Consider the following 57,671-nt stretch of genomic DNA (forward strand, 5'->3'; position numbering starts at 1 on the left):
CTGTTGTCCCCTTTCAGTTTCCCTCCAAGGTTAGCCAAGTGATACTAGGTCTTTTAGGGTTGACCTAACAGCTTGCAATCACCGTTTTTCCTTGCCCCCTTATGGGCGCACAAAATCCCCGTAACACGCATTTACCTTAGTTCGAAAGTTATTCGGATCGGAGCAACCACCTGGATTTAAATGATTCTTACTTCTTGAGAACTCAATAGCTGTTTCTTCTGAATAGCCACCCTTTGCTAAGGCGTAACTAATAAACCCTTCGCCAAAGTTGTAAGACTGCAAAGCGAGTGCAATATCACCATTGGCCTTTCCTAGTACATCTTTAAATTCCCGTACACCTGCTTCTATAGAAATATTGGGATCTTTAATACACCCTACACGAGCATTTCCCTTTACACCAATACAAGATGAGCTCATGTCTCCATATTGCCCCTCTGAAGCCTGCATCGGGTCATTTCCTGCTCCACCTGATTCCTGCATCATTTGGGCAGCCAAAATACCAACATATTGAGCAACACCATGTTTTTCTGCCATTTCTTTAATCTTTGGAAGATATCCTGTAACTTTTGCATTAAGATTGACAGGCTCCCCGCCAGGACTCACATTACCTACACACATACCACCAACAAAATTACTAGAAGGAGCAAGATGTCCATACATACCTTCTAACATCCCGGCTTCTAATATCTCACGCGCACGCTCTTTTTGACTTTTACTAAACTTTGCGAGTTCCATAGCTTTCTCTAGTCCATGGGAAGATGTTGTCACTTTTTTGCTTCCACTTGCATTAATCTCATCTATTTTTTTCTTAAAATCTGTATCTCCTAATATCTTTTTTACATCTGGTCCGGAGTAATTTTCAGATTTTGTTTTTTGCATCTCCTTTTTCTTTTTTTCGCAAGGACCATTCGGTCCTGCCTCGCATACCTCTTTTTCCGTATATTCTTCATATTGGATATCCAAGAAATATGATATAGCATCGTGCGGATCTTTACCAGTCAAATCATTATCGTATCGCGCCATATCAAATGCGACAACCTCTTTCCAATCCACATTCAATGCCATTGAAACTTCCATATATTTTTTTACTTGTTCCTCTGTCTTACCTTCATCATCGGTAAAAGGTACAAAAGAGACTAAAATCACACACACAGCAATAATTACTCCCATAATTAAAGCGGCAGGTACTCCAACCGCTGCCACAACAGCACCCACAATTTTTAATATACCTGCTTTTAGCATTTTGGCAGCAGCTTTCGCTGCCGCCCTTCCTGCTTTTCCTGCCAATTTTGCCATCTTCCCGCGCGCTTGCATCCCTTTTTTCTTAATAAAGTGGGAAGCTACATCTTTTAAAGGATTACTTTTTTTCTGTTCATTTGGATCGTTAGGATTTTGACTCATAGACTTATCACACCATATTTTCCATTTTGAGAATTTCTTCCTCTTCGCTGTGCTAAGCGAGGGTTTGGCGCAAATGGAATCAGATTTTGTGGGTCATGTTCTGATAAATTTAAATGCGTCTCTGTACGAACAACTTCGTCCTGTGTATGTGTTACTAGGATTTCTTCTCTTGGCTTAATACTACTGTCCTTCACTTCACAGACTCTTTCAATCCTTTGGTTTGCTTGTAAGCGCGTATCTCCTTTTCCGAACGGCGAAATACGTGACACTGTACCGTCTGTTGTTATCGCAACCATGTAACTACGATCTCTTTCTACAACCATTTGTACATTCTTATAGCCACCTTGGTCTAAATCAGACATATAGAAGTGACCATTGTCTACTTTGTGATTGACCGTAAGTGGTGGTTCATTAAATACCGGTTTCTGTTGTAACGGTCTTTGATTTTGGTTTCCTACTAATTGATTTGGATTTACATTGATTGAGCGATTGATATTGATTTTTCCACCACTTGAATCTTGTATATAAGCCGGAGATGCTTTCGCACCATTACGATACTGCGTTAATTGTCCATCTGAAATATTTAAGTCCTGATATACGACTTGTCCAGATCGTATACTGCTATCTCCACTACCATAACGAGATACAACTTGCGTCATACCACTAGCGTCTTTTGCTTCAATCCAAGATTTATTATTTGTCGTCACAAGACGTACGGCACCTTTTACAATCGATTGCGCGCCTGTATGATCTGTTGTTGTCGGTACCATCTGTTGAATTTCCTGAATCTCTTTTGCTTCTGTACGGACTGCACTGTTATACGGATTATGTTTACTTACCATACGTGCATTTGCTTGATAAGCGCCCGCACCACCAATCACACCTGCAGCGTAACTTAAGCCTTTTGTCACATTATAGTGACGCTCTGCTGCATTCCCACCTAATGATGTATTAACAGCAGCAGTAGTCCCACTTATCACTCTTTGTACTGCATTCCCTCCGGATTGTTGTACAGCACTCGCGGCACTTAAGTATGCATTTGATACTGTATCAATGCGATCCGCAAGCATAAGGTGTTTCGCACCTTCCATTACACTCATGCCGAGTTTTGTACTTTGCTGTGTCATACGTCCCACTGCGGAAGTTGGGATAGACATTTTACCAGCACTTTGTGCAATGTTCGCTACACTTGTTGATGCATCTGCATAAGAGCGTTCAATTTCCGCAACGGAAAAACCTCCTGCACGTGCTATACTCGCTTGCGTTTGTGTCGCTGCATATACAGCTTTATTGATTGCGCCACCTGTCTCAACACCATGTGAACGAACACCTTGAATCGCACTAGTAATTCCAGAACCTACTTGTTGGCTTACCTTTCCAAGACTTGCATGGCTTTGTAAACCTTTTGTTAATTGCGAAGTAAAGGCATCTTTATTAATATAGGATTGATTATGTAGACTCTTACCACTCGTATCTTTTGCCTGTACGGGCATCGCTCCCGCTTGTACTGCCGCTTGTTGTGCAACTGCTTTAAATTCATTTCCTTTTTCATTTAGGTGCGACTGCCAAGCTTGCTCTTTTTGTGGTTGAGACATAGTTGGAGACAACTTTTTCATAAAGCTTGCCTGTTGTTCTGCTGCATAGCCCTGTTTAAAGGATTCTGTAGAGGCTTGTACTAGGTTCCCAACATTACTTACTTGTTTTGCTTGCTGACTTCCATTTCCACTTGTCAAACCGTGTGTTTTCACACCATTAACTGCCTTCTGAATACCTGCCGAACTGGATATACCCATAGCATTTAAACCAGGATCTTTTTGTAACTGTTGTGATAAATGAGAAGCGAAAGCTTCTTTATTCGCATAGTTTGTACCGTCTTTTTGCTGTACAATACCAGCTGATTCCGCCGCTTGTTGTGCATAATTTTTGAAGCCTTGTACTTTTTGATCTAAATGCTTATTCCATGCTGCTTCTTTTTCTTGTTGCGGCATATCTGCAGGGAATTGTTTCATAAATCCAGCCTTATGGTCTGCACTATACGCTTTCTTAAATGCAGCAGTAGAAGCACCGACAAGAGCACCGACTTGTCCCATATTTTGATGGCCACTTTCCAACGTTTCTCCTTTTACATCCTCGACTGCTTTTCCGACTTTTCCTAATGCAAGTCGGGAAGCAAACGCATCTTTATTCACATAGGACTTATCAAACAGATTATTTCCTTGTTTGTCCTTCGCATCAACTGGCATGGCTCCTGCTTTTGTTGCAGCTTGTTCTGCGTGGTTTCTAAATCCTTGTACTTTTGTGTTCAGATGGTCGTTCCAATGGTTCTCTTTCTCTTCTGCTGACATATTTTCTGGTAACTGACTCATAAACGTATCTTTATGGTCTGCCTCATACCCCTTTTGGAATGCATTCGTTGCAGCCTTTACTAAATCTCTAGCATTTCCATATGGTGTAGCGGCTTTCTTCATATTTTGTAAATCCTGTTTCCGCTGATTTGAGAAACGAGACATTTGATCACTATTTGTTTTCGCTACTTTTTTAGCAATCTCCGCATCGGACGCACCAGGGAATGCTTGTTTCAAGCGACTTGCCACTGCAGAATCCGGATTATCTGCTTTCCAATTTTCAAAGTCTTTTGTAGCTAAATCCTGTGCGATATCTTCATCGGTTAGTTCCGGATAAGATTTGCCATTTAGATTTGAATACGTGTCCGCACCCTTCTTTACACTGGAACCAATATGTTTTCCTAAGGCTACAGCCCCTTCGCCAACTGCAGCAGCAGATCTTCCAGTAACTGCACCAGTAAATCCGCCCGCTTTACTGCCAGCGAATGTCCCTATTGCTATTCCTTCTGGTCCAAGACCAGCTCCTGCTGTCATACCTGCAAGTCCACCAGCCGCTTTACCAATTGAACTTCCAATTTGACCAGCTTTTAACATACGAGCTGCACGAGATGTTGTACCAACATCTGTCCCTAAATTCGCTCCTAATGCATCTTTCGGGTTATCAGCATCTTCTTTTGTCTTTTCTTTATCCCCTTTATCATCAGGTTTTGCTTTTGAATTACGATAGTCATCACGAACACCTTTAACCAGTCCAGCCACACTTGCTAAAGCACCCATACCCATCATCGTACCTGCTCTATGAATACCACCTGATGCATTGGTACTAAGGCCAATAAAACTTTTCACAATCTCACCTATTGGGATAAACATAGCAAGTAAAATTAATTTGATTAACGGACTATTTGCTGCTCCAATTAAAGAAATAATGAGCCATAAGGTAATCGCATGAATTGCTTGTATGAACACCGCTCCTATAAATTCACGTATCCAATATAATGTCTGTTGTTTCTTTTGTGGAAATAGCCACATACCTACCATTAACGGACCAATTAACATTAAAACGTATAGTGACACCGCTCGCATTAAGTAGTAAAAGTTTGCCCAGACGATGAGACCAGCTTCTATAAACAAACCAAATATAATAAACATATAGTCATTTTCATGACCTTTCAAACCCAGCTCAGTAATGGTAAGTCCAGCCCCACCAAATCCAGGTTGTAGAAATTTAGTACCCTTATCTGGATCAAAATTCCCCCCACTTGCTACATTAACAGCGTCTCTAAACTCTATTATTATCCAAGAATTGATTTCAAATATGAGTGTATAGAAGTAATCGAGGTGCCAAAGAAAAATTGAAATGATCATCAAATCCTTCGCATACTCTATTAATGCTGTTCTATTATTAGGATTAATAGCTGTTGCCGAATATTTTGCCGCCGTAATAACTACACTGACAAGGACACAAAAAGCAACAAGCTTGAACATGACAGGCATGCCTGTGTCTAATACTTTGGTTAAAGAATTACCTGAAAATAAGAAATCTAAGTTTGTCCCCTTTCCTTCTGTTCCCTCTCCTCCAAACACTAAAACTGGCAGCGGATCCAAAGTTGCATACACCGGACTAAGAAAAGCCTTTACTATAGCAATAATTAAGCCTCCGACCCACTCTACTATTTTCTCAAGCATAATTTCACCTTCCTTTTTAAGAGTACGCTATTATCCTGCGTACCCTTGTACTTTCTTCATATTGTTTAAAAGCTCTTGTAGTACCGCTTCATTCGATTCAATGAACATCATTTCTTTGTCAGATGGATCAGTTTGAATCCAAACCGAACTATCTCCTACTCGGAAAATCCCTTCTCCTTTTCCAGGGTTGTTGAGAATAATATCAAGCTCCCCAGCAGTTAAGTTAAAGTTCTCCTGGATCTTTTTCTTATCTATCTTATTTTGTTCTAAGAAGAAATAGGAGAAAGTAGATTGCAAGATACCACGAGCTTTTACATTTTCTAAAATACGAACGAAGTCCTGACTCGCCCAACACATACCAGCATTTCTTTTACGTGAACGACGTGCTACTTTTTCCAAGAAGTTAACCGTTTGTTCATAGTCGATAAACTGCCACATCTCATCCACATATAATACTTTTCGCTTGATAGCGTGTTCTGGACTCTTAATCCAATGCTCCCAAATATAGTTCAAGATAACGTGGAAAGCGATTGGTTTTAAGAATCCTTCTTCTAAATGACTAATATTAAAATTAACAACACGAGATTCATTTAACTGTGTTTCTACACCACGGCCAAAATGACTTTGTCCATCAAATAATGGTTTTGAACCATCGCGTAAGAATGGACGAATCGCAGCAATTAACTCTTCTGCTTTCACATCGTCTCCATGATGTTCTACTATGACATCGTAGATTTCTTTTAACTCTGGTTCTGGCTTTCTCACTTGAGACTGAATTAATTGTCCATCCACCTTCTTCACTTCATCCATATATAAAGATGAAGGGTGTGAGGTAATACCATGTTTATCAAACACTTCACGAATTGCATCTTCTAGCATTGTACGCTGGAATACATTTAATCCTGGTTGATCAAAGTCTTGTCCGCGAATAATAATGTCAAAGAATCCAAGTATTTCATTGATTTTCTCTAAAATCGGTACAAACCTTACATACTTCACGCCATCACGCTCTACAAGTTCTTTCTTATCATATTGTTCAAGTGCTTCTAGCTCTTCATCTTTATCCGTAATCTGAAGTTCTGTTACAGCAATTGCACAAGGGTTGATAATGATATTACTTTCAGGTGAAATATTTAAATTAATGCCACCTAGACGTTTTGTAATTTTTACGAATTCTCCTTCTGGATCGATAATCATTGCATGCGTATCTGCAAGTGACGTTTCACGGGCTAACTTCATTTTTAAAAGTAAACTTTTTCCGGAACCTGAGATCCCTGTTACACCAATGTTATAGTTTGGAGGACGATAATCTGCATTCCCGAATGAATTTAAAAATTCTACTTGCCCAGTAATTTTGTTCTTTCCTATTGGTATCCCACCATTAAACCTTCCAGAACCTGACACAAAAGGTGCAAATGTACATAACGCACGTCTATCGATATTTCGATAGGTATCTTGTAACGTATTTAGTGCTCCTAGCGGCATAACAGCTTTCAAACCACTCTTCACACGATTCCAAGTACTTGCTATCTTAAAGTGAGATGCTTGCATTTCATCTTCAATATACTCACATAAAACGTCCAATTCTTTCTTTGATTCTGCGTAAGCAACACCCATTGTACTCACCATATAGGAGTCGTTTTCATTGAACTGGATTTCATCCATTAAATTGTTTGTATCTTGAATTTTTGCATCTAAGTCTTTTTCTTGGTCAATGTTTCCTCGTGTACGTTGGAAAGAAAGATTGGAACGTAACATCGTCAGCTGCATATCTAATGATCGCATTGCTTTAGCTTTTGGTTCTTTATGAATATCGATCATGACATCCACTTCCCCAGCCGAAGTTAACATGTTGAGCCAATTGGTTTGCATCATACGCGGGTACCCATCACGTGGAATATAAAACGGACGAAAGAACGTATTACTTCCTAAAGATTGTTTAATGACCCCATAATCTTCTGCATCAATTTTCATTCCTTCTGGAGCAATAACATCAAACACTGTTGTTTGATTGTCTAATTGCGTCGGTATTTCCTCTTCTTCCAACTCTTCCTCCTCTAGCTCCAATTCGTCCCTCTCTTCTGCTTCTATTTTTTTCTTTTCCTTTTTCTTTTTTCCGAACAACTTCATGTTTACGCCACCCCGTTATTTGATTTTTCTGCCTTTTCTTCCGCTAGCACTTTCTTCATTAACTCTAGTTTTCTTTCATTCGTTTCCCCTGTTGAATAGAGGGAGAAATTCTCGTTTTCAATTAAATCCTGGAAACGAGCTTTTATAGCTTTACGACGGTTAAATGCTACATATAAAAGTTCTATTAATTTATCTTTCGTTAACATTTCTACATTAATTTTTGCTTTCGATAGTAGATTTCGAGATGCATTATAACGACGATATAGTTCGTTAAATGCCTTATCTACAATCTTTTCTTCTAACTCGTCCTCTGTATCAGCCGTAATCGTACTAATATCAACCTTGTATGGATAAATTAAATAACGTTTTTGTTCATATCGAGGTTGCGAACGTTGCCAGTACTCTAAATTATCAATAACTTCTTGACCATATAGAACCGTCTCTGGTGTAAGGTCCTTCGCACCTTTCATCGTTTCTGTCATTTTTCGTACAGGATCTGTTAAATCTACAAACTTACTTTGAATATATACTTTCGTATTAAACTCTAATGTGGTTAACCATGATTCAATTTTGATATCAATCGCTTCTTGTTCCATATTGGAAAGTAAATAATAGTTAACTGGATGTGCTTCCGCAATCAGGACAAATGTGTCATCATGATACCGAATCATATGATTATCAATTTCCTTAATGTCTTCTACAAAAATACGAAAGAAGTCAACATTATCCTCATCAATTTCCGATTCAGCAGACATATTTTTTTTATTTTTCTTTCCAGCTTTTTCAGTAGTGTGTTTCTCTACTCCACCTTGCTTTTTCCCTTTTTTCTTAGAACCAAACAGCGGTTTTCCATTCATTTTCCGATAAAAGAAAAATCCTACAATGGCTATCGCCGCAAAATATATCATTTCTAACATTTACAGATTCTCCTTTGCCCATGTAGTTGGCTCGTACCCTTTTCTCCACTTACCTTTTTCGGAGCGGCTACGCATTTTAATAATTAAATACTTATCTAGATACATGTGTTGTTTTTCTTTATATATAAACGCAAACGCTATTACACTTACTACCGTTGGTAATGCTAAAATTAAGCAAATAAAAAATGCTACTACTGCATCAATAGGTGCAAATAGTCGCCATAAAAATGGTACATATAAATAAAGGGATGCTCCGCCACCCAATAGATAAATCAATTGGCGCTTGCTCAGCACACCTAGTAGTGTTTTTTGTTCCGAAGTCATATCAACAGGAACGGTTACTTTTCTCATTCTTTTTCCTCCCTTGTATAAGAGAAGCTCTCCCCAAATCGAGGAGAGCTTGTACAAACTCTTATGTTAGATTGTCGTAACCCAAGCAGCGATATCGTACGCTTTGATCATTACAAAGCCTCCAATTGCTGCGCAAGCTAAACCAATCATAGCTTGTGTACGGTTTTCAGGATTCTTCCCTTGTGCACCAGATAGTTTAATAGCTGCAAATACAACGCAAGCTGCCACCCAAATTCCCCCAAAACCAATTAAGGTTTTCACCAAAGTGTTCATGCTTTTTTGAACGGTTTCAGCATTGGCACCACTACCACTACCACCAAGACCCTTCGTAAAGCTACTTTTTGCCAATAGGAAATCTCCTACTGATGTTGTCATAAGTTTTGCAGACAACCAATTCAACATAATTCCTGCACCTCCAGGTGTGTTTTTGCTCGCAAAACGCAAAAAGACCTCAATACACGCACACGTCCCCTAAGGACATGGCGCATATTGAGGTCTTCTCTTATATGCGAACTGATTAATTTTATATTTTTATTGTAAAATCTTATTACCTTTATATTATAGCAATACGATTTTAAAAAAACAAGTCCTTGTTTACACCTTTATTTCTACCCTCTTTGTTAGGATCGTACCATACTATAAGAATTTTAAAAATATTACCGTCCTTAAGACCTAGAGCATTCATTTCTTCTTTCAGTGAGCAACATAATTCTATTTTATCCATTTTGGAATTTTATCTCTAAGGGTATGCGCTTCTTTTTTCTTATTCATTTTAATCTCTCCAACAACTTATTATGCTCCTTAATAAGAGTATACTACCTATTAAGGAGTGTCTAAGCCTTGTGTTTATCAAACTATTCATTAGAAACAAAAAACAGGTAATTGTGCTTTTTTCACAAGTACCTGTTTTTCACTACTTCTATCTACTCTTTGTTTCTTAAAATTTCATTAACCTTTTCGACACTTAATTCAGTGGCTTCCGCTATCTTCTCTATAGGTACACCTACTTTAATTAAATTATGAATCATTTCTATTCTAGCTTCTTTTGCAGCTTTTTCTTCTGCCGTCTCTATTTCTGATATTCTATCTTTTATTGCCTTCTCTCTCGCCTCATATAAGCGTAAAAAGTCCTTATCACTACTTAAACGCTCCCAATCCTCTATTGCCTTTTTCAAAACTGGATCTTTTTCCATCGCGATTCCCTCCAGGATTGTAGTTAAATTCTCATCTTCATATGCAGGAAATAATAATAGCCAACGTGCTAATATATCCTCCCATGGATCCATTCGATCTTCTTGCCATTCTCGAATAACCTTTGGAATCTCAAGAAAGTGCAATTGCATATTCTCTGAAATTATGTGCACCGATTTTTTGTTCATGACTACACCGACATTATGAAAGTCCTCTTCTCCTGGAAACAGAATGAAATCCACTATATTAATACAAATAGTTGGTCTTAATTCTGTATACTTCATCCCCTGAGTCATTTGAGAATAATACATGCCAGCCCAGTAGAACAAAGATCGCTCGATCATGTCTTTTTTGTCGCGAACCTGTATCTCTATATTTAATTTTATACCACTATTAAGGGTAGCTCGCAAATCTAAAATAGACAATTTATCATCCTTTTGTTCCCTTGGAAGATGTGGATCATCTAAATGCAAAGAAATAATTTCCTCATCTAAAGAGGATTGTAATACCGCATTAAGAAAACCAATGAGTATATCCTCGTTTCCTTCTACTCCAAACAAGCGCTTGAAAGCAAAATCAACTCGTAAATTTACTAGACCTTTTTTCATAGATGTATTCATATTCTCTTCTACCTTTCTTTTAGTGAATTTTTATCCTTTGTGGTAATTGGATATAAGAAAAAGATAGAATTAAAAATTCTATCTTTTTCAATCTACCTATTTATGAAAATACCAACCTACTTTTTAAATTTCACAATATCTGAAATACAGGTTTAAATCCCGCTTGCATTGCATCATCCAGCCCCTTACCTTGTGCTGGGTTCCATGCAGCTACGATTACGTTATAGCCCTCTGTCTTTAACTTTGTCGCAAAGTCTATAAGAGCTTTTCTTACTTTTTGATTCTCTACTAAATCGGCATCAAACGCTAAATAGACATTTTCTACACCCATATCCTTTAATACAGGCATAGTAATTCGCCAAGCATTTACACCAGGAATCGCAAGAACGGTTGTTCCTATTTCAGAAAGCTCCTCTTTATTAAATCTCTCTGAAAGCAAATCAGCAACCAGATCTGCTTTCATAGCTCCCTCTGTAATCATTACTGATTTAGTTTGATGAAGTGTACCAGAATTCCAATGTTTTAAATGAGAACTTGGTACCGCCACATGCACAGGAAGTGGATTTTCACTACCGCCTGCCCCAGTTCCATGATTTTTGTTTGCTGATGAGAGCCAGAGATATTTTTGCCCTTTATGTATCTTTACAACAATTTGTCCCTCTTGAAATGGAATCTCTACCTTTTTGCTCACTTCTAGTTCGCCTTCAAAGATACAATTACCATTTTTAGTTATCTTCACAACATTAGGCTGTTCGATTAATTCTGTTTGAACTCCAGTAGGTGCAGATTTCACATGAACGGAGTTTTTCACTTCATCCACACGAACTTGCCATCCAACAATTTGATTGTACTGATTCCGAAAAGGAATCAACATACCAGGAGAGCCTGACATCAAACGAAGAGAAAGTTGACCTTTCTTCATCTCATAGAAACCCGGGATCCCCTGCCAGCAATTTTTATTCCCCATCTGTTTAAATAGCTGCTCCCAAACAGTCGTATACGTATTATCCTCCTCTAACACAATTTGTTGTTTTAAGAAAGAACGATAATGACGTACTTGTATTTGTTCCTCGCTCATTTTTCTATCTCTTAATAAATGTGCATGATGATGCTCTTTTAATGATATGAACTCCATTAATTTACGATTAAACACATTTAATTCCTCATTACTTTTCTTATCATGAATCTGAATTTCATCCACCTCAGACAATTGATATTTATCTTTTCCTTTTATGTAGTGAATGTAGCTTGGATTACCCGTGTTTTTTCCATAAATCCATTTACTTTCTACACGTGTACATGCTACCTTATCTTGCGAAACGTGCAGCATACAATTACCTGTATCATAACAAACTGGACAAGGTATACGATAAAACTCCCACCAGCTACCTCTCGGATAAGCACTTGTTAAACGAAACTGTCCTTTTTGAATGTTATAATTCATTTTTCCCCACTCCTTATATACTGTTTATTATATATGGGACTATTACTTCCGTTAAACTTTTTATAATCACATTAGGATATTACGTATAATCACCTAATGGATATACAAAAGGATACGCATTACAAACTAAATAATCATTTCTATGTTCTTGATCTTGCAAATCCGATTCTACGTATGCTTCAAATGCTCTAGCAAACATCTTGTGATTTGTAGACTAATACTTTTTGCTTCTCTTCTTATCTAACTAAATTGTTGTATCACAAAGTACACAGACACTTTCGCTCGATAAGACATTCCATCAAATTTTCCACCTATTTTTCATAAAAATAAGCCAACATTTGTGTAAATCTCTTGAATTCTTTGTCAATCTTACGTTCCATACGTGTCTTTATTGCTCCTGATAAAATAAAAGATAGAAATTCATAGTAATTCTTCACTACGGATTTCTGTCATTCCCTCTGACTACATATTTCCATATGGTTCTGTAAATTATTCATTACGATACGCTGACACCTGTTAAAGAGAATACACCCTCTTTTATCGGATTAAGTGCTTGTAATGCACGTAAACTTTGAATAGGACCATCTGGATGTGCAGAATAAAATAATGATACTTCATAACAGATAATCATAATTAAGTCCCCTAAATAAAAATTTTTTCCCAATGTGATAATGGGTTCTCCAATCAAACAGATTTGGAAACAACACAAAAAGGACTTCTTAAAGTCGATTAAAAATGTATATAGCAAAATAAGCTATATATACACTAATCGGCTCAAAGAAGCCCTTTCAGAATTAAAACAAGACTCAGCTTGCTTCTACAGCTCAACCACAACTCATAAAGTGTGAGAATAAACAGAATCAAATAAACAATAAATACAATTACATATTAATGAATTCACATAAAAATTTCAACAACTTTATATTTCCTTAAGATTTTTCGCTCCATTCTACTTTCCAGTGAATATTTTTGTAGAACCATAAGTTTCTCCCGTGTTAAATTGCAATTCTAAATCTTGCTCTCTTATACTAGCTCGTACATATCACACTAATTTCATCAGTCATCCCCTAATATTATTTAAAATTTATCATTGTTTTATATACTCTATTTCAGACTAACTCTTAGATAAATATAAGGTATGATTTCAATAATTTTTCACAGCATTTTCCCACATCATCTAAAAGCATCAACTTTTAGACAGTTGAAATTTATTTTCGTTCTTTGTGTTCGTTTGTTTTGTAAAATGTTAAATAAAATCGAAACTGCATCCTTCTAGTTAATAATTAGTAATTAAAAAAATAATAAAAAAGAGTGCTATTAAAATATGCACTCTTTCAAAAGACTTTACCAATCTCGATGGTCACCATGATCATGCTCACGATCGCGGTCATGATTACGTCTACGACGACACTCATCACAATCACAGTCACGTCTACAATGACAGTCGTTAAAATCGTTTCTTCTTCGTCTACGGCCGCAACCGCAAAATACTAAATCATCCCAAAATCTATTACAATCTCGAGAATGTCCAAAATTATTATCCCATCCCATAGATATGATTCCCTCCTCTAAAATAGAATTCATCATATTCTATGACTAAAAGGTAGAAATAGTTTGTTTATTAGCCCATGTTTTAAACTAATAATATTTCAATTTGCAAGTCTATCTCACGCCTTATCTTTCCTTAACAGCAAACAAGACGCCACCCAGATCACGGCAGCGCCTACGATAATTGCTATACACTTAATCAAAATCATTATATCCTCACATTATTTATTTCTTTGTTTCCATACCCCATTCTCTTTACGATAAGTATTCTTCCCATTCATGAATCCAGCTGTATTACCAGGGATGCTATATTTCTTATTCTTAGTCTTTTTCTTCATCCTCTTTTCTTCTTGAACAGGCTGCAAATCTACCTTCCATTGTTTCAACAAATCCTTTTTACGTCGCATCGAATTTGTACCCCTCAGATTAAAATGAAAATCCATTAATCATATTATATATATTTATGTTTTATTTTCAATATAAAGAGAGCACCCTCGCTATTGGCGCTCTCAATGTGAATTGGGGTTTATTCTGAGCATTGAATAGGACACGAAGAACTCGTCCTATTACATTATATGCTTGTCCTTATCAGAATGTGCAAAAAAAGCACCCTCGCCCAGGCGCCAAAAGATACATATACTTTGAGGTAACTAACACGTTAGAAAAGACCCTTCCATATCATTGTATGATTATCGATTATCTTTATACCTAGATGACTCATTAAATACATTTAATGTGTAATTTCTATATAACTATGAAAAAAGCAACCGTTATGGACGTTTTCCTCATCTTACCTACTCAACTACATAAAATAGCTATTTTGTTCACATTTTTGATACATTTATGAAACATTCATGTGTTATCTTCAGTAAGTTCTTTTCTTTTCATAAACCGTGTGGGTTATACCAACACAAGAAGCTCTAGATCCCTAAATCTAGAGCTTCTTCGTTTTAATAACTATTTTGTTCAACTGTGTATAGACAACTATATATTTAGGTTTTAAAATATTATTGTGATTCCCACGTGGTTTCACATACGACTTTTTTCTTCGATTATGGGGTTCTTACGTAATTTAAGGACCATTTTTTATTCAAATAAGGACTTTTTTAAAATTTATATGTACATATTTTTCAGCATATAATTAAATTATCAATATATTAGAGACAATAATGATTTTGTAATATATTTGTTTCGGAATGAGTGCTGTTTTTAGCATACTAAAGAAATTTCGAAAGCCTCAGATAAACCGGTTCTTGGTTTTAGTTGATTCTTTAATTTTGCTTGGAGCTTTATTCCTAGTAGGTAGCATCTGCATCCCTCTTTTAACCCTTGAGTAAAAAGTAACGTTCTTACTGCCTTTCTTTCTCACTAATTCCAAATGCACTGCGTACACTTTTCCCTTCTTTGCTGTTTCATATGAATTCATACCATTTTTGACCTGTTTGAAGAAGGCCGACTGGCTTATTCCATTCCGTTCAGCTGGTGTTATCATCCTAGAATTAATGTCAGCTTTTATCTTTACATATTAAATAATATTCGGATAGGAGTCCTAATAAATATTATTAATATTAAGCGGGTTCACGTCAGAGGAAGGTACCTTAGGTTGTCTTTTTTTTATTTTCATTCGACATAATATGACAATATACGAATTAATAATTTGCTATTATTATCTAGAAATCTTACATTTATCTACAAATTATTATTGTATTTTTAATTTTTTAAATGTAAAATATTTCAATGTAAATACATACCATTTAGGGAGATGGAGAAAATTATGAAAAAATTATTAGCTTCAGCAACAGCGGTAACACTATTAACAGTGGGGTACAGTTCTTCTGCATTTGCAGCTAAGAGTCCTAATGATACAAAAAACTGTGGACATTTTAAAAGTCAACAAGATGCTCAAGCATTCTGGGATCAAAATGGATATGGTGTTGGGAATGATCCACATCGTTTAGATAATGATAAAGACGGCATTCCATGTGAAGATTATAAATATCCAAAGAGCACAAATACTACAACAGAAAATAAAGAAACTACTAATCCTCAAGAACAACCTAAACAAGAAAACAATAAACAAGAGAATTCAAAACAAAATAACCAAACAACAAATAATAAACAAGAACAAACTAAGCCTCAAACAACTGTAAAAGAAACAAAGAAAAATACTAATACAACTGTGAAAAAAGAAACGAAAAAACAAGGTGAGAAATTACCTAATACAGCATCAAACGGTGTTACAATGATGTTAGCAAGCTTAGGATTAGCATTAGCTGGATCTGTATTAATGTTCCGTCGTAAAAAGACAAACGCATAAAATAGTTCCTTAAAACGGCAGGAGAAATCCTGTCGTTTTCAAATGGAGTGATAAGAGTGAATAAAAAACAATGGATAGGCTTATGTTTAACTATTATTGGACTTACTATCTTTTCCTATTATTTTCTAGAATGGTATAGTGCTAGACAATCAGCAGAATCGTTAACAACTAACGAGGCTAAACAATATGAGACCTCCACACCTTCTAAAGAAAATGAAGCGCAAAATAGCAATCAAACAGAGACAGAGACGGAAACTTCATTACAACCTGAAGAATCTGTACAAATTCCCGCTTCAAAGGTAAACCATCAGTTAGGAGATAAAGTAGCGTATTTAATTATCCCTAAAATACAAAAGAAATACTCTGTATATTGGGGAGCTGATGATAAAGTACTAAAAAAGGGTGTAGGTATGTTTGTTAGTGACTTAACTACTACACCATCTAGAAATGGCCATACAGTTTTAAGTGGACATAGAGATACTGTTTTTACCGAGCTTGGTCAACTAAAGGAAAATGACCAACTTATTGTGGAATATGAAAATAAAACATATACATATACAATTAACAAGCATTGGATAACAGATTCAGAAGATCGAACAGTTATTGTAGAAAAAAGTGAGCCAACATTAACATTAACAACGTGTTATCCTTTTGACTATATAGGAGACGCTCCAGATCGGTACATAATTGAATCATCTCTACTTTCCATTCGGTGAGGATGAGAGTCCAAAAATTAAAGTGGTTTAAGTAGGAAGAAGGCACCTTTGGGTGTCTTTTTTTATGAGTAAGAAGTACTGCCAAGATGCGAGGAAAAATAGGTCATAAGACGGAATTTCAGCCTGAAAATTCTAAACTATCTTTTTTATTTCCTTTCGACATAATATGACAATATCTTTATATATAGTTTGTTATTATTAGCTTGGCAATCTTATATTTTACATAATTGGAGGAACAAACGTGGGAAAAATATTTAAATTTGGATGCCTAGGCATTATAGCTTTATTTGTAATCGGAATAATTGCTATGGTCGCTGGTGGTGGAGACTCAACAGAAAAAACTTCAACAGACACTAAAGCAGTATCAAAAGAAGGTGTATCTTCTGATGTAAAAATCGCTGTAGGATCTATGGAAACAGTAGATTCTGTGGGTAATGAATATACAAAAGAACAAGCACAAGGTGTCTTTAAAATTTTAGAAGTTACACTTACTAATAATCAAAAAGACGCTATTACTGTTGATGCTAATAGTTTTAAATTAGTAGATAACAAAGGTCGTGAATTCACATATTCAACACAAGGTCAAACATCTTTTGACTTAACTAATGGTGGGAAAACTGACTTCTTCTTAAAACAATTGAATCCCGGTCTAACACAGACAGGTAAAATTGTATTTGATATACCAAAAGATGCTGAAGGTCTTTTCTTAAAAGCTAGTGGCGGTATGACAGGTAAAGAAATTAAGTTAAAAGTAGAATAGGAAAAAGGCACTCGAAGGAGTGCCTTTTTTCTTAACAACTGGCATTACTTAATGCCGTAAAATAACACTTAAATAGGGGCCCAATACATATTATTAAAATTAAAGTGGATCAAGTCGGAGGAAAGCACCTTTTGGTGTCTTTTTTTCTACATTAAAAAGCCCACCTATTTCTTCCGTAGGCGAGCTAAATGTAATTTTGCACAATTAATTTATAGCAAAATCATTTGTAGCGAAAGTAATTAAATTTAACTTTGTAAGCCTAATACCTTAATAATCTCAATTGTTTTATTATCTTTTATTTTAAAATAAAGCCTTTTCCCTATACGTTCACTAATTACAATATTTCCAAAGGCTAATTTACGCAAATGTTGTACAATCAAATCCTCTGTAATTCTTGTTTGCTTACTTAAATCAGAAACTGACAACGATCCATATGTAATCAATTTACAAACAATTGATAAACGAGTAGAATTCCCTAATAATCCTAAAACTTTTATATTTTCTGTATAGAAACTAAAATCCATATGAAAAGCATGTAACAGATCTTCCAACCTCCTAAAATAAGATGAATAACAACCAAAATATCTTAACATAAAAACAGTAAAAAACAACCTAAAATATCCCAATTATTCATTGAGAAAAATGATACTTGAATGGGAGACCAATACATATTCTTAGAATTAAAGTAATTCAAGTTGGAGGAAGGCACATTTAGTTGTCTTTTCTTTTGTACATTATCTCTATTACGTGCTCATTGATTTTCTATGTACGTTTGATACAATTACTGTAGTAGTATTACAGTAATTGCTTGCGTATATAATAAAAGAAGAGATGCGCTAACATTTCTTCTAATAACTGCTACCATCAGGGTGGTGGTTATATCATTTATTTTTTACGAAACCCACCCTTTTGCTTTGGACGGCGACGAGGAGTGGTTTTTTTGTTATCTTTTTCTAAAATTTTTTTCCTAAAAACATACGCAGAAACTTCACGTACAATGGCTTTCACAAATTCTTTTAGAAGCTTAAACAAAAACCCCATAGGTATATCACCCCTTTCCTTCCAAATGGAAAGAAGGGATAACCAATCACCCTCACAATATACAGTTAATCCTCTTCTATCATACTAGTACAATCTCACCAATATAAATAAGACCACCATTAGGCAGTCCTTTTTGGGTAGTTTTAGAGATAAAATTATAACATATTAATATATAAATTATAAATATTTTCCCAAAAGATACTATAAGTTTTTTATAATTATTAATTTCTCAATCTTCATTGTATGATAAATTTTCCTATAAGGATTAACAAATAACAGTAAAATTATCAATCCATTAGATTATTAGAAAAAACTGGTTATCCGTATGACTATTTGGTAAAATATAGATATTTCTTAAGAAGATAAAGTTAATATAGATTAACTAAGTAATCCAAAAGAAATGTTTTATTACATAAAAAAAGGCTCCATTGCTGGAGCGCTCCAAAATAAACAAACGAATTAAAACAAGAAACAGACAATTTAATTATATAGATAAAATATAAATAAATCTATATATATGTAATATTGCATATAAAACTTTATTTATTGATGCTATAATAGACTTACTCGATGATTGTTATATTTTTTTATGGTTTTTAAGCAATACAATACCTTCTTAACACTAAGTGTACAAGTAAAAGAAGACATTTTAATCGATATCTTCTTTTTTTTATAATAAAAACACAATAAATTTCTTTATGAATTAGAGGAAACTCTAAAACAAGAAAAAGTATTGTTGTAATCAAAAACTGGGCATCAAACAAAAAGAATAAAAAACAGGTAATTGTTCGTAATCACAATTACCTGTTTTTTATCATTTATATTTACTCTTTATTTTTTTAAAATTTCATTAACCTCTCCTACACTTAATTCAATGGCTTCCGCTATCTTCTCTATAGGTACACCTACTTTAATTAAATTGTGAATCATCTCTATCTTAGTTGCTATTCTAGCTTCTTTTGCAGCTTTTTCTTCTGCCGTCTCTATTTCTGATATTCTATCTTTTATTGCCTTCTCTCTCGCCTCATATAAGCGTAAAAAGTCTTTATCACTACTTGAACTACCCCCACTTTCACTTCGTTTAGAAGTGAGGGATTCCTAAGTAAAGAGTTCTATCGAACTCTAATTGATTAGGCTAACCCCGCAGTCCTTGTGGTTAGAAGCCTTATTGCTTCATTCTTTAGATTGATACTTGCGTTAATATCCCTATCATTGTTTGCACGACAAGAAGGACAGTCCCATTCACGTAGGTTTAGATTTTTAACGTCTTTATTTTGATATCCACAACAAGAACATAATTGGCTGGAAGCAAATGTTTTCGATACGACAATAACTTGTTTGCCATACCATTTTGCTTTGTATTCTCACATGGATCAAAATTGCGACCAAGATACCTCACTAATTGCTTTTGCTAACTTATGATTCTTTAACATATTCGATACTTGCAAATCCTCTATACCGATAACATCGTGGTTTTTGATGATTTCAGTTGAATTTTTTACTACCAACCATTAAAATATTTTATAATCGTTATATATAAACTTATTTTTAGGAGTAGATAGAATGCCAGTTACACTCGAACTTATTCTTTTCATTCTTATAGCAATTAGTGCTGTTGGCTATTTGATAAAAGAATCTCAAAAAACTAAGAAAAGAACCCTTGGAATTTCACTAGAACTTTTAGTTCTTTTCTGGTCAATATGGAGAATATCGACTATCATAATCCAAATTTCAGAATATAATCTCTCGTGAATAAAATTCAATATTCCGTCAATAATGTATATGACATCAGATTTTCTCCTTGTTCCCCCTTGGAGAACCGAGCAGTTAGCTAATTTGGCTAGCTGCTTTGTTGTGTAAAACAAAGCATTTATAAAAAGTTTTCTTAACATCCAATCAATGGAAGTCAATTACCTTTTATGGTAATGTGTTGGTAATCTCATAAAGATCTATCGTTCCATTAACAGGACCCGTCCCCCTAATCGGGTCCTGTTAAATGTTCTCTATTAAAACAGTGTTTTTGTTCAACTATCATCTTCGCTTCTTCACATTCTACAATTCCATATGCAATATTACATATCCTATATGTTCAATTTATAAACATGTAATAATTGGTTTATAAAATATTTAAAACTAATATTGAAAGGAGAATACTAAATGCCTTTCTTTTCGTGGTCTCCTCTTATTTTCTTAGCAGTTGTTGCAATTATCATTTCTATTAAAAAGAATAAGAAACAGTAGTTTTAAATAGTCACAATAATTTATTTCTAGGAGGTGTATTTATGTCATTTACAGTATGGAGTGCAATTTTTATGACTTTAATCGGCGCAATGTCCGGAGCAATCTTTGGTACAATTTCTTCTAAGAAGAGTAAAAATACCAACTAAAAACCTACTAATAAAAATGAATTTTTATTTTAGTGACAGCTGATACGATTTTAATATTTCAGCTGTCATTTTCCATTCAAATAACTATTTTGTTCACTTTTTTGATACATTTACGAAATATTTATATGTTATCTTCAGTAAGTTCTTTTCTTTTCATAACATTGTGTGAGTTATACCAACACAAGAGGCCCTAGATCCCTAAATCTAGGGATCCTTCGTTTAAATAACTATGTTGTTCGATTTGATGTATAGACAACCGTATATTTAGATGTTAAAATATTATTGTGATTCCCACTTGGTTTCACATACAACTTTTTTTCTGCGATTATGGGGTTCTTACGTAATAGTAAGGACCCTTTTTTTATTTAGTGCCCATAGCCAGTAAATCCGAGGCCCATATTTCTCCTTTCTGATTCCAATAATCCCAACGTTTCTACTAACGCTATGACGCCTACTGGTGCCTCGTTTAATCAAATGAGTTTCTGCCCTTTAAATGCGTCATAACGCTATTACGCTTCAAGAATTTGTCCACGGTACTTGTTGCGGTATAATCAAAACTTCCGACTACATCCTCCAATGTTAGTTGCTTCATGCCCCTAACCCCATTGGACGTGATTTGATTTTGTTCTTATCTGCCTGATCCATAATTAATGCAGCGATTTCTAGTTGATGCCTTCCTAACTCTTTTGCTATTTCAAGAATATCTTTATCCTCATCCCACATTTCTCTCAATTGAATCACTTCGCTTTCATCAAACACTAAATCCAACTCTTCTAAAGCAATATATAAGTTACGACGCGACTTCTTCATGTACTTTCCCTGCTGCAACGCCATTGTGTAATTCTCCTTTTCCAAATCCGTTCCAAGTCTTGGAATCCCATTTCCCCTCCAGTTGTAATTGATGAATTTCTCTTAACTCCGCCATAACGGCATGACGTCTTCTATCCACTTCTTCAGGACTGCGATTCCCTGCTTTGCAAATACTCGGAGGAAACGAATTATGCAAAACTCATTTTATATAAAGTAGTGGTTTTGGTTTATCATTGCCGTTGTCGTAATTGTTGTTGGCGGAAAAAACACTAAAGAAGAAGCTACAACAACTCCAACCGAACCAAAAAAAGAAATAAAACAAAAACAACCCAAACAAGATGTTCAAGTTCAACCAGAAAAGAAGGAACAGCCTAAACAAGATATTCAAACTCAACCAGAAAAGAAAGAACAACCTAAACAAAATGTTCAACAATCTGCATCGGGATTCACAAATCCTATAAAAAATATTGATAAAACAGCTGCTATGAATGCCGTCAAAGAAAAAGCAAAGAAAGACTTCCCAGATGATTACATGACACAGAATTATTTAGCAGATGAACAATCTAAGGCGTTTGATTATCTAAATGGTATTGAACTCAAATCTCAGGAAGAAGTAAACGTTATGAAGAAAGTAATCAACGACTTCCCTAATAACTTCATGCCTACTAAGTATGTTTATGAAGAACAGATAAAAGCTATGAACAAGCAGTAATAAGATATTATGCTTTTCATTTTTTCGTAAACAAAATATGGATAAATACGTTAAAACAATATTCGGATGGAAGTCCAATACATATTATTAAAATTAAAGTGGTTCAAGTCGGAGGAAGGGACCTTGGGATGTCTTTTTTTGTGTATTGTTTTATTTATAAAGTGCTTGAATTCAAAAAAGACATAGAATAGAACTTAATATAATAATCCCAATAAACCGATAATATCAATAACCTTCTTATTTTCTACTCTACAATAAAGCTTTGTACCCTTGCGCTCGATAATTACCATATTACCTTTAGTTAGTTTTCGTAAATGTTGTAAAATCATAGGTTCCGAAATATGCGTCGCAGCGTTCAACTGGGAAACTGTCAAGGTCCCACTTACAATCAATTCACGTACAATTAATAAACGACTTAAACTGCCTAATAATTCTAAGATTTCAGCACCATTTTCATAATTACTAGAATTTATATTAAAATCGCCCAACATACTATTCATCTCCCTAATATTGATACAAATACTAGCTCAAATAGCTTAACATAAAAATCGGATGTATTATCCTAATAATTTCTATAAAAATGTAAAAATTTCAAGTTTTGATGGTTCAAGTCGAAGGTGGGCACCTTAGGGGGGATTTTTTTATGAAATTAGGGAAATTAGCATTAGTCGGAGCTTTAGCTTTAGGTGGTTTCACAGGTTTAGCAACATTGGACGCAAAGCCAGCGGCAGCAGCGGAAAATGTACAGAAAGCACCGACGGTTGACAACTGGCCTTTCAAAACCCTCTATGAATTAGCAAAAGGCACGACTGCATTACCAGATTTTTGGATTAATCAGTTCAAACCTGCTTATTACACAGGTGATACATTAACATTTAGTACGAATTGGGTAGACCAAGCATCTGGGAACGCATTGAAAATTTATCGTGTATTAGATGATAAGGAATTGACGTTAGCTCGCTATCAAACACTTTATCCTAACAAAGATTGGAATGGAACTGAGTGGAGAGCTGCATATAGAACACCTATCACTTCTGTTTACGAGAATGGTAGCTATATTGCAGTTTTAGATGTTGATGGCACTTACTATCGTAGCCAGGTCTTCACAATCAATCAATAGTAATACCTTCCTAAGCAAGACGGTATAAACTGCTTACCTTCATCTTAGATACTACAGTGATGATTTCATACATAAAATACAATTATCAAGTCGGCGGAAGGCACCTTATGGCGTCTTTTTTTGGTACATTAAAAAGCCTCGCCATCCTATGGAGATGGTGAGGTGCTTATGTATATTATTCACTATCTTGTTTTCTCTAATACTTTCTTCTTGATTGAACATCTATTGCGTTGCAAACATTGCAAAAAGAATCATTACTACAATTACAAGTACGGAAAAAACATAGACCATACTACTAGTACCTTCCTTATTTTGCTTGTTCTCTTCTTTCATCCGTTGTACAGCTTAAAAGAAATCACATATAGCAGAAAAAATTTCTAACAATATCTGCATAACTTATTTGCCTCCCCTTATAATATATGTGCAGTATTAATTAACTAATAATTTCCTTATATATTATATCAGCTAGGGTCCATGGAAGAATAACTAATTATTTTTATAAATTAATGTATTAATCAATATGGCATTAATACAGGATAGTCCAAGTTAGAGGAAGGCACCTTAGGGTGTTTTTTTATAAAAAAGAACTCCTAAAACGCCTTAAATTAGTCAACTTCAATATTACTCTTTTTTATTAGTTTGTTTTAACTTAATATATTAATTTTAGGTTAAAAATTTGTTATAATTAGTAAATGATTATATTAATTAGATGGAGAGGATACAATATTATGGGTTATAAGTTTCGTAGAATTATCCAAGTTTCCCCGGGTGTGAAAATTAACTTTACATATACAGGTATGGGAGGGAACTCCATTCCACCTGAATCAAGAACAACAACTTATATACCTGGAACTGGAATCTCGTATATGCCACGAATATCTGAGTCAAACAACTATTATATACAACGAGGGTATCAAGGACCAAACACTTCCTATCCCACTATGGATGAACAAGATTACAATACGGTAAATGCATTTGAGCCAGTAAAAGAAACCCAAACGTACCTTGTTACTGCTTTTCGTAAAAAGGATAATCAAGTAAACTCTGTAGGTAGAAAACTAATGAAACCACTTTCCATAATTGCAGGCGTTTTTGCGGGCCTATTCTTACTTATGATGCTTGTTATACCTGCTCTATTCCTGGCAGCCATGTCTTTCCTGTGTTATAAAAATATAAAAACACCATTTGCGGTTGTATGCCCAGAATGTGATGCTGAGAATTTATTCATTTTTGAGGAAGAGAAGATTGCTTGTCGTAAATGTGAGAGCACTCTTATAATCCAAAAATAAAAGGTTCTTGAATACACTCCCCAAAAATGAATTGTGGTATTGAATTTCAAGATGACCCTTGAAGGCTCCAGCTCTCTTTTTTATTTCCTTTCGACAATATATAACAATATAAAGATAAATAGTTTGTTATTATATTTAAGGATTTATTTATATTAGGAGGAATGAACAACTATGTTTAAAAGATTAGCAGTATTACTTATTGGAGCTCTATTATTATTTGGTTTATCCGCTTGTGACAGCGTTAAATCAATGACAAGTAATGTCACGGTTGGTAAGGTAATTGAAGAATTTAAAGCTGCAGGATTAGAAGCTGACAATCCTAGTGACCTACCAGAAAAAGAATTTGGAAATACTAGAAAAGAAGCAAAGCGCATTCTTGTTCCAGCATTAGGTGAAGATAGTGGTGGTAGAATATTTGAGTTTAAAAACAAAGAAGATCTTGAAAAAGCTAAGAAATACTATGACGATTTAGGTAATGGTAATCAAATGCTATTCTCTCATACTTACGCAAAAGGTAACTTCCTTATACAAATGAATGGTGATATGGAAGATGCACAATTTAACAAATATAAAGAAGTTATGGACAAAGTAATTAAGTAAGTTAAATAATCCGCTTTCATTTATATGAAAGCATGTTAGAATTATCTTTGGATTAGCGTCCAATACATATTATTAAAATTAAGATGGTTCAAGTCGCAGGAAGGCACCTTTGGGTGTCTTTTTTTTATTTATCTTCGACAGTGAAAATCATACATTACACATTTATGATGAGATTTCTAACATCACAAGCGGAACAAATGCAATTAATAGAATCGGTAAATATCTAATCACTAAAATGTATGAATTATAAAATTTAAAAGACTATAAAAATGCAAAAGTACTTATTTATTTACCTGAGTCACATAAAGATTTTGGTTTAGTATCTTACGGTTATCATGCAGAAATAGATGCTTTCGATTTCGGACTTGATATTAGTGATGTAACAAAATATCAAGCATTTATAGAACTCGCTAAAAATCATGTATAGTTCACGAAACTGTTAGAAGAAATAGCAAGAAAAAAAGACAAAAGTATTATAACTTTTGTCTTTTTATTTTAAGGTTATCCATTCGTAACTTTCCCATTCTTTAGGCTTCTTATCATACTTTAAACGGCCAGTCGTACAGAATGAAGCAATTATCCATTGAATAAAGTTCATCTTGGCATATGGATCTATACAATCTTCTAACTTCTTTAGCTGATAGCCTGTACTATTTTTCTGCCAAATTGTATATAAACGAAAATGAGTTGTCGTTACAAGTCTAGCTTTAGTTGTAACTTGCCATTTAGAAATTTTCGTTAAATCCTCTTTGACTTTTCTATCATACTCTTGTTTTATCACTTTATAAGTCTTATCTTTATTAATTAATCCATTAGAGATTGTAAAAGGCATTTGATGCACCTCATAAACTGTTCCTTCTTCATCTCCTAAAATATTTGATTCTACTAAAAACATATTTTTTAGTTTTAATTGTTCTGTTAATTCTTTCCCGCTCCGATAAAATGGCTTCTTAATCTTCTGCAACAAGATAACCTGCACAATTAATCCTATCAGTAAAGGATATGTTAATACAAACAATATATTAATAAACATGTTTAAAATAAGAACGCCTATTAGCGCAAAAATTGTAAAGTAAATATAGGTTTCTCTTTGATGAATGATTCTACTGTTCAAGCCAAGATACCTCCATTTTGATAGATAGTGAACACAATATAAATCGTCGCCCCTAGTAAAATAGAACAAGCCCCAGGAAAGCTCTGTATTAGCTTTATTTCTTTCTTAGGCAGTTTCACACCAAATATAGACGCAGCATGCTCCAATTGGTCTTTAATCGCTCCTACAAACCCTAAAATTTTAATTAATCGATAAACACTAGCAATCCAAAAGAATAGTAAATGGAAAGCTGTTAATGTAATCGCGGTAAGTATAGCCGATTCTTCTACTACATTGCTAACATATAGAGCTGCCACCACAAGCATTTTTGTATCACCGGGTGAAGAAAATTTAAATGTCTCTAACAATAAGCCACATACTAAGGCCATAGTTAGTACAATTACAATCTCTTTTCCCGTTCGTATTCCAGTAAAATACGTGATACCTAAACCTACTATTAAAAAAATGAAATGCCATATATTTTTTGTTTTTCTATACTTTAAGTCGGTAAATACATTAAGTACCATATAACTTAGAAATAATCCCATGATATACAGGCTCATTTTCTTTACTCCCCTCTTAATTTCATATAAAAATACTGTGTAAAAAAGGGAACCACTTTTAGAGTAGCCCCCTCGTTTATTTTTATATTTATTTTTTGTTCCAAGAATCAACATCTGCATTGCTTGATGCTTTTGTGAATCGAGCTAGAATTGTATCATAACCACCTTGGATTGCTTTCCATACGAACGGGCCAATTACTAATACAATAATCACCGCTAACGCGATTAACATACCGTTTTCTGATGATAATTGTGATTCTTCGTTTTTTAACCAATTCTTCATTTTTGCTAACATTACATTTTATCTCCCTTATATACAAATTTTAAAAATCTATTAAAATAAGAATTTACCTATCAAAATCTTCTCTTACTTATTCCAAGAACTTACGTCTGCATTGCTTGATGCTTTTGTGAATCGTGCCAGGATTGTATCATAACCACCTTGGATTGCCTTCCATACAAATGGGCCAATTACTAATACGATAATTACTGCCAGAGCGATTAACATACCGTTTTCTGATGATAACTGTGAATCCTCATTTTTTAACCAGTTCTTCATTTTGGATAACATATTTAAATTCCCCTTATCTATTTATTTGAGCTATACGTTACAAACATCATTAATCTAAAACCTTTATTACTTATTCCAAGAATTTACATCAGCATTATTTGATGCTTTTGTGAATCGAGCTAGAATCGTATCATAACCACCTTGGATTGCTTTCCATACAAACGGGCCAATCACTAATACGATAATGACCGCCAAGGCGATTAACATACCGTTTTCTGATGATAATTGTGATTCTTCGTTTTTTAACCAATTCTTCATTTTTGTTAACATGTGTATTACTCCTTTTCCTATTCCATTTTTAATAATGTCTTCTATAAACTTGCAAATCCTTGCATTAAAGATTGAATAACAATCACCATCGGATAAATCACAATACAACCAATAACAGCCACGTTAAATTTATTCATTTCCATTGGCTTATTTTGAATGAGACGGTTATAATTCTCATGTTTTAACTCACGCATCATTTTAATCTGTGCATCCATAATACGAAGACTCTGTACCTTGTCCGTTTTTTGCGCTTGTTGCAATGCAATCGTAAAGGTATTTACTTCTGGACTATTTAAGGCTGCTGCAAAGTTTCGAAATGGTTGATCCGATCCTGCATACATTTCTAATTCCGCAGTAAGTGTAGATACATACGGACGAAGATGTCTTCCAGCATATATTTGCGCCTTTTTTACTGCTTCTAATGTTGTATGTGTTTTTAACAACTGCAGCATAGGAATTAGATACTCTGGTAATTCGAACTTCCTAGCTTCTATCGCCTGCTTGATTCTTCTCTTTAATAGATAATCAGGATAGAAATAAAGCAGCGGTGAAACCAAAACACCCACTTTAAATAAGTAATAATCATGGAACACCGTACATATCAAGAAAACAGAGGTGAAAATGATGGGATATGCTACCTTCATTTTTAAATATTCTTCTGGTTTCGTATCCAGGCCAGCTTCTTCTAATTTTTTCTGAATCTGCTCTTTCTTTTCTTCTGTCAGATACTTATGTGATAACGACTGGAAGGGAGCGAGCATCATTTGATTTAAATTCTTCTTTTCAATTCGTTTTGCATTTTCTACATAGTTCGTAAGTAAGCTACCACTGTCTTTTTTACTTTGTAGAAAGGTAGAGAATACCCAGTACACGACAACGAATACCACTACAGCTAAAATCGTAGCCACCTTATTCCCCTCTTTCTGTTGGGTTATAATTTGCAATCTTTTCTACACGGGTTGCTAAGAAAAAGACAATGAACATATTTACCGATAACGCGATTTTCCCCATCATAGAACCTACTAAAAATCCATATGCTTCTTTTGACATCAACATAATAACAATCGGCATAGCAATGACGATTAAGCAGTTCTGTACAAAAGCACGTTGTGCTTGCGACAAACTAGAACGCAATCTTGCCAGGTATAGTTTTTGTTTTTCAAAATCTTCTGCAATATCTAGTAAGACTTGTACTGAATTTGTTCCACCTTCTCGACTGCACACTTCCAACATTTCATGGAAGAAAACCAATTCTCTAAAGTTAAACGTTTCATTGAATCCTCTAAATGCACGATGCATTGTGGTTCCACCTTCTAATAAAAGAGAAACTTTTTCTATTTCTTCTTGAATGCTTTCATGCATCATTGGTTTCACCTGAACTAACACCCGTTTTGCATTGTTACTAATTTGAAGTGCATTCGCTACAGCTTTCATATAGATAGAAAGACGATCAATGACAACCAAATAGTAACGTTTTTTTCTTCGATAGAGAAGAAACCTTGGAACTAAAAACCCAGATAAAACGGTAATCAGCGTAAAAGGATCTCTACCAAAAGAAAAATAGAATACTGCTGCAATACTCATCCCAGAAAGAATCGTATATATCCAGTACATACTCTTTGTCAATTTCCATTCGTACTTTTGAGCTTCTTGGATAACGGATTGTGGTAGATACATTCGTATCCCTTTAATATTTCTTAATTCCAAGCGCCTTTCTTCTTTCTCGTTTTCTTGTACAAATTGAGAGAGAGCAGAACCCTTAGATTTTGTAAAAAGTAAAACGAGCAATCCAACACTAATAAAGATTAAAAATATACATCCATAAGCCAATAAACTATACATACTGCACCTCCTGTTGTGAAAGGAATGGCGCATAAAGAGCTGGATTTACAGTAGAAGAACGGAATTTCTTCTCCATTTCAGCTGACATTTTTGCTGTAATGATATGATCTCCATGAATCTTTCCTACTCTCTCATTCATTTCATCGTATTCCTCACCCGACGGAATAAATTGAGAAAGCTGATTGAACTGTATATCATCTTGATAATCCAACAATTCAATCATCTCTGTAATATAACGATTTCCATCATCTTTCTTTTCCAAAAAGACAATTACATCAAATGTCTGTGAAATCAATTCATATAAATACTGGGCATCAATATTCGCACCACTTTGCAGACACATAAGCATTAAACGCCTAACTGCTTCTTTTGCACTTCTTGCATGGACAGAGGTGAAACCAGGATGTCCTGTTTGGAAAAAGTTAATCATTTTTAACGCTTCTTTCCCCCTCGATTCCCCTACAATTAATCGCTTTGGCCCTTGACGTAAAGCATTTGTTAACAATCTATCAAAGTCGATTGCATTTTCTTCTACTTCCGATGCCCTACACTGCATCGGAACAAAATGATGTTCTGGAAAAATGCGATGCAAATATAATTCAGGGTTATCTTCTACTACAAGAGTACGTTCTTTTTTCTTTCCTTTCGGAATGTGAGAAGCAAGATATTTCATAAACTCTGATTTCCCTGTACCCGTGGCTCCAGCAACTAAAATATTCATTTTGGCTTTCACAGCTGCAGCCAAAAAGTTCAACATTTCTTTCGATGCTTGATTGGTAGATAACATACGCTCTTCAGAAGCACGAAGGTGATCCGCATTCTTACGAATCGTTATCGTTGTTCCGAGTCCCCCAAGTTCATCTAACGCAATATTGATACGTATATACGGAAATACGCAGTCCACATATGGCTTTGCTGTATTCAATGACTCTGATGTACTGTTTACCATCTTATAAGCTAGAGCTTTCACTTCTTCTTCCGTCTCAAATCGGTAAGGAAATGTACATTCTCCCTCTCCAATTTTTTCGTAAATAATTTCTTTTGTGCCATTGATATAAATATCGGTTACATCCTTATCTTCTTTTAAAGGTTCTATAATCCCAAATCCAACAATTTCGTCACACACCATATTTAGTAACTGTTCAGAAGGTACATCTGAAACAACGACTTGATTGCTTAGTAAAAAGCTTTTAATAATTTGCTCCACAGCTGTTCTCTTCTCTTTATTCATAAAGGATTCACTTAAGATATCACGATGTTCCTTTACTAAAAATGCACGAATTTCATCTGTAATATCTTTAATTTGTTGAGCTGTAGTTGTTCCTAACTTTCGAGCTGATTTGGAACGAATCATATAACCAAAGTGATATAAATCCACTCGATTTCGCTTTAAGGCAACTTGTTTTTCCTGTAAATAGCCCCACATATTACATGCCTCCTTTTTAATTTCGTAAACCAAAGAGACCCTTTTTCATAGAGGATTGCTGGGATGGAATATTAAGACCAGCTGCTTCCATAATGTGATGGACCTTAGCATTAATTTGCGGGGAACCAAATTGCATCCCCCATTCATAACTCGTACGATCTCTGTCATACGGAATTGTCACCGTAATCTTTTGGGAAGAAAGCTTTTCAATATCTTCTACATAGTCCTCATCTCCCATATTTAAAACATGAATCATACAAGGCAATGTTAGCTTTGCTTCTTCTATTAGTTGTAATTCTCTTTTAATTGCTAGCGCACCACGAGGGTTGCCATTTAGCACATGAACAACAAGGTCTGATTTGTATAGGATTGGATAACTCAGTATCTCGGATAATTCAGTTGGTACCGCTAGAATGATGTAGTCATATTCTGTTTCTACAAGTGATTCGATAAATGTCGTTACAAACAATTCTTTGTTTTGAATCTCAGGGAATTGAGCTAAACTATAACCTGATGGAAATACCAGAAAATCCATTTTATCGTGCAATTTTTGCATCAGCCTTGGATTCACTTTCTTCTCTAGTAAATCTTGCTTGGTACAAATATACTGCAAGAGATTGTATTCATTTTCTTTTCTTACAAGCCCTAGCATGTTTTTACTCTCATGGCTAAGACCTGTTCCAACCGCGAAGTTTGGTCTTACTTGATCCGCTTCTACATAAAGCACCTTTTTCCCTAAATGAGCTAGCTCATTTGCCATCGCAATACTTAACGTACTTTTCCCTACGTTTTCGTTTGTCGCATAAAAGGCAACCATTCTTACTTGCCGCTCCATCTTAATAGCCCCTTTCTTATTTGGATTCGTTCAGATATTGTGCAACATATTCTTTTACATTTTTAGATATGGGATTGGTTGAATGCTTCTCTACATAGTCTAAAATGTTCTTTTGATCCGATATTTGCGAGAATCCTTCAGCTGGTTCTAGTTCTTTCCCTGTTTGTTCTACTTTTTGTCCGACTGCAACAGGAATTACATCTCCAAGCGTTTTTGCACGATTTAAATATTGAAGCTGTTCAGGTGAAACAGCCAGTGTATATAATCGCGTTACCTTTGGCTTTTGTTTTCCTTCTTGTTCCTCTTTTGATTCTTTCTTTTCTAGCACGAAGGCATCTTCTGTATTGCTATCTTTTGCAGCAGTCACACGTACACGTTGGAAAAGACCTCCGAATACAACCTTCTCATTGTCTCCTTCTTTTACAACCTGTTTGAAATACAAGTCCACATACGTGTTCGGAATAATACTATTGCCTGAACTTGTTTCCAAATCAACGAGTAACGGAAAGGCAACTTCTCCATCTTTCAAATTTAAAATGGCAGAGTCCGGTAACTCTCCTTTCCTTACTACTTTGTTTTTAAAGAGATAGCTATTCTCTGTAATGGGCTGCCCATCATTTGTCCACTTACCTACAACTTCTTTTTTATTTGCACGTAATGCATTGGGGGGAATCGCATCACCAGGTAATGTTCGTTCCACTAGCATGTCTTCTTTAATCTCAGTATGCGCAGGTATATCCTTTGCGGCTACAACAATCTTTGTTGGTTTCACTGCATTTTCGACTGCGAAATGATTGTACCCATAGATACCCGCTACTGTTGCAGCAGCTAAACCTACAGCAGCAATCTGCTTCTTTTGAAACTTAGATGGCTTCAATGTTTGTATTCCTCCTTATGTAGCCTTTAAACGCAAAAAAGGACACACCTATGGCATAATGCGCCTTAGGTGTGTCCTTTTAGCTAATCTAAAGTCTATATGAAAATGTTGGATTTAGTTTCTTTAATATTACAATTTCAATATTAAGATATATAAAGTTTTATGTCAATCATTTCTAAAAAATTATTTTTTTTACCATTCTAAAGCTCTAATTCTAAAAATAAAAAAAGCCTCAAAACGTTGTCATATGAATGTTTTCAAGCCATTAATCACCTCATAAATATGGTGAAATTAGTCTAACTTAACTGAATAATTCAGGGTGGTCGGTTGCTATCCTTTCTCTTACATTTTATGGAGAAAGGAGGTGATCGAATGGACATACTTTTCACAATAGCAATTGAAATTCTGAAAGTAATTGCTAGAGAAGTCGCTGTATTTTTTGCAAAACGAGTAGGTAAATACCTATCAACGTCTTGGAAGCAAATACAAAAAAAGCGACGAAAAACGAAAAGAACCACCCACAATGCCGGCAAGCGTTTGAAGGGTGATTCTAAGAAAAAATAAACTCTTTTTTAGCAACCATCCACCTTGCGGTAGCAGTTACATAAGGCGAAGTGTTACCAGCACTTCGTCTTCTTTAGTTTATGCAAAAACTATTGTTATAATACTTCTACACATATTATAACATCAACTATAGTACATGTCATGCAGATTTGTTCACGATAGTTGGTAAAAGAGACCAAATTATTATCAAAACGAAATCAATTTTGTTCCTGTCTCAAAATACTTTGCTGGAGCATAACTCTTCCCATTCCGATCCTGAAATTCGCTTCCAATGTATAGCGATACAATCATTGCGATACCCCCCATAATAATTACACGTCTAACACGTTGTTTTTTCTTTTTATCCACTCTAATTTCCCCTTTCTATGAAAAAAAGGCACATCCCATTAAGGGATGTGCCTTTGGTTTATCCATTCAGCTACTAGTTTATGATGGATATATTATTGTGTCGATTCATCAAATTATACTATATTTTATTTTTATTTCCCAGTCCTCATGTAATACCAATCAGTCAGTTTATGAAGTAGTTCTTCTTTCCCTACCCAGTTCCATCCTACTCCACTTCCTCCAGGGAATGGATCATCAGGAAATACTCTTCTTTTTATGAAATCATCGTACGCAACACCCTTAATCTCTACTTGCTCAGTTAAACATAAACTCATTTCATTGATACCTGCTGGAGCTGTTTCTACATTAAAAGTGTATACACCATCTTTTGTCTTCAGTGGTGAATACCATTTTTGGCCACCATCAATGATTTTCTCTTGTCCATCCCAATATAAAGACTTAGTTGGTCTTTTACTATCAAAAACATGTCCTGTTGCTTCAGATAAATAAATATTTTTAGGTAGGAATTTTGCTGTATTATCTTTAAGTTCTTTCTTCTCTAAATCTTGAGTAGACTTTAATCCTTCGTCTGCAAATGGGTATTGTGCCTTAGCAGCAGTAAATACACCAGGGTAATTTGCATTCCAATCATTTTTGTACTTACCGTTTACTTCATACGAAAATCCATAACCAGAATGTAGCTTAGAAGGAGCTAAATTATCAATACTTCCTGTCAAAGTTTCATAATACATTTCCCCAATTATATCTTCTTTTGATACACGTTCACTTACTGTTTCTACTACACCTTTTACACTCGTTACACCACACATTGCCTTTTCTTTTGAAGGCTCATAGATTGCTGTTTTAATAGGATTATTGTTGTACGTAGTTTCCTCGATGTCTATACGGTTACCAGCAGGGTTAATTTCCGCTTGAATTGTTCCTTTACCTTTATGTTGCCAGTCAAGGTTCAGGGTTTTCTTTTCTCCCTCAGTTAATCTTACCTTTTGTAAAGCTACTTGTTGTCCGTTATGTTTTAACACAACTACTGTTTCAGGATTCGTATATTTTTCTTCTAATACATCTAACTTTTTAATTTTATTCTTCTCTTTTTCTAACTTCTGTCTTGCATTATCTAGCTTACTTGCCGCACTATCTAGTCTATTTTCTTCCCAAGAGCAGTCTCTATCAATGTAGTGATCCTTTCCCTCGGCATCTACTTCATGAATTGGATTACGGCGACAATAACTTAGACTAGATTGAGCACTATCTCTTTCCGATTCAGAGCTATTTACTTCTTGTTGAGAGTTATTAATATTGTTGTTTACCTTTTCTCTATATTGGTCACGTTCTGGTTTAAAATTGTCACGTGATACATCTACTCTTGTTTTAATATTCTTTCCTTCTCTTGCTGTTTCTCCTTCGATTCTGTCACTAGAAAAATCAATTTTATATTTAAAGTCTTCTTCATCGCCTGGATCTGGATTAGGTGTTACTTCAGTACCACAGTTATCATCTATAGTGAAATCAACAGTTTTCTCGTTTGATTCCCTCTGAACAGCATCAAGAACTTTAATTTTCGCAGTATATCGGCCACACATTTGTGGCTGCCAATTTAATTCTTCTGACTTAAATTGCCCTGCATCACCTTCATTTGGTTTTTGATTATCTTTTTGTGGATTTGAACGTAAATAATTTTCTTGATGATGCACAGTTTCGCCATCTTTTGTAATATCTAACAGCCATTTAACTCGGTTCCGTTCTCCAGCAGCTGATTGATATGGATTTACTGTTGTCCCATTCGGATCTCTATCGTTATATCCTTTTCCCTTGCTGACATATTCAAAACCGTTAAACGCAAATTTCACAGGTACATCTTTTTGCCCACTAGACGCTTTAAAATCTTTTAGTTCAGGCTTACTAGTTCGTACATACCATAAGCTATAATTATTAACCTCACTTACTCCACCAGCTCCCGCATATCCACCAGAAAGATATGCAATATCACGAATCCAATAGAATAACCCATATCTTGAACCTTTTGTATTTACAATTTGATGTGATTTTAAATTTTCTAAAACAAACTCTGAATTCCCCCAGTATTTATTAGCGATAACCGCCGAATCAATCCGTTCTTTCTCAGTTATCATCCTATCCCCAACAGTAACCGATGGATTGATATAACCTTCATTAGAAATTCGTACATACGGTTCACTTGAATCGGCATTTTGAACTAAATTTTCCCATGGATTCTCCCAATTAAAAGCCCCATTATATACAGCTGGATAATGCAAATCAGATAAATACATTAAGCGCTTAGCTTCATATCCCTTTCCTGGACGTAAGTATTTCCCCTCCATTTGCAATTGCCCAGATAAAAGATAAGTATCCTCTTTCCCATCGAAGAAGGGAATATCATTATTCTTAGCATCTACCGAAATAGGGAGTGTCAACAGTAGTGATGTACAAGCAAAGAGTATTTTCTTTTTTATTTTCATGAATATTCCTCCTGAATATAAAAAAGGACACACCCGTACCATTGGCTGGTACGTAAGGTGTGTCCTTTACGTAATTTTAAAATCCGTATATTAAACTATATATTGATTCTAGCGAATTTTATTTCTCTTTACAATTACTTTATTTACTTTCTACTTGAATATACATCATTTTATCAGCAGTTGAATGCCCAATACGAACTTTATGGTTTTGAGTAGTGTAATTATTAATCACTTGAGCATCTACTGTCTCTTGGATTTCTTTATCTAAATTTAATTCAGGATTTATGAAAGTAACCCATTTCTTAGTTAATTCAACTGTTGCTTTATTATTATATAAGAAGACGATTTCAAAATTATTTTTATCTGTTGGATCAACATAGAATTGTGCTCCAATTGAACCTGCTGGTAAATACATATCTTTATCAATAAGTTTAACGTATACTCCAACATCGCTATACTTTAAATTAGTATTATATTTTTGATTGATAGAGCTAACAATATCTTGTCCCTCTTTGGTTACTAGTTTTTGAACAGTAACGTTATTGTTAAAAGCTTCTTGATTAAATTCCATATCATTAGTTGCTAAATTTTCATTTAACCCTACTGGCAATTTAATTTCTGGTTTTTCTTCAGGTTTTGTTTCAGGCTTTGGATCTGGCTTCACTTCTGGTTTTTCCTCTGGTTTTGTTTCAGGTTTTGGATCTGGTTTCACTTCTGGTTTTTCTTCTGGTTTCGTTTCAGGTTTTGGATCTGGCTTCACTTCTGGTTTTTCTTCTGGTTTCGTTTCGGGTTTTGGATCTGGCTTCACTTCTGGTTTTTCTTCTGGTTTCGTTTCAGGTTTTGGATCTGGTTTCACTTCTGGTTTTGTTTCTTTTTCAACTGCATTAATAGAGTTATATAAGAACTGACTATACGCTTCACGTGTTACAAACATTTTTGGAGAATACATATTATCTCCTGTACCAATTGTAACCCCATTTTCCTCTAATGCACTAATTGCACCGTAAGACCAAGAATTTTTATCAACATCTGCAAATTTTGTTGTTTTCGTTGCCTTAAATTTAAAAGCATTTGTAAGCACTTGTGCCATTTGTTCACGAGTTAAAATATCATCTGGACCATACTTCCCATCACCAAAGCCATTTACAAGTCCTGCTTTAGCAAGTGCTAAGATTTCTTTTTCAAACAAATGTCCTTTAATATCAGTAAATGGATTTTTGAAGCTAGCATCTGCATCTGCTGGTTTTACGTACATATAAATCATACGAGCAACTTGCCCACGAGTTACATTGTCACCAAAGCCAAAGATATTATTTCCGTACCCTTGCACTACTTTACGATTTGTTAAATCATAAATTGCTTTTGTAGACCAGTGATTTGCTGGAACATCATTGAATTTTAATGAGTCTGTGTTATCAGCCTTAGCAGTAAATGCTCCTGCTCCTAGTAATGATGTACCCATAATTGTTAATGCTGTTGCTGTTTTTAAAAATTTGTTTGCCATTGTTTGTTCCTCCAAATATATTAGTTTTTTCATAGATTCCTTTATTGTACCTAATTTAAACATAAAATCCAGATAATTTAACATATAAATTTATTAATTAACTTTTTTATAACCGCTTTTCCGTATGGGAAATATTACCATATAGAAATAGGCTTGTAAAGTATTTTTATATATTTATTTATAAATATATTTTTCTAGCAAAAAAACTATACTTTTCAGCATAGCCTTTTATAGTACAAGTCTTAAAATTTTCATTATTTAAAATACACTTGTCCCAATCCATCTTTACTCGCCCATATCGGAGCCTTTATGCCATCTACACCAATCAACTTAAATATTAAGAAATGGTGTTCTGCTTTCACCTTAAAAGAAAGAGGTTGACTATGATCAATGCGTCCCTTTGTATACTCATACTTCCAGCCAGCCATCTTTTCTTCTTTCATTCTTTTCTCTATCCCAGGGACTAAATCAACCCTTTTTCCATTGTAATCATATTGAAATCCACCCTTATTCTCTGCGATTTCAACCATATCAGAAGCAAAGTTATGTGCTTTCACTAACTGTATTCCATACAAAACACCTTCGGGTAAAAGGCTGATTAATAATAAAGAAAGTGTAAGGAATAGAGCTGTAGTTACTGTATTTTGCATTCTTAATGCACCTACTCTTTTTCTTTATTTTACGTTTCCACCTAATTGTTTTTCTTTTGCATTTGCATCGTAAATAATAATACTTCTTGCTTTACTCTTTATTGTTTCTTTTTTTTCATCAAATTGCTTAAAGTAACTAGCAGCTTCTGCATCACCTTCGACAGCAATCATTGCCGGTTTCTCCTGTACATCATGGACAGTAAAGTTACGTTTTGAAGCAGGATCTTTAAAATCCGCATTACCGTTATACGCTTTTTCAAACTCTTTTTTCGCTTTTTCTGGATCAATAGCTATTTCTTCTTCTGCACGCAGAGTACCTACTTTTACAGACTTAGCCACAGCTATCTCGCCTCCCCTTTCTAAAGACGATTTATTATCAGTATGGGTTGTATCTCCAATTACCATATCAGTTACAAAGAATAGACAACCTACAAATAACAGCAACATACTTGCTGCAATAATAAACTTTTGCATTCCTTTTCACACTCCCTTAACTTTCTGACTTTCGAAATCGAAATCCACTTAAAATGGAACTTTTCTTTTGGTTCAACAATTGGTTTGGTAGCAATAACTCTGCTATTTCCTTCATTATTCCTTCTAACTCTTTATGATAGTTCCGACTAGATAGTAACGTACTACTATTTAATTGAGATTCAAATACATCTTCTATCTCATATGGCAGTAAAGCAGTTAATACCTTATCTCCAAAACATTCTTCTACTACTTCATGCTTTAAAAGTGCAGGAGAAAACTTATTCCCAATGATTCTCGTTTTCTCTAAATCTAAGTAAGAAACGAGCTTTCTCTCTTTTGGTGTAAGAGGATGCGCTATCTTTAGCAATTGATGCAGATCTGGTTCCGCTACAAAGAATATGTAATCTGCCATTTCACATATCTCATGGTATAAATCCTTATCCCAATCGCTCCCTGCATCAATAATAGATATAGGTGCTTCTTGGTTGGCCAATAAAACTTTAATAAAATGGTCAAAGTCCTGCTCTGTTTCGTTTTTCAGCTCTTGGTCCACTATAGGATTCTTTACGATATAATTTATTCTTCCTTGCTTCCATTTTGGAATTGATAATATATCAGATTCCTTCTGTAGCATCTCTTTATATCGCTGCAACATAAATTCACTACGATAGTTTTCTGGTGCTTCTGTATATCCCTTTAATAACGGATACGTATAACCATCATCATATAAATTCTCTATATAATTCACATCAATCTGTAGTTCATTTAAATAAGCAGCTAAAAGATGCGAAACAAAAGTAGCACCACTTCTTCTGTTCATACTGGCTACAACTATTGTTCTTCTTGGAATGGCAATACCAATTTGTTTCTCATATACCGGCTCAAAAGCCAATTTATACTGTTTTTTTATAATTGGTGCTTTGGGCGTTTCCTGCTGGATAGACTTACTCTTTGGTTTGTTTTTAAATAATTTAGATTTAGAGGGAAGTTTACTGTTGCTATCTTCCTTTAATTCACTTGATACTTCCTCTTCTTCCTCATCAACAAGAACTTCGGGCAATTTCGTATGTTGCGGTGCCTGAGTTGCTCCTACAATTTCCACTATATTTTTAATATCCGATTCCTGTAGCAGCTGCGGTATGACTTTATTATCAATATCAATTTTACGAGAGTTAAAAATGTCATAGATACCTAAATAAATCAGTTTCGCTAAAAATTCATCGTCATTTTCACGCTCTGTAAATACTACAATGCGAATATCCCGATGAAAGCGAATGTCTCTTAACTTCTGTAAAATAATTAATTCTCGCTTATCTTCGTGTCCCGCATCAATATTTAATCTTTTGTCATTAATACATAAAATATCAGGTTGCTCCGTATCTAGAATTTCATCTAAATACTTGATGTGCATGACATCACTATCAGCTACTTCAAATCCTGCACCAACAAAATCCTCACGTAAATATGCCGTATACACAGTATCGCTAATAGCTAATACAATCTTTTTCATTATAAAAAACTCCTCTTTGATAGAAAATCGCTTTAAAGTAATAGCATGTTTTCAAAAGGCACATTAGTTGCATTTTGTATTTTTGTTAATAGTTCGGTGAGAAGCGCTTCTATTTCAAATCCATCCAAATTACATGGCATATTATCAATAAGGTTATATTTGACTCTAACCTCTAAACGATCTTCGATTTCTTCTAACGGTACCTCACTAAATAAACTTTGTTCATATATAAATCCATCCCGAAGATTTTTTTGTATTTCTGTCTTATCTTTATAAACAATAGTTACTTGTGCTAATTCAATAAAAGGATTATCTAAAGTTAATTTCGTATTCCAGTTTAAACTCCAAATTTCACAGAGGCCGTCTGCATGCACGACATTAGCAGCTACAGATGGAGTAATTGTAAATAAACGATCTACTGGAACATTTGTAAAAGTAGTTGTTTTTCCTTCTACTACTTTCAGTCCTCTTTCCTCACGTTCATGCTCAAGTGAAATTTCCGCACCAAACAATGCAATTTCACAAAATACTTGCTCCATTATGGGTTTAATGCCTTCATAAGTTCGAACAGCAAATACACTAAATTCTTGTGTTTCATCCGTTCGAACTAATTCATAAATGCTAAATTCCGCTGCATTTACAATTGCAAAAGGAATATCTTGTACAAAATTAGGATTTGTAAATAGAGAATCCGGGATCACTGTCTCTGGATGTTTGAAAAACTCTAAACCAAGCTGATATCCTTTTAGAAATGCATTCTTAGCAGCAGCTGGGAATAATGTTTCAAACCTTTTGAGACTGCTTTTAAATTGCTTCTCTTCGACCTCGTTATTAAATTCTCTATCTTGTAAAATGTTTACACGATCAGCAAGCAGTAAAAAATAGTAGTTAATAAGAGAATTAATTCTCTCCTCAAAAACTTGATTATCTTTACAATATTTATCAAATCTTCTTTTGCTTTCACTAATAATTTCATTCATTCTTTAATACTCTCCTTATCATTTTCTAGTTATTAAATAAAAAAAAGACACACCAATGGCAGGTATATGCCCTCGGTGTGTCCGTTTAGCAAGAATTGAATATCTCTCGATTCATATATTAATTTTAAACAATGAAACTTATGTATAAGATTATCTCTATAAAATCTAAATGTCAATACTACTTCGCAATTATTAATTAAACTCACAAAAATAATGCTTCTAATTGATTAACCTTTTTCTTTTTTTGCATATGTCATTTAACCACCTAATTCAGGTAACACTATTAGTATATCTAAGTACAGGATTTTCATACCAAAATTTCGATTTATATTTACAACTAAATTTCAAAAGTAAAAAACATTCATTTGATATATTCCTTGCCTTAGAGAACTTTAGATATAAAACAATCTTTATAGTACTCATAACATAACTAACAGCAAACAACTAATACATATTAATGTTATGTAAACAATCAAGCGGTATAAACACGTTCATTGATATTAACACATCAACTGACATTGATATGAAATCCTATATTGAGAGATAAATATAAGTTAAACTAACCCAGCCAGTTCATACCTAAACCAACTTACTAATTACATATTTCGCAAACAAAAATTATAAAATAGCTTTTGGATTCCTATTTTAGTTATTAGACAAAAAGGAATGCTAATGATGAATATATATCCATAACATGTTTTTCTTGTATGAATTAAAATGACTTTTAGTTTACGCATGCTTAAAATTGAATGACGCACAAAATCATTTCTATTATAGCTAAATTTCAAAACCATTTCTTTCACTCAAATACTATAAAAACTACAATCTATAATTATAGATTGTAAAGATATTATCTGTACTTTTTTATCATAAAAAAACTCATACTTATAGTATGCCCAACTAAATAAGTCATATACCTGAACATTACAACTGCTATTTATAACTAAATTTCAAATATGCTACACCATTCTTTTTATAAATCTCCTTGATCAAGAAGGTTTCAAAGAAAATCTATCTCTATTTAATTTATTAACACAAGAAGTACATAACCCAGATATGTTAATGTCATATAAACAATTATCCGATACTAATACTCCTGATTGAAATTGACATATCAATTAACATTGATATGAAACGGAATAAAAATGTGTAGATGTTAATTTCATATCGATATTTTACATATTATATAAATCCGATGGTACTCAGATGTGAATTAACGTAAAACCATTTGATAAATCTATATTTATTATTATTAGTTAATAGGATGTAACAACTAGCAAACCAGCGCATGCTATATTTTATTACCAAATACTTTTATTAACTTTTTAAGGAAGTTTAAGTCATAAACACCCATTAGAATAACTACGATCTCTAAGTCGAGATGGTAGTTTCTATCTCTGATCAACATGACATTAACAATTAGGATGATCCGTCCTTAGTTTGAATAGTTTTTGTTAATGTTATATTAATCTCATAGCAATTTCTTATTTCATGTCAATGTTATCTTTATGGATATTCGAAGTGTACTTATCTAATTTCGGTTAACATATCAATCTCATCATCTTATTTATGATCTTATTATTATATGCAAGCATGTACTAGAGATCGGATATCTACAAAAAAGACCACCAGGATTATTTTAGTATTCTAAGTCAAACTTTAGTATCTTAAAAACTTCCTTAAAATTACCCATAAAATCCTTCGTTTACGATTCACATTCCATGTTAAAAGTAATCTTTTTAGATCAACATGTAAACATAGGTTAATATACCTATTATAGTTAACAAAACATTAACATTAGGTGCTTATGTGTTGTTAGAAGAATGTTTTAGTATTGGTTTCATGTCAATGTCACCTTTTACATCAATGTCAATTCGTAAGCTCAGTTTGTTCTTAAATGCCGATAAAGTTCATTTTGTTGATACTGACTATACAAATTTCTATCATGACATGCAATATACAACTTAAATTGTACATTCTATACTAAATTAATATACATAAGTAGATCCGTAGCAAGTAAATGGGGAGTAGGAACGAATCTCTTCAACGTATTATGAATGTGCTCCTATATCCTTAAATACCGTTTTGTTTATTGAACAATACTAAATCTATATTAATATTATTTACTTTTTACTAGTTTTTATACGTGATAATTACATTTTGGACGTTAGTATGTGTATTTTCCGTTATATACCTGGATTATATCCTTATAACTTATTTACAAAATAGCTTTATTTCCTTATCATTAATATTAAGTAGCCTAATTTGTTAATCTCATAGCAACTATCAGTAGTGCTACTAACATAATATATATATTCCCATTAACAAAACATTACCAATTATATATTTCGAATTGGTAATAAAGTTACTAATTCAACCGAATTTTATACTAAGCGTTAATGTTTTGTTAACAAGCATATGTTTACATGTTAATTTCATATTTCATGTAATTCACTGGATTGGTAGGGATTTTTACAAATATTATCGAAATACTAGCTAACATGTTAATTTCAGCTCACATGTTAATTATAATTAGTTGTTTATGAGTTGATTTTTGAGGAGGTAGTTACAATGATTGAGCAAAAAAGTGAAAAACAAGACCATCAAATTAACGATGATGATATATTAGATGATAATGTTTTCGAAAAAGCATGGCGGATAACAGAATTCTCAAAACTAGTAGGACGTCATCATAATACAGTTTATAATTGGTTCAATATCCTAGAAGAAAAGGGACTTCATGAAACTTTAAGAACTCAAAATACAAATGAAAAACTCTATAATGCTTTAGACCTTGAAATTGCTCTATTTATAAAGCAGAAAAGGGATGAGAAATGGTCTTTAGATGCAATTATTGACCTTTTACCACACCAGTTTGATTTAAGACCGGTGTCACCAGAACATCAAACTAATGAGGTATCAACTGAATTAAACCTTCAAGCTACTGCAGAAATTATTGAAAAAATGGTAACTAAACAGTTAGAAGAAAAAATAAAACATATTGAATCTCATTATGAAGAGAAGGTAGAGAGTATATTAAAGCAGTTGCCACAACCTGAAGATGTAGAAACACTAAAATTACGCCAACGCCAAGATAGGCTTGATAATTTTATTATTGAGCATAGAGCACGCCAGGAATTAAGAAAACAAGCAGAGAGTTTATGGAATAATAAACCTGAGGAAGAGCGTACTAGAAAAGCAGGCTGGTTTAAAAAAGAGGAAGATTTGAGTAAAAAACAACTCTTCATAGAGCAGTACATACAAGATAATATTATTGAGCATATAAAATCTCTTATGAATTCAGTAGAATAATAAAAAAGTCTGGAACTTAGTCCAGACTTTTTTATTATTTTGTAGTACCAAACATTTTATCTGGATCTAAAAAATCTGCTAGATCTTCATCTTCATTTGCTCCAGGATTATTGTTTTCTTCGTCACTACCCATATCGATAAAATCTCCAAATGCAAAACCTAAATCCTCATCCTCATCTATACTTTCAATCGTACTAATTTGAGATTTTTTATACTGAATTTGGCTTTGTCTTTCTTTAAACTCATTAAATTCTTCAACTAAACCTTTAGATAATCTCGATGGTAATGCATCAGTTTTATAGAACGTATATACACTTCCTAAGAAATCATTCTTACTCACCAAATATCCATTAAAGACCGTGCCATTTATAGGTAAATTATTTGAAACTTCTACCTTAGCGTCATCCATAAAGGAATCATTAATATTCTTTTGCTCATCTAGGATAGCAAGCATACCAAAATGATGTACTTTTGATGCTTCAACTGAACCATCATCGTTCTTCTTCATCAAATCAATTGGGGGATGGAAAGAACTTCCTCTTAATGATTCTTGAAACATTTCTATAATTGCATGGCTATTTTCTATTTGATTCATATTACGTGAAACCTTATTAATTACTAAACAGCCCGTTTTCTCAAGTAAAATACGTTTAAAGTCTTGAGAATCCAGTATTACAGATGTACCAGATCCATTAGCAGCGGTATTTAACTCATGAATAATTTCACTAATACGTTGATTTGCATAATCTCGTGAATTAGCGACACCTTTTTTCTCATTTTCATTTAATTCCTTAAATTCATCGTAAAAATGCTGGTTATCAGCAAATACTACAAATGCTACACCTTTTGATTTATCATTTGCTAATTTCCAAATTTCCTGTGAAAATTTATTTACTTGTCGTAATACATCAGGCCCATCCGCTCGGACGGGAAGAGTTACAACAATCCCCATTTTAATAAAGTCTTTGCGCTCAATAGCATTTTCAAAGGCTATTCTTGCAAACTTTGCCTGATTCGCCTTAATTTCAGCCATTGGATATAGCTGCGCAACCTTTTGTAATTCTTGTCTGATTACTGGCTTGTTATGAAAAGCCGAAAATTCTTCAATGGCCTTAATGATTGTAGAAGTTCCAGTTCCTCCACCTAAACCTGCAAAAAATAAAACAAGTTCATCCGTAGGTCTTACACGTTCAGTAATAAATTCTTTTAGCTTTTCTTTTGCTTCCTCATTTGAATCAAGGACTTTTACTGCACGCTCAGGGTTCTTACCTAAACCACCTAATTTCAGTGAAACTTGATTACTTTTTGGTACATTTTTTAATTCAGCTAGATCGCCATCATTACTATTTAGTGCTAAGCAATTATATACTGCTGTGCCATCTGTATGTGTATATTCCGCAAATTTATCTACCATTCTAGTACCAGCTTGACCAAAACCGACCATCGTCATTTTAACTGCCACTTCATTCTTTAAGAAGTTTTTTGCCATTATTTTATCTCTCCTTATTTATCTTTTTTCTTTTCCCTAACTCAATCAGTACTTGTTGCCCTCTATAAGTTGAGATCAAAAATTTATATGGATGCATGGTTTTTTCATAGATTAAAGACATTGATGATAGCGTACTCACACTTATTTCCGCTGAACGTCTAGATATATTTGTACGTTCAACCTCTAATGAATAGGATTTTCCCTTTTTTTTCTTTACTCTCCTATCAATAACTACATTTTCCACTATTTCATTAATAGATATGCCCCTCATGTACTTCGTCTCTTGAAATTGTTTATTTACTATGTTTCCTATGTATAGAAATACACTATAGAGTATCTCATCTTGTTCAAGTATATCAGCAAACATGTTTACTACTTCATCCGCAAACTTGATTGTTTGATATTTTTCACTTAAAACTTCGTTCAAGTTGTCCCCCCCTTAAAACACTGGTTAATTATTCCTAGAAACATAGTACATCATTACACGTCGTATATCAAGTCATTATAAATAAAACTTATATACAGCACTTATATATAAGACTTATAAACACAAAATTAGAATTAACCCATATTTTATAAGGGTTTAAATGTACGACGTATATATAATGCGTATACATGTTATATCAATCTTAAATTTCATGTGATTTACATTTCAACAAAGACTATTAAAAAATCCAGATTAAAACTTTAAAAAATCGATTAAAAACCGCCTATTTTTTCAACATAAAAATTCAAGAAAAACTTATACATCGTATATATAAGTTTTATATATACGATGTATAAAAAAATACTTTTATATCAATATTAAAACAAAAATCTTCTTATCAAATTTACATAAAAGTTGTATATAAGACTCTTATATACAACTTTTATGTAAATCGTATTTGTACAGCTTACATAATCCAACTTCAATTTTTGTAATTTTCTAATATCTCATATTAGTCGTGTGTATTTATATTACTAGGGAGATTTCAAGACGTTCTTATAGCAATTCAAACTAAGGTTTTCTTTATTACCTAGCTGTTTTAACAGGTTTTATCACTTATAATACCGCTCATTGTTAATGTTATGTTAATGCACTGTTCTTCACTTAGTACTTGTTAGTTCACATTATTATATATGTTATAAGAAAAATTATCCTCTGTTCCTCATTTGAATTCAATTCCTTGTCAATTTCATTCATTCCTTGAAAGCCAGTAGAAGAGGTTGTTAATTTCATATGAACAGCATCAATACCCTCAATATTCAACATATAAAAAAGAGAATACTAAGATAAATCAAATTTGACATTCTAAAAGTAGTAGGCTAACAACCACATCACTACTATGAAAAAGAAACATTTGTTCAAACTAGATTATTAAAAGTGAGATCTCATCTTATTAACATCAAAGTGATACTTACATTACAATATAAACTTTTGTAATGTAGTAGGAATGATGATAGCAATTATAACCTTACATAAAATTAACAATTGGTTAATTTTATCATTTCAGTTAGGATTACTACTTCTCAACGATGCAAAAGGGGAATTAGTTCAAGTGACTAAAACCTATATGTTAAGTACCCGTAGACATATTTCTAACTTATTTTTGATTTGGTAGAAACAATTAATAATATTTATCTAATTGAATTTATAATTCTATGCAATAAAAAACAACTAAAAGAAAAAGTTGTAATTTTAAATCGAGACAATACCATGATTTAGAAATAACGCTTCATCACATATAAAAAGTTGAATTTCGAGTTAAAGATAGAGAAAATTACTCTTTATTATCAATAAGCCTTTTTATAATTCTTGAATAATTTTAATCAATTAAAATGGTATTTTTACTATCTAATAAATGTTAGGACGTCATAACATTATTTTACAAATGGAATTTTATTATAACTATTGTTAGGCGTTTAGTAGTAGCTCGTCCTAACAAAACAAAGGATTTAATAGAGCCTTATAAATCAATAATTTATAAGAGATTTATAATAGTAGTTATCATCTCAACTTCCATGTACAAAATGAGGTATCTCTAAAGATTAGAATCTCTTATTCATTTTTTCTTGTTTTACAACTACCACATCAATGTAATAGTATATAAAAAATAATAAGTATTTAATTTAAGTTTAATTCAATATAAGAGGTGTATGCATTGTCCGGAAAAGTGTATAAATATAGAAGATCAGGTACCAAAAAACATTTTCACTTAAAAGAAGCTGATATATTTGTCTTTACAGTTTTATATTACAAAAGAGCACTTACAACAAGACAAATTACTCAGTTATATAGTGCATTTGAGGGAAGAGAATGTTCTGAAGCTAGCATATTTACAAAGCTTGACCGTTACTCACAATATGGAGCTATGCTAACTAAAAGAATTGATAAAAAGGCTGACAGTATTACGAAACGTGCTTTATTTTCCTTAAAAGAAAAGACAATTGAATTCTTAATGGAAATAGGAAGAATTTCTAAAAAAAGTTCAAAAAGACGTTACTCAAGAGCAACTTCTTTTCACACAATGTGTTCACGCGAGGTCATGATCCGTACTCTTTTAGCGACTACAAAGAAGACACAAACGAATGAAATATTATATAAATTAGATATTCGTTCTTTTTACCAGAAAAAAAATGTGAAAATTGAGGACAACCAATTGGCCTTGATTCCTGATGAACATATTTCATATCAAAATAAAAATATCCATATTGAGATGGATATGTGTAAAGAAACCAATTCTACCTTAGTTGAAAAAGTAGAGAAGTACATAGAATATACAAAAAAAACAAATGAAGATGTAACGGTTGTCTTTGTTATGTACGACAAATCAATGTTCCTTGCAGAAGATGCAGAACCGCCATACGTACGTATGAAAAATCTATTATTTTCTATGCGGAAGTATCATGAACTATTAATGAATATACCAAATCTAAATGTACACATTTGCTCATTGAAAGATGCTGGAGATGTTATTTCAGATATCATTCTAGGAACAGATGATAATCAAAACTTGGAACAAGATATTCTTTTTCCTTTATCCCAACGTACAGTAGGAGATGTCAATTGGCGTTACACATTTGTCGAAAAAATTCAAACTTTTAAAGAATCAATAGATGGTGGCCTTCGACGAACATACAGGAGAGATAAAGATTCTATTCAAGATTTCTTTTTTATTTTTGGAAATGAAAATGATTACCGAATGATTGCAAGATTAGATGATATCGTGTTTTCAAGAAGGGAAGGAGATGAAGGCGTTCCGCTTGTAGTTATCTATCCTAAACGTGAAAATCCTAGAGATATTCTACTGATGGACACTTATGCTAATGTACTACTTCTATCCATACAAAATACAAATATAGCAACCGATGAACAGATCATGGTACATGCTGCAAATAACGTTAATCCGAAAAGACGTAAACTTGTAGAATTATATTAATCTTTTATTTTTTATATGCTTTTATACAATTTTATTGATTTTTATTATTTAAGGTGATAGAATAACATTTGAACTAAACACTCAAAACTACAATCAAATCAGAACATATGAAATTAAGGCAAGCGACACACGCTGTTTTTACAGTGGGTGTCGCTTGCCTTTTTTGTATGGAGAAAGGTGGAAGTGGAAAATGACAATGAACTTACAATTTGCAACTACTACTGGGGGAGTGCTCTCAGCAAGAGAAGCACTTAAAACTCCAGAACTAGTCCTTAAACATATTACAGAAGGGGGAGCTAAATTTTGCGTTTCCCTACAAGATATCAAAATCCCAGGAAAGCCTAATTATTATTGGTACGATGTAATAATTGAAACTGCAACGAATAACAAACTAGAGATAAATATTGCGGTACTTTCTCAAGAAGAATATAACCAATTGTGTGAAGGAGATAGTATTGACTTATATTTAAAACAAACTGAAGATGCAGCGAAGTTCTTTCTAAAAAAATCAAAGGAACAATTCAAGCCAGAACTTCACAATCGTTTTACATTACACCATAAAGCTCAACTATGTCTTTAAAAAGTAGGTGAACCTTTATGGAGACATCTAAGCAAAGATTACCATTATACACTACAATTGCCTTAATTGGCGGATTTATCCTTTCATTTGGATTTGGTGTAGCAAACTACATACAGTTACTCTACTATGCATTTGAACCACCGTCTTATCCTATAGAAATTACATATGTACCACTATTTTTAATGTTCTTCTCTTTGCTATTAGGAGAATTTAGTTTTAGGTTCTACAGCCGTATCCCAGCTTTACAATTTCAAAATGGCAAGTTATTAATTTTAATTGCTTCTCATATTGCAGTAGATATTCAGTTTTTATGGTTTGCAACTACTCCTATCCATGCGAAAGTTATTCCTTATCTTATGAATAAAGCAAAACATGTTAATTTTGGTGAATATCAAGCAATAGGGGATGTATTAACAGGAAATTTCCATACACTCACCATGATATTTGTATTCTTACCGACCGTATTTATGATTTTGTTTACTCTTTGGTATAGTGGCCATATTATCCGTTACAGAGAAGAAATCTTAAAGTGGGTACAAAAATACGAATATAAAAATCATAAGTTGCAAAAGTGGTTTAATAGCCAAGAGGAACAAATATATCCTGATGTTGATATAGGTCCTCATATTAAGCACAAAGAAATGATTCGAATCAAGGGGAAAGATAGAACCCTAAATGGAATTATTATTGGTCCTATTGGTTCTGGTAAGACATCTAGTTTAATTATTCCAATGATTAATCAAGATTTACACTGGATGGTACGTTTTATAAATAAGTTTGAAAATACGTATAAAAAGAATAATTATGATACAGAAGAAGTAAAAGGAACATTTTTAAATGGGATAACTGTTATTGAACCGAGTAATGATTTATGTCAAAAGGTATTTAAGTTAGTACAAGCACACAAGATTCCTGAAAGTTCAATTTATTATATTGATCCCACAAACCCTGATACCAAAAACATTAATATTTTACGTGGACCAGTTGATAAAGTAGCCGAGGTTTTTGCAATGGTTATCCAGGGTCTATCGGAATCTAATAATGCATTCTTTGAACAAGCACAACGGAACCACCTTAAGCAACATATTTATTTATTAAAACTACATAACCCACAAAAAGATGTGACCTTTGATGACTTAATAGATATGTACGACGATGTAGAACGTGTACACCGTATGCACAAACTATTAAAAGTACAGGTAGAAAAATTATATGATTTTGTTCAAAGTGGTGTTGCTTCACGTGATCAAAAAAACGAATATAAGATTATAAAAGGTATCGATGAATGGTTCGATAATACCATTCGTGAAAAAACGGGTTTCCAAGGGGAACCGGCCGTTTATAAATCTGGAAAATATCGTGGAAAACCAATGCATTATGACCGGGAAGAAGAATATGTAAAAGGTTTGCGTAACATCTTAAAAGATTTAGCCTCAAATGTTTTAATACGACGTGTTTTATTTGGAAAATCAGATTTTGATTTTGATGTTCACCTAGAGCAAGGTGGTATTTTACTAGTAAATACAGCCAAAGGAGAACTTGCAGATCTTTCTAATGTACTAGGAAAATTCGTATTACTAAGTATGCAAAATGCTGTATTCCGAAGAGAACCAAATATTTCACCATACCATCATATTATTGTGGATGAATTCCCTGATTATGTTGTACGCCCGTTCAAAGAGTTCCCTGCACAATCTCGTAAATATAAAGTCATTCTGACAATTGCAAGTCAAACACTATCTCAATTAGCTTTGGATTTCACAGAGCAGTATATGTTTACTTTACTAGGTTCGTTCCGTAACAAGATGATATTTGGTGATGTAACACCATATGATGCGAAAATTTTCTCTGACATGTTTGGTGAAACAGAGGAATTTAAAGAATCCGAATCCGAACAAGGGATTTCTCCTATGCAAGAGAATCCCGTTAGTCGCTTAGGTTCGACATATCAAAAATTAAAAGAAGTCGTTATGTCACCAGGAGATATCATGGCACAAGGTGCCTTCATTTGTGCTGCGCGTATTGTACAAGACAATCATGTGCAACCTGTACAACAAATTACTAGTAACTTTGTACCCAAAGAGGAGTTTGCTCAAGCAATCATTCAAGTAGAGATCAAGTCTGGACAATATTGGGAAACTGAACGTCTTCGACTCATTGAAGAATCTATCGCAAAATCAAATCCTATGAAACATGTAGATGCAAATAATATAAAACAGATAGAATCATTTCCACCTATGCATGGTGATAAAATAGAACAAAATAATTCCATAGAAACAAACACTGTAGAAAATGTAACTTTTCCTGATTATTTTAAGGATGTCAGTCAACAGGGAAATGTTATTGAAGAAACTGAAAATAAGTTGTATGAAGAAATTAAGGCATTCGTTATTGAATCACAACAAATCTCACCATCTCTTTTGCAAAGAAAATTCAGAATCAGCCATATAAAGGCTGTAAAATTTATTGAGAAGTTAGAACACAATCACATTGTGAGCACTTACACCGGGAATAGCCCTCGTAAAGTTTTAATTTCAAACAATAATAATACGTTGATATTATCAAAGGATTCTCAAATCAATACTACTCCTTCATCTAATACAGATTTAGATAATACGACTTCACGAGAAAATAGCATTCCAAACGAAAAATCAGAAGCAAAGCAAGAGGAAACAGGCTTCTTTAAAGACATCCTATATGATGATGTAGTAGCCTTTGTTAAGGAATCAGGGAATTCTTCTATACATGCACTACAGAACGCATTTAAAATTGATTATACACGTGCTTCAAGATTACAAGATGCCCTACAACGGAATGGCGCGCTGCCGAATATAACAAAAGGGACACATAGGGAAATAGTAGGTCCTAAAAAAAATATGAAGCTAGCAGAACAGAAGAAAGAGGTATCTAATACTATGTTGGAACTAAAAAGGGATATAGATTACCCAATTGATTTAGGAATTCCTGTAGAAACTGATCCATTGCAAAAAAAGCTTCTAACAGAGGGACTTATAACCACAGTACTAGAGGAAACAAAAACAGATATGAAAACTAATTTGAAACCAGCTACAAAAACAGTTAATCCCACTAAAGAAAATAAACTTGATGAAGAGGTTGCAAAAGTATACGAATCTATTAGCATTACTGTTCATCAAAACTTAGAAAAGAATATGGTAGAGAACATTAGAAATAATGAAGAGCAGCATGAAGATAAACATATGGACTATAAAGAACGCAAAAAAGACTTAAAAGCCAAACAAAAGAATACGTATAACAATACAAATTCACTACTTAATAAAAACCAGCAACAAAAGAAAAATACATCTAATGTAATGAGTAAGGAATTAGATGATTTTTTTGATTAATACCTATAGAAACCTAGAATAACTTTTTATTCAAGATTATATTTTTAGGGAAAATCTAGCTTAAATTAGGAGGAAAGGTTAGATATAGTATTTTAACTTTTCCCTTTTCAAAAAATAATACTTGCACAAATTACATAAAAACGTTATATTTTAATTAATAATTATACAAATAAAACATGACTTACGTGAAGGACACACCTTACGTACCATTCCAACGGTACAGGTGTGTCCTTTTTTACGTTCTAGGAGGAAAATATAATGGTTGAAGATAAGGTAAATACTCATATTACAAAAGAACTAGGGATGGCATTTGAACCGGATAACACGCTAGAGGACATCTTTATAGAATCAACTTTCAATCAATTTGAAAGAATACGTGAACATGAATTAGAAGAATTAGCTCGTATGAAACGTGAACGTACTGTAGGGAAAGGCTTAATTACCATAGTATCTGAAAAATTATTCCCAACTAAAAACGGGACATCTGAGCGGATACAAGTGCTCACAATGCAAATTGGTACTCATACGACAGCATATTGTCCACTTACAGAGGCAGGTATAAATATTCCTAAAAATCCTCAATGGCTGATAGGTAAAACAAAACCCGTTATTATTGAGCATTTCCAAAGAACTGAGGAAGGGAACTTTGCTGTTGTATCTATCACTGCAGGAGAACTTGCACTGCAAAGAAAATTATATGAAGAAATAGTAGAGCAAGAGGGGAATAAAGTATACACAGGAACAGTTTCTGGACATATTCCATCTGCACAAACTATTCTGGTTGAAGTTCATGGTGTAACAGTAGGAGTAAGATACTCGCAATGGTCTCATTCATTCGTTCGTTCGGCGGATATTATTATTGGTGATGTTGTAGAGCTTATCATCGATAAAGTAGTGGAAAAGGATGGGCGCTATGAGTTTAGAGGAAATAAAAAGAAACTAGAAACGGATCCAATGGAAAAACTATTAGAATTAAACAAACGACGTGACCGCTTTGTAGGTAAAATTGTAGGTGTAGATGCTATTGCTGGGATTTTCGTAGAAGTTGCACCAGGTATTCAGTTTAAAGGGCTAAAGGGTCGTAATCTGGCAAATCCAACCGTGGATGACGCAATAAACCAAACAATTGTTACATGTGAGCTGCTTAATATTGATGCTAAAAATAGAAGAGGAACTGTACGTATCCTAAATTATCCGCAAGGCCAAAGTAAAAAATCTAATTCGTCAATTTACCAATTTTAATGGATGATTATGCGTACAATAGAGAAACAAACGTCTACTTATATTCCTTCTATTCCTCATTTATCAAGTGAAGATATACAAGGACTTCAAATATATCGGATACATGATTTGGATAAAACCTATGTATTCCACTCTTATGACGAATTAGTTAAGTTTAAGCAGCTTTTAACAGAGGAACAATATGCTATACTCAATTTTATTGGTGTTCATACATCCGTTCGGTTTAATCATTTATTATATCTATTCAAGAATAAATTTTCACGTAAGAAAATTAACAATGCACTTCAAGGATTACTTTACTATCAATTTATCGAAAAATGGCAAGTAGAAATTTTTGATATGGAAATCTTTGAAGAAACATATACCTTATCCAATAATGGATTTAAACTACTAAAATACTGGCAAGGAAATATGTTCTTCTTTGCCCCAGAGCGTCTTGACAATCATGGTAAATATGTTCACCTGCGTTATTGGCATGACATAGACCTACTTTGTCATTTACGCTACGCTCCTTCATTTTTAGGTCATATTATGCATCCATCTATTAGTAAAGGGGTTTTTACCCCTTCTTTAAGTTTTATAGTAAATGGAGGAAAAGAACGTAAATTTAACTTTGTTGTATACTCCACCTTATTATCTGATCAAAAGGATCGATTAAAACGAATAATTGCTAGATGGCAGACTTTTGTAGAGTCAGGAAAAGATGTTATTATGCAGGACTTAGGGAATAACCCTACAATCTTAGTTATTTATGTTTCTACTAAAAAACAAGCAAAGCAAATTAATAATGAACTATTACTTGATTTAATTCCTGGTAAAGTATTGTTATGCATAGGGGAATCTTTACATTTTCAAGGATTACAACACGCTTTTTATCAACCTCTTGCAGAAGGGGAGATCAAACAATTAGATACAAAGCTATTTATAGAAAACTAAGCCACCTTACAAGCTTTCGCTTCAAGGGTGGCTTGTTTATTTTATACTTAGCTTGGAATATTCAAAAAAACTTAACAAAATTAATAATCCTGTATCTACCTCTATACAAAGCAAGGATTTTGCGAAATAATATTCTTTGACACCTGTTAATAAAATAACATTATATACAAATATAGTTATTTCATTGGAGGAATATACAAGAAAGGAGTACTATATTGCTACGTATACAAAGAGGGTACATGTACGATCCTGATAATAATGAGGTAATAGTAAATGAAATTTTCTATGATGGTACATCAGAAAAAAAGTTAGGCAGTAAAATGGGGATATTTGAGCCAGTTAAAGTACCTATTGCTATTTTTGAAAAGGTCCAGGAAAACGAAAGTATGACCTATATGGAAAATGTTGAAGTAGAAGAAAAAAATATTAAGGAAATACTTTGTTATTTAGTTCAAAATCAAAAGCCCGAAAAACTATATTTTGAAATACAGTACATGAAGTAATACCAGGGCCTGAATATAAGAGGGGATTTATAGCAGGGGAATCAGGGGCATTATTATACAATACATGTGGGATCTGCATATAAACTTCCTTCTTATCCCTGTTCTATTGAAAACAATTGAATATAATATAAAAATGGTTTAATATAAATTTATATTTATTGTTTAATTGATTCCGTCTATTCCCACGCCCTATGTGTTGTGGTTGAGTTTTAGAAACAAGTTATATTTTTGTTTCAATTATGAAAGGGCTTCTTTGAGCCGATTAGTGTATATATAGCTTATTTTGCTATGCACGTTTTAATCGACTTGAAGAAGTCCTTTTTGTGTTGTCTTCAAGTTAGGAATCATTTATACATAAACCTTTAGGACTAAAAATATGCTAAATGAGAAAGCACAAATTTTGTGCTTTTTGTTTAATTTAGGGGAGAGATTATATGAATTTTTACAGAGTATAGCATAAAAAAATATGGATAAAACGCACATGTTTCGTGATTTTTATTTAGAAAAGAGGATATTTATGATGAAATATGAACATGCAATTACTTTAGATAAGCCAACATTATCAATAGGGGAAATCATTTAAAACTTTCAAAAGAAAAAATTAATTAACACGTTAAATATTATGAACTTACTATCTATAAAATCAAACCTTTATATTATTGCAAATCACTAAATTTTACTATTAGGTAAGATAATAAGAATCAATTCATAATGGCATTCGAAAGAGAAGAACAAGGGAATCTAAATATGTAAAGTACTTGTTGCAATGCTAAAAGCACAAGGAATTAGAATATGAAACTTGAGAGGAGTTATATAATATGATTACAGTTAATCGAGGATACATGTATGATCCAGATGATAATGAAGTCTTAATTACCGAAATTTACTATGAAGCTGCTACAGATACTAAACTAGGAAGTAAAATGAATAACTTATCTTACTCAGCCATTCCTAATGAGATTAAAGAAAAAATAGAAGCAACTGCTTCATTATCCTATGTGGAAAGCATTGAGATGTCTCAGCCATTAGCTGTCGTATATCAAAATGAAATTAACATGTATGGAAAACCAGAAAAATTATACTTTGAGTATACAAACATTTAAAAAGAAAAAAGACATTGAACAGTTGGTTTCAATGTCTTTTTTCCTTTTAAACTATAGAGAAACAAAGGTTAAGGCTTTGTTTCTCTATAGTGTTTTAGGTGTGTTATACTTATATTTATAAATTATAATATTTAGTAGAATGTTAAGTTTGTTTGCTACTATTCGATATATATAACTAGAGGAAGAATTATGGTTTTTTTTAAAAAGGCAGTATGTGGTATTTGTGATACAAAGGTTGGTTTAAATCGTTATAAAATACTAAAATCTGATGCATGGCTATGCCCAGATTGCTTTCATAAAGCAGGTGGCTTGGGTGTTGTAAGTGTAAGTACGGACACTATCGAAGAATTGAA

General features: G+C 33.5%; 51 protein-coding genes and 8 pseudogenes (1 of these 59 running past the window's edge). 19 read left to right on the top strand and 40 right to left on the bottom strand.

Annotated elements, in window-relative coordinates:
* Positions 1–111: 111 nt before the first annotated feature.
* The 13 genes and pseudogenes from ACTFO4_RS25995 to ACTFO4_RS26055 all read right to left on the bottom strand — a co-directional run.
* Positions 112–1,401: pseudogene (locus ACTFO4_RS25995) on the bottom strand (lysozyme family protein); the annotation flags it as partial.
* A complete protein-coding gene (locus ACTFO4_RS26000; RefSeq protein ID WP_440014166.1) occupies positions 1,398–5,432 on the bottom strand; it encodes a hypothetical protein in 4,035 nt (1,344 codons plus the stop codon). The pseudogene ACTFO4_RS25995 and the gene ACTFO4_RS26000, both read right to left, overlap by 4 nt.
* Before the next feature lie 30 nt (positions 5,433–5,462).
* On the bottom strand, positions 5,463–7,562 hold the full coding sequence (locus tag ACTFO4_RS26005; RefSeq protein WP_088344572.1) for a VirB4 family type IV secretion system protein: 2,100 nt from the start codon (positions 7,560–7,562) through the stop codon (positions 5,463–5,465).
* 2 nt (positions 7,563–7,564) lie between these two features.
* The gene (locus ACTFO4_RS26010; RefSeq protein WP_000892006.1) at positions 7,565–8,479 is read right to left on the bottom strand and encodes a hypothetical protein; all 915 of its coding nucleotides are present in this window, start codon (positions 8,477–8,479) and stop codon (positions 7,565–7,567) included.
* Entirely contained in the window at positions 8,480–8,830 is a 351-nt protein-coding gene (locus tag ACTFO4_RS26015; RefSeq protein ID WP_001233534.1) for a PrgI family protein, read from the bottom strand.
* A 66-nt stretch (positions 8,831–8,896) separates the two neighbouring features.
* Positions 8,897–9,318 (bottom strand): annotated as a pseudogene (locus ACTFO4_RS26020) (hypothetical protein).
* Between the two features lie 86 nt (positions 9,319–9,404).
* Positions 9,405–9,601: pseudogene (locus ACTFO4_RS26025) on the bottom strand (hypothetical protein).
* Between the two features lie 152 nt (positions 9,602–9,753).
* Positions 9,754–10,641, bottom strand: coding sequence for an Rpn family recombination-promoting nuclease/putative transposase (locus tag ACTFO4_RS26030; RefSeq protein WP_440014168.1), 888 nt, complete (start codon positions 10,639–10,641; stop codon positions 9,754–9,756).
* 130 nt (positions 10,642–10,771) lie between these two features.
* A complete protein-coding gene (locus ACTFO4_RS26035) occupies positions 10,772–12,085 on the bottom strand; it encodes a DUF3854 domain-containing protein (RefSeq protein ID WP_440014169.1) in 1,314 nt (437 codons plus the stop codon).
* Between the two features lie 13 nt (positions 12,086–12,098).
* A pseudogene (locus ACTFO4_RS26040) lies at positions 12,099–12,489 on the bottom strand (LPD1 domain-containing protein); the annotation flags it as partial.
* Positions 12,490–12,581: 92 nt separating this feature from the next.
* Complete coding sequence (locus ACTFO4_RS26045) at positions 12,582–12,716, bottom strand: hypothetical protein (RefSeq protein ID WP_000582546.1); 135 nt, start codon at positions 12,714–12,716, stop codon at positions 12,582–12,584.
* A 713-nt stretch (positions 12,717–13,429) separates the two neighbouring features.
* Positions 13,430–13,636, bottom strand: coding sequence for a hypothetical protein (locus tag ACTFO4_RS26050; protein WP_002164663.1), 207 nt, complete (start codon positions 13,634–13,636; stop codon positions 13,430–13,432).
* Positions 13,637–13,854: 218 nt separating this feature from the next.
* Positions 13,855–14,040, bottom strand: a complete 186-nt coding sequence (locus ACTFO4_RS26055) for a hypothetical protein (protein WP_440014171.1) — start codon at positions 14,038–14,040, stop codon at positions 13,855–13,857.
* Between the two features lie 1,367 nt (positions 14,041–15,407).
* On the opposite strand from ACTFO4_RS26055, the gene ACTFO4_RS26060 reads away from it, so the two are divergent.
* The 3 genes from ACTFO4_RS26060 to ACTFO4_RS26070 all read left to right on the top strand — a co-directional run bounded on the left by ACTFO4_RS26060 (position 15,408) and on the right by ACTFO4_RS26070 (position 17,426).
* A complete protein-coding gene (locus ACTFO4_RS26060) occupies positions 15,408–15,950 on the top strand; it encodes an excalibur calcium-binding domain-containing protein (protein ID WP_000734542.1) in 543 nt (180 codons plus the stop codon).
* Positions 15,951–16,006: 56 nt separating this feature from the next.
* Positions 16,007–16,666 carry a class D sortase gene (locus ACTFO4_RS26065; RefSeq protein WP_001036091.1) on the top strand — a complete coding sequence of 220 codons (660 nt, stop codon included), beginning with the start codon at positions 16,007–16,009 and terminating at the stop codon, positions 16,664–16,666.
* A gap of 241 nt (positions 16,667–16,907) precedes the next feature.
* On the top strand, positions 16,908–17,426 hold the full coding sequence (locus ACTFO4_RS26070) for a DUF4352 domain-containing protein (protein WP_000516002.1): 519 nt from the start codon (positions 16,908–16,910) through the stop codon (positions 17,424–17,426).
* A gap of 245 nt (positions 17,427–17,671) precedes the next feature.
* Here ACTFO4_RS26070 and ACTFO4_RS26075 read toward each other — a convergent pair whose 3' ends face one another.
* From ACTFO4_RS26075 to ACTFO4_RS26090, 4 genes and pseudogenes are all read right to left on the bottom strand, one after another.
* A complete protein-coding gene (locus tag ACTFO4_RS26075; protein ID WP_000347619.1) occupies positions 17,672–17,950 on the bottom strand; it encodes an ArsR/SmtB family transcription factor in 279 nt (92 codons plus the stop codon).
* A 361-nt stretch (positions 17,951–18,311) separates the two neighbouring features.
* Positions 18,312–18,467 (bottom strand): hypothetical protein, encoded by a 156-nt coding sequence (locus tag ACTFO4_RS26080; protein WP_000506118.1) that lies wholly within the window; start codon positions 18,465–18,467, stop codon positions 18,312–18,314.
* Between the two features lie 831 nt (positions 18,468–19,298).
* Positions 19,299–19,526: pseudogene (locus ACTFO4_RS26085) on the bottom strand (Rpn family recombination-promoting nuclease/putative transposase); the annotation flags it as partial.
* Between the two features lie 71 nt (positions 19,527–19,597).
* Positions 19,598–19,966, bottom strand: a pseudogene (locus tag ACTFO4_RS26090) (RNA-guided endonuclease TnpB family protein); the annotation flags it as partial.
* Positions 19,967–20,030: 64 nt separating this feature from the next.
* Between ACTFO4_RS26090 and ACTFO4_RS26095 the strand changes: the two are divergent.
* Both ACTFO4_RS26095 and ACTFO4_RS26100 read left to right on the top strand, forming a co-directional pair.
* Positions 20,031–20,219, top strand: coding sequence for a hypothetical protein (locus ACTFO4_RS26095; RefSeq protein ID WP_001145518.1), 189 nt, complete (start codon positions 20,031–20,033; stop codon positions 20,217–20,219).
* Between the two features lie 448 nt (positions 20,220–20,667).
* Positions 20,668–20,854, top strand: a pseudogene (locus ACTFO4_RS26100) (hypothetical protein).
* Between the two features lie 466 nt (positions 20,855–21,320).
* On the opposite strand, the gene ACTFO4_RS26105 reads toward ACTFO4_RS26100, so the two are convergent.
* From ACTFO4_RS26105 to ACTFO4_RS26115, 3 genes are read right to left on the bottom strand one after another with little or no spacing between them, the layout of a single operon-like run.
* On the bottom strand, positions 21,321–21,446 hold the full coding sequence (locus ACTFO4_RS26105; protein ID WP_254912702.1) for a hypothetical protein: 126 nt from the start codon (positions 21,444–21,446) through the stop codon (positions 21,321–21,323).
* Complete coding sequence (locus ACTFO4_RS26110; protein WP_002099119.1) at positions 21,443–21,688, bottom strand: hypothetical protein; 246 nt, start codon at positions 21,686–21,688, stop codon at positions 21,443–21,445. Before ACTFO4_RS26110 ends, ACTFO4_RS26105 begins: the two co-directional genes overlap by 4 nt.
* A complete protein-coding gene (locus tag ACTFO4_RS26115) occupies positions 21,645–21,860 on the bottom strand; it encodes a hypothetical protein (protein WP_080016504.1) in 216 nt (71 codons plus the stop codon). Before ACTFO4_RS26115 ends, ACTFO4_RS26110 begins: the two co-directional genes overlap by 44 nt.
* A gap of 51 nt (positions 21,861–21,911) precedes the next feature.
* Between ACTFO4_RS26115 and ACTFO4_RS26120 the strand changes: the two genes are divergently transcribed.
* Positions 21,912–22,376, top strand: coding sequence for a hypothetical protein (locus ACTFO4_RS26120; protein ID WP_440014282.1), 465 nt, complete (start codon positions 21,912–21,914; stop codon positions 22,374–22,376).
* A 194-nt stretch (positions 22,377–22,570) separates the two neighbouring features.
* Here the strand turns inward: ACTFO4_RS26120 and ACTFO4_RS26125 are convergent, their stop codons facing one another.
* Complete coding sequence (locus ACTFO4_RS26125) at positions 22,571–22,867, bottom strand: ArsR family transcriptional regulator (RefSeq protein ID WP_000900153.1); 297 nt, start codon at positions 22,865–22,867, stop codon at positions 22,571–22,573.
* Between the two features lie 152 nt (positions 22,868–23,019).
* Between ACTFO4_RS26125 and ACTFO4_RS26130 the strand changes: the two genes are divergently transcribed.
* The 3 genes from ACTFO4_RS26130 (at position 23,020) to ACTFO4_RS26140 (ending at position 25,385) form a co-directional block, all read left to right on the top strand.
* Positions 23,020–23,496 (top strand): DUF5065 family protein, encoded by a 477-nt coding sequence (locus ACTFO4_RS26130; RefSeq protein ID WP_440014174.1) that lies wholly within the window; start codon positions 23,020–23,022, stop codon positions 23,494–23,496.
* A gap of 728 nt (positions 23,497–24,224) precedes the next feature.
* Positions 24,225–24,785: a DUF4236 domain-containing protein gene (locus ACTFO4_RS26135; RefSeq protein WP_089607999.1), complete on the top strand. Its 561-nt coding sequence runs from the start codon at positions 24,225–24,227 to the stop codon at positions 24,783–24,785.
* 171 nt (positions 24,786–24,956) lie between these two features.
* Positions 24,957–25,385 carry a hypothetical protein gene (locus tag ACTFO4_RS26140; protein WP_000476458.1) on the top strand — a complete coding sequence of 143 codons (429 nt, stop codon included), beginning with the start codon at positions 24,957–24,959 and terminating at the stop codon, positions 25,383–25,385.
* Between the two features lie 490 nt (positions 25,386–25,875).
* Here ACTFO4_RS26140 and ACTFO4_RS26145 read toward each other — a convergent pair whose 3' ends face one another.
* From ACTFO4_RS26145 to cpaB, 10 genes are all read right to left on the bottom strand, one after another.
* Complete coding sequence (locus ACTFO4_RS26145) at positions 25,876–26,499, bottom strand: hypothetical protein (RefSeq protein ID WP_001088465.1); 624 nt, start codon at positions 26,497–26,499, stop codon at positions 25,876–25,878.
* The gene (locus ACTFO4_RS26150) at positions 26,496–27,041 is read right to left on the bottom strand and encodes a hypothetical protein (protein ID WP_000061105.1); all 546 of its coding nucleotides are present in this window, start codon (positions 27,039–27,041) and stop codon (positions 26,496–26,498) included. The genes ACTFO4_RS26145 and ACTFO4_RS26150 overlap by 4 nt, the downstream gene beginning before the upstream one ends.
* 88 nt (positions 27,042–27,129) lie before the next feature.
* Entirely contained in the window at positions 27,130–27,336 is a 207-nt protein-coding gene (locus ACTFO4_RS26155) for a hypothetical protein (protein ID WP_000879958.1), read from the bottom strand.
* 72 nt (positions 27,337–27,408) lie between these two features.
* A complete protein-coding gene (locus ACTFO4_RS26160) occupies positions 27,409–27,612 on the bottom strand; it encodes a hypothetical protein (protein WP_000949460.1) in 204 nt (67 codons plus the stop codon).
* Positions 27,613–27,678: 66 nt separating this feature from the next.
* Entirely contained in the window at positions 27,679–27,882 is a 204-nt protein-coding gene (locus ACTFO4_RS26165; RefSeq protein WP_000956361.1) for a hypothetical protein, read from the bottom strand.
* A 41-nt stretch (positions 27,883–27,923) separates the two neighbouring features.
* Positions 27,924–28,790, bottom strand: a complete 867-nt coding sequence (locus tag ACTFO4_RS26170) for a hypothetical protein (protein WP_000201171.1) — start codon at positions 28,788–28,790, stop codon at positions 27,924–27,926.
* Position 28,791: 1 nt separating this feature from the next.
* Positions 28,792–29,724 (bottom strand): type II secretion system F family protein, encoded by a 933-nt coding sequence (locus ACTFO4_RS26175; RefSeq protein ID WP_440014177.1) that lies wholly within the window; start codon positions 29,722–29,724, stop codon positions 28,792–28,794.
* A complete protein-coding gene (locus ACTFO4_RS26180; RefSeq protein ID WP_440014179.1) occupies positions 29,717–31,150 on the bottom strand; it encodes a CpaF family protein in 1,434 nt (477 codons plus the stop codon). Before ACTFO4_RS26180 ends, ACTFO4_RS26175 begins: the two co-directional genes overlap by 8 nt.
* A 16-nt stretch (positions 31,151–31,166) precedes the next feature.
* The gene (locus ACTFO4_RS26185) at positions 31,167–31,985 is read right to left on the bottom strand and encodes an AAA family ATPase (RefSeq protein WP_000442128.1); all 819 of its coding nucleotides are present in this window, start codon (positions 31,983–31,985) and stop codon (positions 31,167–31,169) included.
* A gap of 16 nt (positions 31,986–32,001) precedes the next feature.
* On the bottom strand, positions 32,002–32,862 hold the full coding sequence (cpaB, locus tag ACTFO4_RS26190; RefSeq protein WP_000804777.1) for a Flp pilus assembly protein CpaB: 861 nt from the start codon (positions 32,860–32,862) through the stop codon (positions 32,002–32,004).
* A 372-nt stretch (positions 32,863–33,234) separates the two neighbouring features.
* Between cpaB and ACTFO4_RS26195 the strand changes: the two genes are divergently transcribed.
* Positions 33,235–33,426: a hypothetical protein gene (locus tag ACTFO4_RS26195; RefSeq protein WP_000353181.1), complete on the top strand. Its 192-nt coding sequence runs from the start codon at positions 33,235–33,237 to the stop codon at positions 33,424–33,426.
* A 186-nt stretch (positions 33,427–33,612) separates the two neighbouring features.
* Here ACTFO4_RS26195 and ACTFO4_RS26200 read toward each other — a convergent pair whose 3' ends face one another.
* From ACTFO4_RS26200 to ACTFO4_RS26230, 7 genes are all read right to left on the bottom strand, one after another.
* Positions 33,613–33,774 (bottom strand): hypothetical protein, encoded by a 162-nt coding sequence (locus ACTFO4_RS26200; RefSeq protein ID WP_000358427.1) that lies wholly within the window; start codon positions 33,772–33,774, stop codon positions 33,613–33,615.
* Positions 33,775–33,905: 131 nt separating this feature from the next.
* Complete coding sequence (locus ACTFO4_RS26205) at positions 33,906–36,251, bottom strand: hypothetical protein (RefSeq protein ID WP_440014181.1); 2,346 nt, start codon at positions 36,249–36,251, stop codon at positions 33,906–33,908.
* A gap of 139 nt (positions 36,252–36,390) precedes the next feature.
* Positions 36,391–37,818 (bottom strand): S-layer homology domain-containing protein, encoded by a 1,428-nt coding sequence (locus ACTFO4_RS26210; protein ID WP_440014182.1) that lies wholly within the window; start codon positions 37,816–37,818, stop codon positions 36,391–36,393.
* A gap of 191 nt (positions 37,819–38,009) precedes the next feature.
* Positions 38,010–38,405, bottom strand: coding sequence for a DUF4320 family protein (locus ACTFO4_RS26215; RefSeq protein WP_440014183.1), 396 nt, complete (start codon positions 38,403–38,405; stop codon positions 38,010–38,012).
* Positions 38,406–38,429: 24 nt separating this feature from the next.
* Positions 38,430–38,879 (bottom strand): hypothetical protein, encoded by a 450-nt coding sequence (locus ACTFO4_RS26220; protein WP_050822523.1) that lies wholly within the window; start codon positions 38,877–38,879, stop codon positions 38,430–38,432.
* A gap of 16 nt (positions 38,880–38,895) precedes the next feature.
* Complete coding sequence (locus ACTFO4_RS26225) at positions 38,896–40,389, bottom strand: hypothetical protein (RefSeq protein ID WP_440014186.1); 1,494 nt, start codon at positions 40,387–40,389, stop codon at positions 38,896–38,898.
* Positions 40,390–40,421: 32 nt separating this feature from the next.
* Complete coding sequence (locus ACTFO4_RS26230) at positions 40,422–41,369, bottom strand: hypothetical protein (RefSeq protein ID WP_440014187.1); 948 nt, start codon at positions 41,367–41,369, stop codon at positions 40,422–40,424.
* A gap of 2,571 nt (positions 41,370–43,940) precedes the next feature.
* On the opposite strand from ACTFO4_RS26230, the gene ACTFO4_RS26235 reads away from it, so the two are divergent.
* Entirely contained in the window at positions 43,941–44,681 is a 741-nt protein-coding gene (locus ACTFO4_RS26235) for a MerR family transcriptional regulator (RefSeq protein WP_440014188.1), read from the top strand.
* A gap of 34 nt (positions 44,682–44,715) precedes the next feature.
* Here ACTFO4_RS26235 and ACTFO4_RS26240 read toward each other — a convergent pair whose 3' ends face one another.
* Both ACTFO4_RS26240 and ACTFO4_RS26245 read right to left on the bottom strand, forming a co-directional pair.
* Complete coding sequence (locus tag ACTFO4_RS26240; RefSeq protein WP_440014190.1) at positions 44,716–46,170, bottom strand: cell division protein FtsZ; 1,455 nt, start codon at positions 46,168–46,170, stop codon at positions 44,716–44,718.
* A gap of 4 nt (positions 46,171–46,174) precedes the next feature.
* Positions 46,175–46,597: a hypothetical protein gene (locus ACTFO4_RS26245; protein ID WP_001006726.1), complete on the bottom strand. Its 423-nt coding sequence runs from the start codon at positions 46,595–46,597 to the stop codon at positions 46,175–46,177.
* 1,714 nt (positions 46,598–48,311) lie between these two features.
* Here ACTFO4_RS26245 and ACTFO4_RS26250 point away from each other — a divergent pair.
* The 8 genes and pseudogenes from ACTFO4_RS26250 to ACTFO4_RS26285 form a co-directional block, all read left to right on the top strand.
* A complete protein-coding gene (locus ACTFO4_RS26250; RefSeq protein WP_440014191.1) occupies positions 48,312–49,589 on the top strand; it encodes a replication-relaxation family protein in 1,278 nt (425 codons plus the stop codon).
* A 190-nt stretch (positions 49,590–49,779) separates the two neighbouring features.
* Complete coding sequence (locus tag ACTFO4_RS26255; RefSeq protein WP_002164668.1) at positions 49,780–50,169, top strand: hypothetical protein; 390 nt, start codon at positions 49,780–49,782, stop codon at positions 50,167–50,169.
* A gap of 17 nt (positions 50,170–50,186) precedes the next feature.
* Complete coding sequence (locus tag ACTFO4_RS26260; RefSeq protein ID WP_440014193.1) at positions 50,187–53,534, top strand: DNA translocase FtsK; 3,348 nt, start codon at positions 50,187–50,189, stop codon at positions 53,532–53,534.
* Positions 53,535–53,792: 258 nt separating this feature from the next.
* Positions 53,793–54,776 carry a hypothetical protein gene (locus ACTFO4_RS26265; protein ID WP_000228952.1) on the top strand — a complete coding sequence of 328 codons (984 nt, stop codon included), beginning with the start codon at positions 53,793–53,795 and terminating at the stop codon, positions 54,774–54,776.
* A gap of 9 nt (positions 54,777–54,785) precedes the next feature.
* The gene (locus ACTFO4_RS26270) at positions 54,786–55,712 is read left to right on the top strand and encodes a hypothetical protein (RefSeq protein WP_326265590.1); all 927 of its coding nucleotides are present in this window, start codon (positions 54,786–54,788) and stop codon (positions 55,710–55,712) included.
* 215 nt (positions 55,713–55,927) lie between these two features.
* Positions 55,928–56,215 carry a hypothetical protein gene (locus ACTFO4_RS26275; RefSeq protein ID WP_002164669.1) on the top strand — a complete coding sequence of 96 codons (288 nt, stop codon included), beginning with the start codon at positions 55,928–55,930 and terminating at the stop codon, positions 56,213–56,215.
* A gap of 818 nt (positions 56,216–57,033) precedes the next feature.
* Positions 57,034–57,318 (top strand): hypothetical protein, encoded by a 285-nt coding sequence (locus ACTFO4_RS26280; protein WP_000633813.1) that lies wholly within the window; start codon positions 57,034–57,036, stop codon positions 57,316–57,318.
* Between the two features lie 189 nt (positions 57,319–57,507).
* Positions 57,508–57,671 (top strand): annotated as a pseudogene (locus ACTFO4_RS26285) (PH domain-containing protein); it runs 604 nt beyond the window's last position.

It is taken from the genome of Bacillus cereus group sp. MYBKT14-1 (assembly GCF_051915185.1).
Lineage (GTDB): Bacteria > Bacillota > Bacilli > Bacillales > Bacillaceae_G > Bacillus_A > Bacillus_A cereus.

Excerpts from the sequence above, each read along its gene's own strand:
- ACTFO4_RS26000 (WP_440014166.1), bottom strand. The coding sequence starts at position 5,432 with ATGCTTGAGAAAATAGTAGAGTGGGTCGGAGGCTTAATTATTGCTATA.
- ACTFO4_RS26005 (WP_088344572.1), bottom strand. The coding sequence starts at position 7,562 with ATGAAGTTGTTCGGAAAAAAGAAAAAGGAAAAGAAAAAAATAGAAGCA.
- ACTFO4_RS26010 (WP_000892006.1), bottom strand. The coding sequence starts at position 8,479 with ATGTTAGAAATGATATATTTTGCGGCGATAGCCATTGTAGGATTTTTC.
- ACTFO4_RS26015 (WP_001233534.1), bottom strand. The coding sequence starts at position 8,830 with ATGAGAAAAGTAACCGTTCCTGTTGATATGACTTCGGAACAAAAAACA.
- ACTFO4_RS26030 (WP_440014168.1), bottom strand. The coding sequence starts at position 10,641 with ATGAATACATCTATGAAAAAAGGTCTAGTAAATTTACGAGTTGATTTT.
- ACTFO4_RS26035 (WP_440014169.1), bottom strand. The coding sequence starts at position 12,085 with ATGAATTATAACATTCAAAAAGGACAGTTTCGTTTAACAAGTGCTTAT.
- ACTFO4_RS26045 (WP_000582546.1), bottom strand. The coding sequence starts at position 12,716 with ATGATTATCTGTTATGAAGTATCATTATTTTATTCTGCACATCCAGAT.
- ACTFO4_RS26050 (WP_002164663.1), bottom strand. The coding sequence starts at position 13,636 with ATGGGATGGGATAATAATTTTGGACATTCTCGAGATTGTAATAGATTT.
- ACTFO4_RS26055 (WP_440014171.1), bottom strand. The coding sequence starts at position 14,040 with ATGCGACGTAAAAAGGATTTGTTGAAACAATGGAAGGTAGATTTGCAG.
- ACTFO4_RS26060 (WP_000734542.1), top strand. The coding sequence starts at position 15,408 with ATGAAAAAATTATTAGCTTCAGCAACAGCGGTAACACTATTAACAGTG.
- ACTFO4_RS26075 (WP_000347619.1), bottom strand. The coding sequence starts at position 17,950 with ATGGATTTTAGTTTCTATACAGAAAATATAAAAGTTTTAGGATTATTA.
- ACTFO4_RS26080 (WP_000506118.1), bottom strand. The coding sequence starts at position 18,467 with ATGGGGTTTTTGTTTAAGCTTCTAAAAGAATTTGTGAAAGCCATTGTA.
- ACTFO4_RS26095 (WP_001145518.1), top strand. The coding sequence starts at position 20,031 with ATGCCAGTTACACTCGAACTTATTCTTTTCATTCTTATAGCAATTAGT.
- ACTFO4_RS26105 (WP_254912702.1), bottom strand. The coding sequence starts at position 21,446 with ATGAAGCAACTAACATTGGAGGATGTAGTCGGAAGTTTTGATTATACC.
- ACTFO4_RS26110 (WP_002099119.1), bottom strand. The coding sequence starts at position 21,688 with ATGGCGTTGCAGCAGGGAAAGTACATGAAGAAGTCGCGTCGTAACTTA.
- ACTFO4_RS26125 (WP_000900153.1), bottom strand. The coding sequence starts at position 22,867 with ATGTTGGGCGATTTTAATATAAATTCTAGTAATTATGAAAATGGTGCT.
- ACTFO4_RS26130 (WP_440014174.1), top strand. The coding sequence starts at position 23,020 with ATGAAATTAGGGAAATTAGCATTAGTCGGAGCTTTAGCTTTAGGTGGT.
- ACTFO4_RS26135 (WP_089607999.1), top strand. The coding sequence starts at position 24,225 with ATGGGTTATAAGTTTCGTAGAATTATCCAAGTTTCCCCGGGTGTGAAA.
- ACTFO4_RS26140 (WP_000476458.1), top strand. The coding sequence starts at position 24,957 with ATGTTTAAAAGATTAGCAGTATTACTTATTGGAGCTCTATTATTATTT.
- ACTFO4_RS26150 (WP_000061105.1), bottom strand. The coding sequence starts at position 27,041 with ATGAGCCTGTATATCATGGGATTATTTCTAAGTTATATGGTACTTAAT.
- ACTFO4_RS26155 (WP_000879958.1), bottom strand. The coding sequence starts at position 27,336 with ATGTTAGCAAAAATGAAGAATTGGTTAAAAAACGAAGAATCACAATTA.
- ACTFO4_RS26160 (WP_000949460.1), bottom strand. The coding sequence starts at position 27,612 with ATGTTATCCAAAATGAAGAACTGGTTAAAAAATGAGGATTCACAGTTA.
- ACTFO4_RS26165 (WP_000956361.1), bottom strand. The coding sequence starts at position 27,882 with ATGTTAACAAAAATGAAGAATTGGTTAAAAAACGAAGAATCACAATTA.
- ACTFO4_RS26175 (WP_440014177.1), bottom strand. The coding sequence starts at position 29,724 with ATGTATAGTTTATTGGCTTATGGATGTATATTTTTAATCTTTATTAGT.
- ACTFO4_RS26180 (WP_440014179.1), bottom strand. The coding sequence starts at position 31,150 with ATGTGGGGCTATTTACAGGAAAAACAAGTTGCCTTAAAGCGAAATCGA.
- ACTFO4_RS26185 (WP_000442128.1), bottom strand. The coding sequence starts at position 31,985 with ATGGAGCGGCAAGTAAGAATGGTTGCCTTTTATGCGACAAACGAAAAC.
- ACTFO4_RS26195 (WP_000353181.1), top strand. The coding sequence starts at position 33,235 with ATGGACATACTTTTCACAATAGCAATTGAAATTCTGAAAGTAATTGCT.
- ACTFO4_RS26205 (WP_440014181.1), bottom strand. The coding sequence starts at position 36,251 with ATGAAAATAAAAAAGAAAATACTCTTTGCTTGTACATCACTACTGTTG.
- ACTFO4_RS26210 (WP_440014182.1), bottom strand. The coding sequence starts at position 37,818 with ATGTTTAAATTAGGTACAATAAAGGAATCTATGAAAAAACTAATATAT.
- ACTFO4_RS26215 (WP_440014183.1), bottom strand. The coding sequence starts at position 38,405 with ATGCAAAATACAGTAACTACAGCTCTATTCCTTACACTTTCTTTATTA.
- ACTFO4_RS26220 (WP_050822523.1), bottom strand. The coding sequence starts at position 38,879 with ATGCAAAAGTTTATTATTGCAGCAAGTATGTTGCTGTTATTTGTAGGT.
- ACTFO4_RS26225 (WP_440014186.1), bottom strand. The coding sequence starts at position 40,389 with ATGAAAAAGATTGTATTAGCTATTAGCGATACTGTGTATACGGCATAT.
- ACTFO4_RS26230 (WP_440014187.1), bottom strand. The coding sequence starts at position 41,369 with ATGAATGAAATTATTAGTGAAAGCAAAAGAAGATTTGATAAATATTGT.
- ACTFO4_RS26235 (WP_440014188.1), top strand. The coding sequence starts at position 43,941 with ATGATTGAGCAAAAAAGTGAAAAACAAGACCATCAAATTAACGATGAT.
- ACTFO4_RS26240 (WP_440014190.1), bottom strand. The coding sequence starts at position 46,170 with ATGGCAAAAAACTTCTTAAAGAATGAAGTGGCAGTTAAAATGACGATG.
- ACTFO4_RS26255 (WP_002164668.1), top strand. The coding sequence starts at position 49,780 with ATGACAATGAACTTACAATTTGCAACTACTACTGGGGGAGTGCTCTCA.
- ACTFO4_RS26260 (WP_440014193.1), top strand. The coding sequence starts at position 50,187 with ATGGAGACATCTAAGCAAAGATTACCATTATACACTACAATTGCCTTA.
- ACTFO4_RS26265 (WP_000228952.1), top strand. The coding sequence starts at position 53,793 with ATGGTTGAAGATAAGGTAAATACTCATATTACAAAAGAACTAGGGATG.
- ACTFO4_RS26270 (WP_326265590.1), top strand. The coding sequence starts at position 54,786 with ATGCGTACAATAGAGAAACAAACGTCTACTTATATTCCTTCTATTCCT.
- ACTFO4_RS26280 (WP_000633813.1), top strand. The coding sequence starts at position 57,034 with ATGATTACAGTTAATCGAGGATACATGTATGATCCAGATGATAATGAA.